The sequence below is a fragment of the Candidatus Nitronauta litoralis genome (genome assembly GCA_015698285.1).
GTDB classification, from domain to species: domain Bacteria; phylum Nitrospinota; class Nitrospinia; order Nitrospinales; family Nitrospinaceae; genus Nitronauta; species Nitronauta litoralis.
In genome coordinates this window covers 1,441,787-1,499,457 of record CP048685.1, presented here as the reverse complement: position 1 = coordinate 1,499,457, position 57,671 = coordinate 1,441,787, and the positions used below count along the sequence as shown (strand labels likewise).

Genomic DNA, 57,671 nt, shown 5'->3' with positions numbered 1-57,671 from the left:
TGTTTCGGACTACGCACGGAAGATTACGGAAGGTAAGCCTGAAACACTCATTCACCCTACCCCAACCGGAAAACGGGTTGCGATTGTCGGATCGGGCCCTGCGGGACTTACTGCTGCCGGGGATCTGGCGAAACTTGGCCATGAGGTTGTTATTTTCGAAGCCTTACACCAACCGGGAGGGGTGTTGTTTTATGGAATCCCCAATTTTCGATTACCCAAGGAAATTATTGAACATGAATTGAAATATCTTGAACAGCTGGGAATCAAAATTGAGGTTAATTATTTAATCGGAAACATTAAATCTCTGGATGAGTTGATGTCAGAGGATGGGTTCGATGCAGTCTTCGTTGGCACTGGTGCAGGTCTTCCCTACTTTTTGGGAATTCCGGGAGAGAACTTAAATGGGGTGTACTCCGCCAATGAGTTTCTTACCCGAATCAATTTAATGCACGCCTGGGAATTTCCAGAATTCGATACCCCGCTCCACCATCATGAAGTACTGGCTGTGATTGGTGGAGGCAATACGGCACTTGATGCAGCGCGAACGGCATTGCGATTACCGTCAACCAAACGTGTCATCGTGTTATACCGTCGCTCTGAAAACGAAATGCCTGCCCGAAGCGAAGAAATAAACCATGCACTGGCCGAAGGGGTTGAGTTTCAGTTTTTATCAAGTCCTCTTCAAATCCAGGGGGAGAATGGGTGGGTTGGACAACTGCTTTGCCAGAAGATGACGCTGGGTGAACCGGATGCTTCCGGTCGACGTTCCCCTGTACCGGTGCCAGGAAGTGAATTTAATCTTCCAGTTGATGCAGTCATTATCGCATTAGGCAACGGGGTGAATCCTCTGATAGCTAAAAGTACTTCCGACATGAAAACCGATTCCCAGGGACACATAGAACTGGCTGACGAAACTCTGAATGCCACTTCAAAACCGGGTGTGTTTGCTGGAGGAGACATCGTGACAGGAGCGGCCACCGTTATTTCTGCAATGGGAGCCGGTAAAAAAGCCGCTCAAGGGATTCATCAGTTTCTCATGTCATCTGAATAGCGAATTAAAAATTCAAGGCCACGGAAGAGCTTGTAACTGGAATGAAAATGACGTGTGCGACCCATTGCATGCAGTTAACTTGAACAGACAATAATGGCCTTTTAAAACTTTTAATGTTTTTCACATTAATTTCGAAGAATATTTTCAGCTTCCTTGCTGTAGCAGTATTTTGATCATATATTTAAGTATGGAGGTGAGCCATGATCCAGGTAAGATTCCATGGACGTGGAGGACAGGGAATAAAAACGGCGAGCCAGATTCTTGGTAGTGCCGCTTTTAATTCCGGATTCCAGGCACAAGACTTTCCCCTGTATGGCGCAGAACGGCGCGGCGCTCCCATCGTCGCTTTCACCCGGATATCTCCAACCCCAATTCTGGAACGCGGTCCCATTTCCAATCCCAATCTCCTGTTAATTGGAGATGAAACTCTTTTAAACGATTCCCAGGTGGCACCTCTATGCGGAGCTGATGAGTCAACGATCGTTTTCGTCAATTCCACAAAGAGTACCGAACAGATACAAAAGCAATTCCCATTTCCTGCGGCCCCTCTGATATTGGATCTAACGGACCGGTGCCAGAATTTTCTCGGCAAAGGTCATATTTTAAGTACCGCTCTGGCAACTGCCGGAGCCCGGATTCTTGGAAATATTGATTTAAAAGATTTATTAGAGGCTGTAAAAATGGAATTGGGCCAAAGCCTCAAACCTGAAACGCTTCAGAAAAACCTGGAATTGACTCAGGATATTTTTCACTCCCTTTCTCCTTGCACCATCCCAGAAAAACCTATAAAAGCCCTGGCCTCAAGTCCTCTGATTGAATTAAAACAAACCCCTGTTCATGAAGCGGCCCCCATAATTTTAGCACCGGGAAATATGGCCTTGAGGAAAACTGGAAACTGGAGAATGCAACGACCCAAAATCGATTACGATCATTGCAACAAGTGCCTTATTTGTTATGCACGTTGCCCCGAGGGAACTATAAAAATTGATGAGGACGGACGCCCGCAGATTGACTATGAACATTGCAAGGGATGTATGATTTGTGCCCAGGAATGCCCCGGTCATTTTATCCAGACGATCAGAGAATCGGAGGGGGCTCATGAATAAGCATTCAAAAATGATGTTGACCGGAAATAAAGCCGCCGCCTGGGGCGTACGCCTGGCCCAGGTAGACTACGTTCCTGCATTTCCCATTACACCTCAAACAGAAATTGTAGAAACTCTGGCCCAATGGTTTTCAGATGGAACCCTTACTGGAAAATATACCAATATGGATTCCGAACATTCCATGTTCATGGCAGCTGGAGCGGCAGCGGCAACAGGGGTTCGCGTATTTACTGCATCTTCCAGTCAGGGAATTCTTCATGGAATGGAAGCCTTGTATACCATCGCGGGCTGGCGGGTTCCGCTTGTAATGGTGAATGTTTCACGCGCACTGGCAACGCCGATAACGCTGGAGCCGGACCACAATGATGTCATGAGTACACGAGACTGTGGAATGGTTCAATTACATGCGGAAACCTGCCAGGAAGTACTCGATTTTATCCTGATAGGGCACCGTATTGCAGAACACCCTCAGGTTGCTTTACCGGTATTGGTCAATATGGATGGCTTTTATCTTTCCTTTACCCGGGAACCTGTCGTTTTACCCGAGCCATCGGAGGTCGCACGATTTCTCCCTCCTTATAAATCGGAACAACCCGTTTTCAAAGCCTCACAACCCATGGCACGAGCTTCTGCAGTGTTTGGTGGTGCAACTTACTCTTATTTTAAAATTCAACAGGACCTGGCGGTACGTCAGGCCGAAACCGTGTTTCACGAAGTTAGTGAAGAGTTTGCCCAATACTTCGGGCGCAACTATGGACCGGTGGAAAATTTCATGATGGATGACGCCGAGTTTGTTTTTGTTATGAGCAATTCGTTTGCCACCAAAGGTAAAGCTGCCGTGCTGGAACTTCGCAAACAGGGAATCAAGGCCGGCTTGTTGAAGTTACGCCTTATTCGCCCCTTTCCTACTCAAGCGATTGCCGATTCATTACTAGGCCATCACAAGGTTGCAGTGATTGACCAGAATCTTTCACCGGGTATGGGAGGCATACTTTTCCCGGAGATCGTAACTTCCTTGTATTCACGCATCAACCGTCCAGAAAAATTTCTTTCTGTTATCGGAGGGCTTGGCGGAAAAGATATCTTGAAAGAAGACTTTTTTTCCATTGTTGAACACTTGCGTTCCGATAAGTCCGAGGGACCCCTGTTTCTATATAACGATGATGATCTGAAGCAGTTTAAAAAAGTTTCTCATATTGCTCTGGCGGAGAAAGGTGGATCTGAATCATGAATGAAATGATTAAAACTCACAAGCGGGTTTCGGACCTTCATCCGGAAGAAATAATTACTCCAGGGACAGGCCTTTGCGCAGGATGTGGGGGATTGGAAGGGCTAAGGCTCGCGTTGAAGGAACTTGGCAAGGATGTGGTTATTTGTAATGCCGCAGGATGTTTTACTCTCCTCTCAGTGTATCCGTTCACTCCACTTCAAGGCTCCTGGTTGTACACCACGATGGGTGGCCCCGTTCCCGCGGCTCAAGGGATAAGAGACGCTTTGGATGTCCAGCTCAAAAAGGGGAAGCTGCCTTCTCAAGAAAACCTGCAGGTGCTGGTAGTAGCAGGTGATGGGTCTTCAAATGATATCGGGTTAGGGCCTACTTCTGCGGCTCTCCACCGTAAACTGGATTTTATTTACTTTTGCTATGACAACGAGGCCTATGGCAATACCGGATTTCAATTGTCCGCAGCATCTCCTTTTGGAAGCTCAACCCAAACATCCCCCAGTACGCATGAACATCCTGCAGGTGCAGAAAAAATGAAAAAGAACCTGTTCGATATCTGGAAGGCGCAGGATCCCACTTACATCGCAACCGTTTCCCCCAGGGAACCTATCGACTTGTCCAATAAGTTTGCCAAGGCCAAAACAATGTCCGGTCCCCGCATGTTTATATGTATGTCGCCTTGCCCCACAGGATGGGGGTTTGACCCCAAGGACGCTCATGTTATTGCCAAACTGGCGGTGGATACCGGAATCTTTCCAATAAAAGAATACTTTGAGGGGAAAGTGGTTCATACAAAGCGTCCTCGAAAACGATTGCCAGTTGAAAAGTTTCTTGAACGCCAGAAACGCTTTTCGCATTTATTTTATCCGGAGCGTTGTGAGGATGTAATTTCACAAATTCAGAAAAATGTAGACGACTACTGGAGCCATTTTGAATGATGCGATTGATATGCGAATCCAAACTCAGGCGAAACCTGACTTTTCTACTGTAGAAACTTTTTTTGCCCCCAGGGGAGTTGCCGTCATCGGTGCTTCTCCGAAAGAGGACAACCAGGGGCGACGCATTATTGAAAGTCTGCAAACTCACCAGTTCCCCGGGCCTGTAGTCGCAGTCCATCCAAAATCCCTCCCACTGCCCAATTGCCCTGTCGTGCAAAGGGTTGAAGATCTCCCCGACTTTATTGATCTGGCAATCCTGGCTGTTTCTTCTCAAAACGTTTTAAATTTGATTGAACCCCTATCCAGGAAAAAGATACAGCATATCGTTGTTGTTGGAGGTGGCTTTGCTGAAACAGGAAAAGATGGAAAAGTTATCCAGGAAAAGCTGAAAGAAAATGGAAAAAGGTTTGGTGTACGTATTTTAGGACCAAACTGTCTCGGCACGTTCAGCTCAAAAGATCATTTCAACAGTTTTTTCCTTTCCTCTGATCAACTGAAATTACCCGGCCAGGGTTCAATTGGAATTATCTCTCAAAGCGGCGCTTTCCTTTCCATGCTGCTCAACGGGTTAGCCGAGCGCGAGGTGGGAGTTCACCGCGCAATCAACTTTGGAAATCGAATTGATATTGGGGAGTGCGAGGCTCTTGAAGCCTTTGCAAACGATCCCGAGATTCAGGTTATTGGCATGTATCTGGAAAGTTTCCAGGATGGGGCCCGTTTTTTTCGTTTGGCTCAAGAGGTTTGTCAAACCAAACCGGTTCTAATTTATAAAGGAGGGAAAAGAGAAGCGGGGATCCGGGCGGCACAAGCACATTCAGCAGCACTTTCTGGTTCATACGACGTGTTCCAGGCTGTTTGCCAACAGGCAGGAATGCTGGAAGTTTTCGACCTGAATGGATTGATCAATGGATTGTACTTTTTTTCGCTGGCCCCAAAGCTTCAAGGCAATCGCCTTCTGATTGTTTCCAATGGCGGGGGAATGGGTGTGCTGCTAAGCGATTTGTGCGATTCTTTTTGGGACATAAAAGAACCATCTGTCGAAACGCAGACTTCCTTGTACCAGCAATTGCCCAGGTATTACTCATTTAAAAATCCGGTTGACCTCACAGGTTCAGGAAAAAACAGTGAGTGCGGGTTAGCGATAAAAACATTAATAGATTCGAAGACATTTGACGGACTCCTTCTGGTTCTCCTTCCCGGCACCAGCGGAATTAATGGTTCCGTGGCTTCTGAATTGAATAGTTTACTCCCCCGGAATTTTCCCGTTGCTATTGGGGCTTGCGGTTCTCTTTACAAAGAATTGAGCTCACGATTAAATTCTGAAATTTTTCCAATATTTTCAACTGGAGAGGATGCAGCCAGGACGATGAATCAATTGGCTCAAAGAAGAGCTTTGCTATTAGAAAGAAATATTTCCGATCAAGAAGATACCCTGGAGGAATACGACTCCTCTCCTATAACGGAATGGATAAACAATTTAAAAGAAGCTCCCGGCGAAATGGAAATAAAAAGCCAACTGGCCGAATGCGGGCTTGCGGTTCCGGAATCCTGTTCAATTAAAAAAGAACAGGATATTGACGACACCCTGATAAAAATCAACTTTCCTCTTGTCCTCAAAGTGAGTGACAAGGATGTATTGCACAAAGCGCAAATCCGGGGAGTAAAACTTAATCTGGGCAGTCGGGAGGAATTGGAAACGGAATGGAAGAAAATGAACCAGCTCTGGCCGGGAAAAATCTGGATTGAGCAACAAATGCCGCCAGGACTGGATCTCATGGTTGGATTCAAACGTGATTCCGATTTCGGACCGGTACTTCTCATTGGAACGGGTGGTTCTCATGTAGAAGTATACCGCGATATTGAAAGAGCCTGCCTTCCAGTCAATAATTCTGATCTGGCAAGAATAATTAACCAAACAAAGGCCGGGAAAATAATTGAGGGCACAAGCAACTCTCCCTCTTTAAATATTAATCAACTGATAAGAGTAGTCCAATTTTTCGCAAAGTGGTTTGAGAACGCTCCCAAACTTCAATTCCTGGAATTCAATCCCGTTCGTTTATACACAAATCGACTGGTTATTCTTGATGCAAAACTGAAAATGAACTCTTGCTAAAGGAGCACATAATGTCATTGCCGACCCATTACATAGACGAGTTTGCGGACGAATTTGGACCCGAAAAAATAATCCATATTTATGAACCCAAATCAAAACTAAAAGCCATCGTTGTTATCGACAATCTGTCTTTGGGACCTTCCCTTGGGGGATGTCGGATGGCCCCCGATGTCACTACGAAAGAAGTGTTTCGGTTGGCACGCGCAATGACTTTTAAAAATGCATTGAACGGGATCCCGCATGGAGGTGGGAAATCCGGCATAATCGCTGACTCAAAAACCGAAAACAAAGAAACCATTATCCGTGAATTTGCCCAGGCGATTAAAGACTTAAGGGATTACATTCCAGGGCCAGACATGGGCACCGATGAAACGTGCATGGCCTATATTCATGATGAAATAAGACGCGCTGTCGGTTTACCCAAAGTAATCGGAGGAATTCCATTGGATGAACTGGGAATGACAGGATATGGCTTAGCGGTAAGTGCGGATGTAGCGTGCGAAGAACTCAATCTTCCGCTTTCTGGGGCGAGAGTCGTAATTCAGGGATACGGCAACGTTGGCAGGGCGGCTGCAAAGTTTCTTGCTGAACGGGATGCAAAAGTGATCGCGACTTGTAATTCCAAAGGAGGTATTTTTAACCCCAATGGTCTGGACCTTACCAGATTGAACGAATACATCGAAAACAATCACTCCGTCCAGAACCCGGACCTTGGCAAACCAATTTCCAATGCCGAATTACTGGAAGTTGAATCCGACATTTTTATTCCAGCGGCAAGACCAGATGTGTTTAATGAATCCAATCAGGGTGTCTTGAAAACGCGTTTGGTGTTGGAAGGTGCCAACATTCCGATCACCGCAGACGCCGCAAAATCGATTCACGATCGGGGAATTGCAATAGTTCCGGACGTTATCGCCAACAGCGGTGGGGTGATTTGCGCAGCAACCGAGTATCAGCGAATGGCAGAGGCCCAGGCCTTTGAAAGGGTAAAGGCTTCGATTAGTCGTAATACTGCTGAAGTTTTAAAACGGATTCGAGAAAAAAAACAATACCCACATGACGCCGCAAAAGAAATGGCCCGGGAACGATTGGCTCAGGCAATGTCATACAGAGGGCATATGTAGGACCTTTTTTATTGCTTCAACTAAAAAGTCGATATCCGTTTTTTCATGCGCTGCGGAAATTTGAAAACGGATGCGTGCTTTGTCCTTGGGCACCACTGGAAAACTGAATCCAATTACGTATATTCCATTTTTCAGCAATTCCTCTGCCATGGTGTGCGCCAGTCTGGCATCCCCAAGCATGAGGGGAACGATCGGATGGGTCCCCGGCATCACGGTGAGGCCCTCTTGTTTGAGTTTATCTCTGAAATATAGCGTATTGCGTTGAATTTTTTCTATCAGTTCAGGCGATTCTTCAATCAAATCAATAGCACGATGCGTGACCGCCGCGACAATCGGCGATAACGAATTAGAGAATAAATAGGGGCGGGATCGCTGACGCAATAAATCAATCATTTCTTTTCGACCTGCTGTGAAACCTCCTGAAGAACCACCAAGCGCTTTTCCAAAAGTAGAGGTAACAATATCCACCCGCTCCATCACCTCCTGTTCATCAATGCTCCCCCTACCAGTCGGGCCGAAGAAACCGGTTGCATGCGAATCATCTACCATGACCATCGCACCATACTGGTCTGCCAGGTCACAAATTTCTTTCAGACGGGCAACATCACCATCCATGCTGAACACTCCATCGGTGGCAATGACGCGTAACCGGTATTTTGAGGCGCGTTTTAATTGGGTTTCGAGGTGGTTCAGATCGCTGTGTTGGTAACGAAACCGCATGGCTTTGCACAATCGGGTCCCGTCAATAATGCTCGCATGATTCAGGCGATCACTAAGGATGGCATCTTTTTCGTCGAATAAAGTTTCAAAAAGTCCCGTATTGGCATCGAAACAGGAAGAGTACAAGATGGCGTCTTCCATTTTAAGAAATTCCGATATGCGCCCTTCCAGTTTTTTGTGGATGTCATTTGTTCCGCAAATGAACCGCACCGAGGCCATGCCGAACCCATATTGATCCAGAGCTTCTTTTCCCGCCTGGATTAAAACCGGGTGATTAGCCAGTCCCAAATAGTTGTTGGCACAAAAATTGAGAACGGTGCCTTGCTGTGTTTGGATATGAGTTTGCTGGGGGGAGAGCAGAATACGCTCATCCTTATACAATCCTGCCGAGTGGATGGTTTCCAGCTCTTGTTTAAAAATATTAACGGGATCGGATTGCATGGGTTCCTCCAATCCAGGTTCGGGTTGAACTTGATTAATACTTAAATATTATTTTCGGATGCTTTTGGATCGCCTTTTCAAATGCGGTTCTTTCAAACGAATGAAAAGGAATTATGGTTTCTTTTCCCTTGTTTAAAATGATGTTGAAAATTTTCTCTTGAAGGTGATGTTCCCGTGACTTTAAAAGATTACTGAGTATGAACCATGTTTGAAACACTTTGCGACCAATCACACTGTGCAGGGATTTACCATACATGATGATTTCCTGAAAGTTGGATAGTGTATAATCTCCCTCAGACAAACCGAATAGAATAATATCTCCTCCCGCACGCACACTGGCAATCGCTGTATTGAGCGCCTGGTTACTCCCTGCCATTTCCATGGCAACATCGACTCCCTCACCAAAACAATGTTTCCTGATTGTCTCGGCTATTTCAGGGTCGGCAGCATAGGAAGTGTCTCCCTGCTTTGAACGGGAAACTTGAATAGGCAAATCGAGCCCAAGGGCTTCGGCCAGTTTCAAATTTTCGGGATTGGGATCAATGCCAATGATGACGGCCGCTCCCATAGCCCTCGCAATTAAAATGGAAAGAAGACCAATTGTTCCACAACCAAAAATGGCTAAAGTCTTTCCTCGTAAATCGACTCGACTACAGGCATGAACAGCATTGCCGAGTGGTTCTTGAATCGCCCCAACCTCAGGACGGATCAGGTCTGTATCAGTTTTCCAAAGTTCCCTTGCAGGAAGTTTGACCAAATCAGCGAAGCAACCGTCAGTTGAAATACCTATGATCTTGTGATCGGAACAGACATGCGCCTCACCAATTTTACATTGGTGACACTTGCCGCAAAAAATATGTGATTCGGTAGAAACAATGTCGCCGGGGTGATACCCGTAATATCGTTTGACATAAGACCCGGTCTCTACTATTTCTCCCAGCAGTTCGTGACCGCAGATTCGCCTGGATTGTCCTTCAGCTTCGAGAGAATTAAAAAGGGCTTCCTTAAACGACTTGCGAAACCAGAGCCCTTTATCGGATCCACAAAACCCTGTGTATATAGGCTTGATGAGCACTTTCCCGGAATCTTCCGGGTTTTCCGCTTCATTAAGAGTTGGAGGTTCAACATCTTCGAATGTCATTCCCGAGGAGGTTTCCCATTCACTTCGCGATATATTCAGGGTCAAGGCTTTCATGGCATTTCCCGGAATTTTCAAAAATAATCTTTAAGTCTAAATATAGTTTACCACTAAAGGAAATAAGGAAGAGGTAAATCTGGAATCGGATTGGTGACTTCCATTAGCAAATTCTCGGTAGTTGGTCACCACTTAACATATCCAGGACCCGCGTGGACCCAACGCTCGTTTTTAAAACCACATGTGGAGAAGTCGCCTTTTCAACCTTTCCAATAATATCGGGGACGCTGCTGTTTTGTTCCTTACGCAAAATTTCCACTGCACGTTTTGCATCATCCGGAGCAACAACCACCACAAAACACCCCTCATTGGCAATGTAGAGCGGGTCAAATCCCAACAGTTCACATGCGCCCTGGACTGGTTCATGCACTACAATTCTGTTTTCATCTATCGTAAATTTTAATTTTGAAGAACCGGCCATCTCAATCAATCCAGTAGCAAGTCCTCCCCGAGTTAAATCCCGAAGACAGCGGATTTGAATTTTAGCTTTAATTAGTTTTTGAACTAACGAAGATAACGATGCGCAGTCACTTTGAAGGGGTGGATCAAATTCCAGGTTTTCTCGTGCAGCCAGAACAGCAATTCCATGCCGGGCAATGTCTCCACTAATTAATATAGCATCGCCGGGTTGAATCTGATCTGGGTGCGAACGCAAAAATGGATGAGCCGCGCCCACTCCAGTTGTATTTAAAAAAATTCCGTCGCCGTTTCCCTTTGCCACCACCTTGGTGTCGCCGGTCACAATGTGAACACCAGACTCCTGCGCCGAAATTTTCATTGAATTTGCAATGGTTCGCAGGGTCGAGACGGGAAGTCCTTCTTCCAGGATAAACCCGACGGAAAGATAGAGCGGTCGTGCACCGCACATGGCAAGGTCGTTTACCGTCCCGTTCACCGCCAGAGAGCCGATGTCTCCACCCGGGAAAATCAACGGTTGCACCACATAGGAGTCAGTAGTCATCACAAGCTTGTCAGAGGGAAAGTCGAGTACTGCACCATCGTGGTGGGTTTCCAATTCGGGGTTTTGAAAAGCCGGTCGGAAAATTGATTCGATCAATTGATGCATTAACCGGCCTCCACCCCCATGCGCCAACAGAATTTTATCGTCGGAGGCCAAGGGTGCGGGACAACTTTCTCCCGGTGTAGAATCCGAATTTTGCGGAGGAGGTTTCATGCCTGAAAGTTTTGGTAGTGAAAATAAGCAGCACAAGCCCCTTCGGATGAAACCATAGTCGCTCCCAAAGGAGAGTCGGGAGTACATTCTTTACCAAAAGCTTCACATTCGTTTGGTTTTTTCAGACCTTGCAACACTTGCCCGCTGATGCAGTTTGTGCTCAAGGGTTCATAAATAATTTTTTGAGGAAATCGCAATGCAGCGTTTAGATGTCTATAGACACTTTTCAATCCCAGGCCGCTTGATGGAATTTCTCCAACGCCTCTCCATTGTTTTGGGATGACTTCAAACACTTCATTCAGGATTTTTTGAGCCGCGAGGTTTCCTTCTCTTTGTACCGATCGTGAGTACTGATTTTCGACTTCGTGACGACCCTCTTCCAATTGGCGGACAACCATGTCAATTCCCATCAGTATATCCAGAGGCTCAAACCCCGTCACCACAATCGGCACCTGGTATCGTTGTGCAATCGGTTCGTATTCTTCGAAACCCATGATGGTGCAGACATGACCCGCAGCAAGGAATCCCTGAACTTTGGAATGAGGCGAATTTAAAATGCTCTCCATCGCTGGCGGGACAAGAACCTGTGACACCAGAAAAGAAATATTTTTGATTCCCTGTTGTTTTGACTGATACAAAGCCATTGCATTGGCGGGCGCTGTGGTTTCAAAACCAATTGCCAGGAAGACCACTTCTTTATCCGCGTTCTCACGCGCCAGATTTAAGGCTTCCATAGGAGACTGGATGATGCGGACATCGCCCCCTTCCGCCTTAATATGAGCAAGGTCCGTATTTGTACCCGGCACGCGCATCATGTCCCCAAAGGTGCAAAAAACAACTTCCGGGTTTGATGCAATTTCCATGGCGTGATCCAGAATGGATTGCGGCGTTACACATACTGGACAACCAGGGCCATGTAATAAAGTAATTTCCGAGGGCAACAATGATTCCAGACCGTGTTTTGCAATAGAGCGGGTTTGCCCTCCGCAAATTTCCATGATCGTCCAGGGCCCCGTTACCGCTTCTGCAATACGTTGGGAACATTTTTCAATGGACCCCCGGTCTCGGTATTCGTCTATATATTTCATAATCGATAGTTATCTTGTTTCAGGGTCAATTTCGTCCAAAGTATTCAAAACCAACTGAGCTTCTTTTTCATTGAGGATGCTGATAGCGAAACCAACATGTACAATTACATAGTCCCCTTGCTTTGCCTCAGGCACATAAGCCAGGTTCACTTCCCGCACGACACCACCAAAGCTGACTTTTCCCATTGGCATGATGGAATTTTCTCCTGAGATGCCGAGAATTTTCCCAGGGATAGCCAGACACATCAGAGCATCCCCTTATCCGGCCGACTTGCCGCAACCAACTGCCCCAAGGATAATCCGCCATCATTGGGTGGAAAGCCCCTTTGCCAGTATGGATTAAATCCTGATTCACGCAGTTTTTCGACGGCAAGCTCAGTCAACACTCTGTTTTGAAAACACCCGCCCGTCAGCAGGACATTATCTTCTTCCGCCTGTTTCGCAACAAGTACCACGGCTTCAGCCAGGGTATTATGAAATTTTCCTGAGACAACTCCAGGGGGAACCCCACTCGTGCAATCCTCTAATAATTCTTCCATCATTCCGCTCCAGTCAATAACAACCCGGGGTGCAAACCGGTTCTTTGGAGTGTACTTTCCATCCAATATTTTTATTGGATACATCTTTTTAGAAGAGGGGGTTCCACTTGCAAATTCCAATAACATTGCCGATTGACCTTCATAGGAAACAACCTGTCGCAAATCGGAAAGGGATGCTACGGCATCGAACAAACGCCCGCAACTGGATGTGATGGGACAATTCAGGTTATTTTTAAGAAGTGAACTTAAATTTTTCAATTCCCGTGGTTCAAACGCACGTTGAATCAGGGGATGATGAATCGATTCCCCTCCCAAAATTTCATATAAAACACCAAGAGCACTCCTGCGGGGTTCTTTTACCGCCTGGCTACCTCCTGGGAGTTTGAATGTTTTAAAAGAACCAAAGCGTTTAATTTGTTTTTCTGTAACATGAAAAAACTCCCCACCCCAAATCGTATTGTCTAATCCAAAACCGGAACCATCCCAGCCAAGAGCCAGAAAAGGTGGTTGCAGTTGATTGTCTTCCATACAGGAAAATACGTGCGCGACATGATGCTGAATCGGAATTGTAGGTGCTTTTAGAGTACTCGCATGCAGGGTTGAAACATAATCGGGATGGGCATCATGGGCGATAAATTCCACAGGTGAAGAAATTGTTTTCAATGTGGAATTGACGGTCGCTGTAAACGCAGCTCGCGTAGAGGCGGCCTCCAGATCCCCAAAGTGGGGGCTGACAATAACTTTGTTCCCTTCCATCCAGGCGATGGTATTCTTATTGTGCCCTCCCAAAGCAAGACCCTTTTTGAGACCCCCATTACAGGCGATCGGAGTTGGCGAATACCCACGTGCTCGCCGAAGAACCTGGGTATGTCCCAGTAAAACCCTCGTGATGGAATCATCAGCATGTCGAAGGATAGGCCGATCGTGGGTCAGAAAAAAGTCTGCGATCCCCCCCAGGGTTTTTATTGCTTCCTGCTCATTGGTACAAATTTTTTCTTCGGAGAGGTTACCGCTGGTGCACACGATTGGGGTATCCATAAAATGAGACAAAACATGATGCAAGGGGTTTGAAGGAAGCATGACGCCTAAATAAGGATTTTCTGGGGCAACCTGTTTCGAAATAACCGGATCTCCTTTTCGCTTTAATAATACAATTGGCCCTTGAAATGATTTTAATAACTCCTCTTCATGGCTGGAAACTTCACAATCGTTTTGAATCGCGTCCATTGATGGATAAAGTACGGCAAAAGGCTTTTCATCTCTATGCTTTCTCTTTCTTAAAAGAAGAACAGCCGCGTCTGTTGTGGCCTGTGCCATGAGATGAAACCCGCCGATTCCCTTGACGGCAATCACTTTCCCCTGAATTAAAAATTCCACAGCCATTTGGAGCGCTTTATGTTTATCACCCAGCGACTCGCCTGCTGAATTTATAATTTTTAATTGCGGTCCGCATTCCGGACAACAGTTGGTTTGTGCATGGAAACGGCGATTTTCGGGATCGGTGTATTCCCACTCGCAAAGCGAACACATCGAAAACTGTTTCATGGAGGTGCACGCCCGATCAAAAGGGATTGATTCGGTCACCGTGTAACGAGGGCCACATTTTGTGCAGTTCGTGAAGGGATAAAGATAACGAGGGTCGCTGGAATCGAATATCTCACCAACACAATCAGGGCAAGTTGCAATATCGGGTATTAGTTGGGAGTTGCCTGTTCCAGAAGGGTCACTTTCCTTAATAATAAAAGTGGAATAATTGATAGAAGGCAGCAGACAGGTTTCGATTTCATCTATCTTTGAATGCGGAGGCGGATTTTCCTTTAGTGAGTTTAAAAAATCGCCAAGGCTTTTCTCACTTCCTTCAATTTCAATGGCAATGCCTTCCCGGGTATTTTGGACCCAACCTTTTAAAGAGTGGGCCTCGGCCAGTCCAAAGATAAAAGGACGAAAACCCACACCTTGCAAAAGGCCGCTTAGCTTCAGCCTCATTCTCCTGACTGGAACCAGCTTTGGTTTGGGTTGCGACCTATGGCTTTTAAGGGAAACTGGGGTCATGGTGTCGCTATTCAGCAATTTCGATACTTTCCAGTATGATTTCCTGCGCTAAAGGGTCATTGATGTCGTCTAAGACAATAATCTTTAAATTGGCATTTTCAGCTATGGTGCCACGGGATGCTTCAGCAAAATGTTCCCGGAAATGATCAGCTGAAATGTGAGACAAAGCTCCCAGGCGAACCGTCACCGCATCAACGGGCTTGTTCTGTTCATTTGCGGAAACAGATGTAATTTTCTCCATTAAATCTTTCATCAACGATTGCTCATGCATCTTTCGCTTTATTGCTCCCCATCGACAATAGATTGAATCTGTTCCACTACCCGGTTCACCGCCTGTTCCACTTCAGGAGTGAGGCCCTCACCGGGATCAAAACAATTACCTTCGATTCCAAAAATCTGAAGAGTAACCGGAAGTGTATCCATGACATTTGACATTTCCACCGCTTCGGCGACCCCGAAATTATGCGTGGAACAGGAGAACCAGTTTTTTGGAAGCGGTTCCTTGTTCGCATTAATACAATGCAATGTACCTGGAGCCTTTGAAGAAGATACCGCATCGATCAAAATTACATGGTTGCGTTCCTTCCATGTGTCCATCAACTGAACCCCTTCTCCCGACTGCTCGACGCACTCTATATCTTCTCTTAACTTTTTAATTCGACGAACCACTTCAAGCCCCGCACCATCGTCGTGCCTGTATTGATTGCCAACACCTACAATGAATATCCCTTGTGTCATGTGGTTGGTTAATTGATTCAAAGAGTCCTTTTTAGTTTTTTTTAAATTACGAACGAACAATATCCAGTTTTAAAAAATGGGTAGCGCAGGAAATGCAGGGATCGTAATTTCGAATGGCCTGCTCACATTGCCAGGTCAGTTTTTCCTGTGGCAGGTCAAGGTGCTTTGGAACAAACTGCCAGAGATCATTCTCAATGGTTTTTTGATTTTGCGATGTTGGCGGAATGATTCTGGCATCCAGGATTTGACCCTCTTCATCAATTTTATACCGATGATAAAGTAAGCCCCGGGGCGCTTCGGTACAAGCTGCGCCCACCCCTTCCTGAATTTCAAAATCTACGCTTGGTTGGTCAGGTTTTTCATACGATTCAATTATTCGCAAAGCTTCGTCGCAGGCGTAGAGCACTTCAATACTGCGCACAACGATACTTTGAAACGGATTGTGACAATGGTCTCCAATTCCGGACTCCTTCGCGCTTTCCTTCGCTAATGGAGATAACTGATCAAAATTAAGGTTGAAGCGGGCCATCGGTCCTACAAAATAGGACCCTCGGTCGATCAAAACCGAATGCAGAGCGTTGGTGTACTCGACATGGTCCTCCCTGAAATTATTTTCAAATTCTTGAGCTTCAATGTCCAAACCCTTATTGGAAATAATACGACCCTCATTAAACGGGTACTCATCCGGGTGGGAAAGTGAAACATATTCATAATCCTGGTCGAAAGCTGGGAAATCAAATCGGGATGACCATTTAACAGTTTCCAGCGCCGCATCCCGGGCCCACTTCAAACGTTCTTTCAAATGGTCAAACTCTGTTTTCGCAAGTACTTTGTAAAAGCCACCTACCTTGACATTGACCGGGTGAATTTCTCTTCCTCCCACCAGAGAAACAATTTCATTGCCCACTTTCTTCAATTGCAAACCACGCTCTACAACATCCTTATGATCCTTGGCCATCTGGACTGCATCCTCGTAACCTAAAAAATCGGGTGCATGCAACATGTAGATATGCAGTGTGTGACTTTCAATCCATTCCCCGCAATACAGAAGTCGGCGTAAATCACGCAGGGGTCCCTGGACCTGAATCCCTAGAGCTTTTTCCATCGCGTGGACCGCGCTCATCTGGTAGGCAACCGGGCAGATCCCGCAAATCCGTGCGGTAATATCCGGCGCTTCCTTAAAATCACGACCGCGAAGAAATGCTTCAAAAAAACGCGGAGGTTCAAATATTTTCAGCTTCACATCTGACACCTGATTCTCTTTGATCTCGATGTGCAAAGCCCCTTCCCCTTCAACCCGGGCAAGGTAATCTACTTTAATGGTCCGGTTTTTTTTCTTCATGCCGTTCGCTTTCTTTTCGAAAAGAAGGAGCGTACGCGTTGAATCCGCGGAAAACGCGTAATATTTCTGGATCGCCAGTACCCTGTTCTCCCAGCCAATCACCCAGGGAAGCGGTGTTCGGGGTTTCCTTAGGACCGAAACATCCGTAACAGCCGCGATTGTAGGAAGGGCAAATGGCATCGCAGCCTGCATGGGTGACGGGTCCCAGACACATCGTTCCCTGGGCCACCATGACACACACATTTCCCTTTAGCTTGCATTCAATGCAGGTACTATGCGGTGGGGTGACAGGTTTCCTGTCTTTCAGAAATGCGCTGATCACCTCCACTAATTGCATTTTATTGATGGGGCATCCGCGCAATTCAAAGTCAACTGGTACATGCGATGAAATTGGAGTTGATGTTTCCAGGGTATCGATATAGGTCGGGTTTGCATACACGATTGAAATAAACTCGTTAACATCTTTAAAGTTTCTTAACGCCTGTATACCTCCTGCCGTCGCACAAGCCCCGATCGTAATCAGGTATTTTGACGAACGCCTTACCTGGTGAATTCTCTCTTCATCATGGGGAGTGGTGATAGACCCTTCAACCAGAGAAAGATCGTATGGACCTTTAAGAACTCTTCTGGAAGCTTCAGGGAAATTGGCGATTTCAATCTCATCCGCAACTGTCAGCAGCTCATCTTCACAATCGAGCAGGCTCAATTGACATCCATCACAGGAGGCGAATTTCCAGACGGCAATTTTTGGTTTTTTCTTTTTCATCATCACTATAGTTCCCGTACTTCAAGAAAGGGCTGTATAGATGGATAATCAAAGACCGGTCCATCTTTGCAAATAAAAGAGGGACCAAACTGGCAGTGACCGCAAAACCCTACCGCACATTTCATATTGCGTTCCATCGAAATAAATATTTGATTTGTGGGCACACCAAACCGTTGAAGTTCGCGTACGGAATAACGCATCATGACTTCCGGCCCGCATACCATGGCAATCGTTTGCAGCGAATCAAACTTGACCCGGTCGATTAGATGCGTGACCACTCCAACATTGCCTCTCCAGTCCCGATCCCCTGTATCAACAGTCACCTTTACCTGGATCCCATTTCGTCCACGCCAGGTTTCGCGATCCTGGGAAAACAGAAGCCCATCGGGCATTCTTGCGCCATACAATAATGATACGTTTCCATAGTGATCGCGATGGGACTGGATTTGTTCAAGGACAGGACGAAGCGGCGCCAGCCCAATACCGCCCGCCAGAATAACCACATCTTTTCCTTTAGCCAGATCTACAGGCCAGCCTTTGCCAAAAGGCCCCCTCACCCCAATGGTTTGGCCTTTTTTCAAACGATGCAATGCACGGGTGACGGTTCCCACTTCACGTATGGTGTGCAACCAGCCACCGGATTGAGAAGAACGGCCGCTAATCGAAATCGGAACATCGCCAACGCCAAAAGCGTACAACATATTGAACTGCCCGGGAGAGTATTCCGATTGGGTCTTGTCCGGTGGCAATAGATCAAGGGTAAAAGTGTCCTCAGCTTCGCGGATTACCCGGTGGATCTTGAGAAGTTCGGGAACAACCGGGTCTGAGTTGATAGGGTTCATATCAGTTTTTCTGCTGGCTGCCGTAAATATCCAGTAACTGGATCTGGGTTGCCTCCATTCGTTGGCCCAATATAGGAAGAATACGGCTCAACAACTCAAAACCAAAATCATGATCCTCCTGGCATTTCTTTCGCAGACATTTTCCATCGAGCGCAATGGCCCGCGTCAACTCAACAGCTTGTGCATCACAATGCCAATGGTAGGGTGGGACCAGCCAGGCCCATCCCAGGATTTCCCCTTCATTGACTGTCTGCAACGTAATAGGGTTTCGACCGGGGGGACACAACTCCAGAGCCACTTTTCCCTGACGGATCACATAAAATCGATCAGCGTCCGCATGCTGGCGGTGAATGAATTCTCCTGCTTTAAAGCAAACGTTGGAAGCGCACCCGGTGATCAGTTCAAGAAATTCCTTTTTGAGGTCCTCAAAAAACGGATGATTCGCAAGTATGGATTCAAGAGATTTCATGAGTTACCGACTTTCTGATGAACTGCCTGAGGGCAGTGTTTCGGTCTCGCGAATGGCGCGGACTTCTTCAGTGAGATCGATGCCTACCGGACACCAGGTGATACAGCGTCCGCATCCAACACAACCGGATGAATCAAATTGATCAATCCAGCTTGCCAGTTTATGAGTCATCCACTGGCGATAACGTGATTTGGTTGAAGTGCGAACACTCCCTCCATGAAGATTCGAAAAGTCCATTGTGAAACAGGAGTCCCATCGTTGCCAACGTTCCGTGTGCTCTCCTGTGACATCGGTAATGTCTTCCACAGTGGAACAAAAACACGTGGGACACACCATCGTACAGTTTGCACAAGTGAGACATCGGTCCGCTACCTGATCCCAACGCGGGTGCTCAAGGTTTTCATACAACAGCTGTTTGATATCCCTGGTGTCGAGCGAACGTCCCATTTGTTCTTTTGCTCGTTCGGTTTGTTGCTCTGCTAATGAAACCTGGGACGGATCAGCCAGACGAGTGGGTATTTGCTCAAGGACTTTCTCTCCTTTTGAGCTTCCTGTTTCCAGTACAAAATAGTGCTGGTCGTTTTCAAGCACTTCCGTTAACGCCAGATCGAATCCTTTCTCCGCTCGCGGCCCTGAATTCATGGAATCACAAAAACAGGTTGCTGCAGCCTGTCCGCATTGAACGACAACAATAAAGGTATTGTCGCGCCGGAGTTCATAATCGGTGTTGACGAATTCATCCTGAATAAAAACCCGATCCTGTACCTGGATAGCCTGAAGCTCACAGGAACGGACTCCAAAGAAAGCATACGAGGGGGGTTCGACCTTTTCCTGATGGATCTGAAAGTCCGTACCGTTAGCGGTTCCAGTCCAAAGCCGGCGTCTGGGAGGAAACAGGTAATGCTTCCAGGATTGGGGACCCACTGTGTAGCCAAATAGTGCGTCGTCCTCTCGTTTTTTTAAACGGTAGGTTCCGCCCTCTTGTTCTTCTGTCCAGCCGACTGGAAAATCGTTGAGGGTTTTAATCGGGCCGTAAACTATCGCCCCTTCACCCAGGGTAGGCCCCACGACCTGATACCCTGCCTGAGCCAGCGCAGATAAAAGGGAGTTTAAACCTTCCCGTTCCAATATATGGGCTGTTTCCATGGATAACGCTCCAACCCGGTCAAGTGATTCATGCCGGAAAATAAAGCTGATCTCTCATCCTGATTTTACGCCCCCCGGGTATTCATCCGCAACTGACTAATCGATTCCAAATACAAGCGGATTCTCATCATATCCCAGGAGCGCAAATAACCTGCACTAACTGGACTGTTTGATTTTCTGGCGGTAGTTCCACCATTTTTTATGAGCTTCCATCAAAATCAGGATCGTTCCGGCCAATGCGACAACAGTCAACCACATCCCAGCGCTGACGGGCTCTGTTTTTAATACCCTTTGCGCCACCGGGAGGTGCATGGATACCAGATGGAGCAAAAATGCGCCTGCAACTCCAATCGCCAACACTGGGTTTTGCATCAAGGGAATCTTGAATGCCGATTTCGTTTCTGACCGACAGTTGGCCATATGAATATTTATGAACAGGACTATCAAAAGTAACAAGACGTTTCGGGCCGATTGCAATTCTATTCCCTGGGCTATCAGAGTGTTAAATAAAAGGAAACCTGTTATTCCCATCCATAAAGCAACGATCACGGACCGTTCAATCATCAGGGAATCGAAAATAGGTTCGTCCGGATTGCGCGGGCTTTTCTGGAGTTCATCCCCTTCTTTTGGTTCAAACCCCATACCCACATCCTGAATCCCCTGAGTTACCAGGTTCAGCCAAAGAAGCTGAACAGGCGTCAGGGGAAGTGGCAAACCCGATAGCAGAGCCAGACACACGAACACGACTTCGGCCGCACCGGTTGAGATCAACATGAAAATTATTTTTCGAATATTACTGTAAGCAACACGACCTTCCTCTATCCCGCCGACGATTGTCGCAAAGTTGTCGTCACTGATCACGAGTTCAGCCGCTTCCCTCGCCACATCGGTTCCTGATTTGCCCATGGCGGTTCCGATATTGGCTGTTCTCAGAGCCGGTGCATCGTTCACACCATCACCGGTGACGGCAACGAAGTGCCCGGCCTTTTGCATTGCCTGGACCAGTTCCAGTTTTTGATTGGGCGCAACCCGTGCAAACAACCGCACGGTTCTGGCAATTTCCTGCAACTCTTCAGTGGATTTTTTTTCCAGTTCGTCACCGGTAATTACCTGGTCCGGTGTCATATTCAAACCCAGATCGTTTGCTATAGCGAGAGCCGTAACAGGATGATCCCCGGTAATGATGGCGACCTCGATGCCTGCATTTCGGCAGTCATTAACAGCTTCACGAACCCCGCTCCTCAAGGGATCGATCATCCCAACGAAACCGAGAAAAGTAAGATCCGCAGGTTCCGAAGGAGCATGAGCTTCATCCGGGGGAGTTGCGGGATTCCCTTTCGCCAGTGCCAGAACACGGAAACCCTGTCCTGCCATTTCCTCTGCACTTTGAAAATGACGCTGGCGGGCATCTTCCGAAACTTCCCGGCACATGGAAAGGACTTTTTCAGGTGATCCCTTGACGAATACATGAACCTGGCCTTCTTTATCCCGATGAAATGTAGCCGAGTAGCGGTATTCGGGTTCAAAAGGAATCTGGTTGATCTGGGGAAATTCGTCCAACAAAAGGTCACGTTGCAGATTGAGCTTCATTCCCAGGGATAACAGGGCGATGTCTGTGGGATCGCCGCGATAAATCCAATCGTCATTGGAGTGACGCAAATCGCCTTCATTATTTAATACGGCGGCCTGCACCAGGGATTTCAGTTCCGGAGAGAGCTGATCCGGTTTAACGTGGTGCGTTCCCTCATGCAGAACGCCTTCCGGTGTAAACCCCTGACCGGAGACCCTGAGAGTTTTTGAGTCAGGAAGACGAATCTCGCGCACCGTCAATTCGTTGCAGGTCAACGTCCCCGTTTTGTCGCTGGCGATCAGGGTGCAACTTCCCAGCCCTTCAACAGCCGCCAGTCTTCTAATGATAACGCCCCGACGTGCCATGCGATTGGTACCAATCGCAAGCGCTACCGTCAAGGCAACCGGAAGTCCTTCCGGAATCACGGCAACAGCAAGCGCGACCGCGAACATGAGCATATCCATTACCGAATGCCCCTGGGTCATAACACCCAGGATGCCGACCAACAGGATGACTACCATGACCACCCAGGCCAGCTTCTTGCTGAACTTTTCCATGCGGACCATCAAGGGTGGTTTACCCTGACCCGTTCCAAGCATTGCTTTGGCAACGTGGCCGACTTCCGTCAACATCCCCGTCGCCACCACCAGACCCTTGGCGCGCCCGCGAACAATGATGGAGCCTGCATGCCCCATATTCAGCCGGTTGGCAACGGGCACCGGTTTATCCTCCAACCATTGGGCGTCTTTCTGGACTGCGAGTGATTCCCCGGTGAGTAGAGATTCGTCCGCCTCCAGACTATGCGTCATTAACAAACGAACATCTGCAGGAACACGATTACCGGATTCCAACCAGACCAGATCCCCTGGAACCACATCTTCCGCAGAAATTTCGAAAACGCGTCCCTCTCGCTCAACGGTTGCCCGGGTTTGCAAAAGTTTTTGCAACGCCTGTGCGCTTTTCTCTGCCTTCCATTCCTGAAAACCACCGATAACGGCATTCAGACAAAGGACTCCAAAAATAAAACCAGCGTCAACCCATTCTCCAATAGCAATCGATACCAATGCGGCGATTGCCAGAATATATACAAACGGACTTTGGAATTGACGGACAAGGATTTCAAATTTTGAAGGAGGATGCGACTGGGGCAGCCGGTTGGGACCCACAGATTTCAGGCGACGGGCCGCTTCTTCCCGGGTGATCCCCGTTGGAGAGGAATCGAGTTTTGAATAGCAAAGATCTTCGCTTAAGCCGTACCAGGAGACATCGGGAACAGGAACATCTTTATCGGTTTTTTTTCCGGCTCTATTGAGTTGGTCAGTAACCACAGGTGCCTCAAAAAACAGATAGAATTAAAATGCAAACAACCTTCACCCGAATCCAGGAGCAGAAGGGGTCAAAAAATCGAGTATCTTTTGATCCAGATCAGGGTATATTTCCAGCCGCAAAAATTTTCCAGCAGCACTGTCCAAAAAATTTTTAACCACTTATCCCATTATACTCCTTTCTTCAAAGGCGGGATTGGAACAAGGCCTGGATTGGTTTTCAGAATCAAAAGTTTGAGAGGGAGGCATTCCTGCTGAAAGGGAAGTTCATTACTATAAACAAAGTCCGTTGCCAATACTTCAATTGGCAACGGACATTGTTCCCAAAAGTTTCAGTTAATATTCAAGAAGGCTGTTGTTGAAAATGTTTCTCAATCTTTTCGATCCGGTAATTTAATACCATCTCGAGTCTCTTTCTAATCAAGGAACCTGCCACCATATCCCCCAAAGGCCCAAACGGTAACTGATATTGAATTCGGTCACGGATGAGTGTTCCTCCCTGCGTGCTTTCAAATTCATGGATGTGGTTCCAAAATGAAAACGGGCCTGTGACTTGTGTATCAGAAAACCCCCTGCCCGGATTCCATTCTTTCACTTTCGTCACCCATTTTATTGGCAAATTGAAAATTGAGAAGCTTAAAGGAATTCTGGTTCCCTCACGCAAACCCTTTTCGGAAATCTTTCCTACTTTCAAATTCATGGAAGGAGGAGTGACCTTTTCAACATTTTCAGGATGCTCAAAAAAGGACAAGGTTTTGGTATTTGAGGAAGGAACCCATTGCGCGAAACAGATTTCATGATTCGCGTGCCCACAAATTTCTCGTAACGCGTGGGTCAGGTTGGGAAACTCAAATTTGAAACCGGTATCGCACAACTTCTGTGAAGAAACACGCTGGCTATCCAACAGTATTTGCGACATCTCTCCTACCAGAACTTTTAAGGCAAATGCCGGGACAGGAAATGGCGCCTTCTGATCCATAGCTTTTTCAAGTTTCCTGGTGAACGTCATATTGGTCACCGGGTTGGGGCTGACTGCATTGTAAATTCCGGACAACTCAGGATGTTCAATCGCGTGCACCATTGCACGGGCCGCATCCTCAACGTGAATCCAACTCATCCACTGCTGACCGGAGCCGAGGCGTCCACCAAATCCCAGTTTAAAAGGAGCCCACATTTTTTCCATTGCTCCACCACCAAAGCCCAACACCACACCCAACCGGTAATTCACTGTGCGGATTCCTGCCAATTTAGCCTCTTGGGTTTGTTCCTCCCAGGACCTGCATACATTGGCCAGGAAGTCGAGTCCTCCAGGCGAATCCTCAGTGAGCCATTCATCTGAACAATTACCGTAGACCCCAACCGCCGAGGCCGAAACCAGAACTTCCGGTTTTTCTTTTAAATAACTGAGAGCCTGAACCAGATTGCCGGTCGCATTTTTTCGTGAATTTAAAATCTTTTCCTTACGGGATCTGGTCCAGCGTCCTCCCGCAATATTTTCCCCCGCCAGATGAATCACCGCCTGAACACCATCGAAGAAAGAAGAAGAAGGTATCTTGTTATTGAGGTCGCATTCATGGACCTCGGCAATGACAGGTAATTTAACCCGTGCAGCCTTTTGGTTCCGGGTTATGACCACCACTTCATGACCGTTTTTATCCAGTTCTTTGAGTAAAACGTTTCCTACGAATCCGGTAGCACCTGTCACTAAAACTTTCATGATGAGCCTCCAATATTTACATTTGCTGTTTATATTTTTCGTCTGTTTACTTTTTCAAATTTGTCCCTTGCAGGCTGTTTCCCGGCCAGTTTTTAACCGGACATGGTTTGGTCTTCTCCTCTTTTCTCTTTCTGTAGATACCTTAAGTATTTGACGATCTCCTTAACTTCACTTTTCTCGACACGGTTTTTCTGACTCGGCATTGCTCCAGATGGGCTTCCTTTCAAAATGGTCCGTCGTATTTTTCTATCATCGAAGTTACCTTTAAAATAAATGGACTGGGTCAACGCGGGGGCCCTCTTTATGCTTCCATCCGCATCGGGACCATGGCAGTTTGCGCAAATTTTATGAAAGACGGCCTGCCCGGATTTGTATTCCTGGGGTACCGTGCCGTTCGGTTGGATGCTTTCGCAACCGGTCAGGGCAAGGGAGACAATCATGGCTACTGCAACTGAATTGAATTTTGCTCCTGATTTCATTCTGGTTTCCCCTGTGTTTTAAAATTTAATTTGGATACAAAAATTTACGGGTTACGTTTATTTAATAAACAACGATCCGATTCCCCGGCATTCTTCTCAAGTGAGAAAGAGTTTGCCGGGAAACCGGTCCGCCCCTTAATACGCATCATTATTTGCTCCCTCGACGGAGGCAACGGTTCGACCTTCAACATATTTCAATAAGCTGAGACCCATAGAAGTCCGCTTAACGGTGTAAGTCATACCGTCTACATTTGCGTTGAAAGAGTTGCCAACCTTGATGCCATAACGATCCAGAGTTTTCTGTTCTTTGGTAGAGAGGCCAATAGCGCCGGATGAACCGTTCAATACCCGGTTGTCATGGATCTTGCCTTCGATAGCAGGATTGAAGACCCAGGACAATGCGAGGTGCTGATGGTCGTGACCGGGATGGTTCTCTGTGAAAGAAGAACGGACCATTTGTGCATTCCGATGCAGCGGAAGATTTTCCTGCGTACCGTCTGCATATTGCTTAACGGGATTGCCTAATCGGATTCCAGAGTTCGTGCGCGTCACTTTTATTGTTTGATTTCCAATGCGTGTATTGAAGGAATTGCCAACGCCGATTCCATAACCGGCGAGCATTTTTTGTTCCAGGGAATTCATGCCAATTTTGGTTTGTCCCATATTCATATTCTTTTCGATCTTGCTCATCACTTTGGAATCGAAAGTCCAACCGATGGGCAACGAGCTGTGATCGTGCTGCGAGTGAGCCAAAGCCGTGCCGGTGCTGAAAAGGGTTGCCAGTGCGAGAGCTGAAAGGGCGGATGTGATTGTTTGGTTTTTCATTTTGGGTGCCTCCTTGTCGAGTTTTTGTTTTGGGTGTTTCATGTCAAAGCTCATTGATGTTTCATTACTGTCTATATTCAATATTAGACAATATTATAAATATGTCAAGGTTATTTCTTAGACATTTTTTAGAAAATATTTAAGTTATTGTTTTTAAGGGGGTTAAAATCTGAATTTTTTTGGCCTGCAGGGCTTTTACAGGGGTTTCCAGACAAAAACAGCCAACCAAATCCCGTTTTTGGGCAGGATTGAATACTGAAATTGGAAAATAGAGGGACACGGGAGGCTTGTCCCGCTTACCGGAGATCACGTTTGCCACCCTGAGCTTTAGAATTTTGGTCTTTACGTTGGCGGTACGGCAGGCACTTCCCTACTGAAGGGAGGAATACAGAGAAGGCTTGAAGGCTGGTTTTTGAGTCAGCGGAAAGGAAGGAAGAGCGTCTTAATTAGGAGGGTAAATCGACTTTTGCCAGGGAACGGGCTTCCATCCATTGCCAGACAACCAGCGCCGGAACACCCACCATGAGCTCCCGCAGCCTTTTAATCAGGGACAAAGAAAGAGAAACCTCCAGGGGGAGACCGATGGCCAGGCCCAGGGTCATGTACCCTCCCTCCTGAACCCCATAGGCACCGGGAATCATAAAAGCCGCCGCGCGTACTGTCTGCCCCAGGCATTCCAGAAGAAGCGCTTCCACCGCACCCACCGATATGCCGAGCATCCCTAACGCCAGCCAGATTTCCGTAGCGAGAATCAAACGCGAAACCAGTCGCCAGAGGTAAGAGGACAGGATCGCCTTTCGATTCTGATAAATGGTTTCTATCGTTACATCCAGATGTTCCGCACCACCCGAGAGATGTGCTGCTTTTTTCTTCCAGCTTCCTGCCAGGCGGGATGTTTTGGAAAAAAGACTGGACCGTTGAAGCCGGTAAAAAATATAGATCCCACCCGACAACAAAATAGCGAAAGCCAAGCCTGCAAATACAATTTCATTATTACCTGAATGGCTTGCAAGCAGCGCAACACCGATCAGCGCGACCGTAGCCTGAACCAGAGCCTGAATGGTTTTATCAACGATCACCGATGCAGCAGACCAGCTACCTGAAGCAACCTGGGTCCGCGCCAGCCACCAGGCCTTGACGAAATCGCCACCCAGCTGGGCAACCGGCAATAGCCAATTGATCGAGTTTCCAATCCAGTTGAAGAACAATAATTTTGAAAAAGGGGGGGAATTGGCATCGACAAACAATTCCTGCCAGGCCCGTGTCATCAATAGCAGCACACATAAAAACAGGGGAAGCAACCATAGTAGTCCCCAACCAACCTGACTAATAATATCTACTACAGAGCCCACGCCCTGCCAGACAATAAGAAGGATTACCGAGACGAGTCCAACAAAAAGAATTCCTGCCCCCTGTTTACTTATTGTAAAATCCGGCATACTGTATAGAAATCAAATAAAAATGAATAATCCCGAGACTGATTCGATTCGGAGTTCGTTTGCCAATATAACCCTATAATGGGCAAATGTTATTCAAAATGTTGGGCAACCATATCCAGGGCGAAAATATATGAATGTCAGGAAACCCGCTTCATCCCTTAAGGTAAAATTTACCAGGAACAACAACCGGAATGTCTGGGAAAAAATCAGGGACGGGATTCGCGCAATCATTAGCACCGCGAAAACGGAAAAAAGTATTCAGAACCAGCTATGGGGCGCGCTGGCCATGCTGGCAACACTGGCCCTGCTGCAACCTGCAATATTCTGGTGGGGACTGTGCCTCTTTGGTTCCACCCTTTGCCTGACCATGGAATTTTTCAACACCTCGATCGAACAATTAGCAGACTACCTCAACCCTGAATACGATCCCCGAATAGGAAAAATAAAAGACCTCGCCGCAGGCGGCACCGTCATGGCCGGCATCGGGACCTTTGTAGTTGGAGTCCTGATGATCCTGGATACCTTCGCTTTATTAGGGTGAAACCATGAGGCCGGTAGCCTTCCTCCGACGTCATTGCGAGAAGCGACCGCGACGTAGCAATCCATCCAGGAAACGCACGGAATAAATAACCTGTCGCTGCAGCGTACAGGAGTCCGCCCTATCCCCCCCTTCTGAGCCTGTCCTGAGCTTAGAGTTTATCCTGAGCCTGTCGAAGGGAAGCGAAGTTGGCGATAAATATTCCCCCTTCTCCGAAGGGGGAAGCGAAGCAGGGGGCTTTTTGCCTTTTTCCCTTTAGCCGACCGCAAGGTCCGAAGCCACGGTGATTTTTGTTTTCAGCGTGCGCCAGCACCCCCGCCACAGAAAAAGAATTGGGAAAAGGTCAATCAAGATTGTAGTCAATTAAAGACTTGACCCCTTTACAGGAAGACCGGCAGGCGGCAATTGAGAAGATCGAATCGGTGGCGGGCAAACTTCTCAGCATGAAGTTGTCGAAGGCATCGGAGAAAGTGAGAGACGGAGCGCATGAGACGTTGTCTTACTACGCGTTTCCGAGAGAGCACTGGCGGAACATTCGGACGAATAATCCACTGGAACGTATCCTGCGTGAGATACGGCGACGGACGCGAGTGGTCGGTTGTTTCCCAGATGGGCAATCGGCCTTGATGCTGGCGGCGGCCAGACTCAGGCACGTTGCCGGAACCAGGTGGGGTATCAGAAGATATATCAGCATGGACCCACTTAAGGAGATGGAGCAGAACCAGGCGGCATGAACAATGACCTGTGGAGTTGTGGAAAACGCTTCGCGTTTCCCGACAGCCCCCACAGGTCCAACAAATGCAGACCTGATCGAGGACTTTCCTAAAACCAATGTGCGAAACTTTCTTGACACTACCATGAAAATTGCACTTATGAGTTGAATTCGCGTTTAAATAAATAGCCGCTTAAAACCCCTACCCAACAAGGGCCTCTGTTCGGCAAATACTAGCTTTGTACACCTTTTAGGCGATTGAGCTCATTTCCCTTTTCCCTCAATCTTCAATATAATATCAGCAATTTTTCTTTCAACTATTCTCCCAACATTTTTAGCCGGTTTATACCCGGGTATCCAAGTTTTTCCTTGGTTATTTAAAACGGCTGAAATATTCTGCATTCGAAATTCTATTGATCCTTTTGAACGGTTTTGCAAAGGGCCACTTAGAAGATCTCTTCTTATATTTGCCTTACTGTATGGAATATTTTCTTTCTCAAAATGTAACATTCTTAAATATGCTTCAATAGCTGCTGAATGCTCTTCATCAGTCCATAGTTTTTCTTTTTTCATTTTTCAATATACCAGAAGGGCGTTTACTAAACCGAAAATACTTCAAGGCATACAAGGCCTACAAGAAGCATTGGAAAAAGACCAACTCAATCTTCAGCCAAGTAAAGACTTGGCCTCTCTATGCTTACACTTCATTTTCCCGAAATAGTATTTAAAGAGTTCCTATCTCTTCCTTAATTTCTTTTAGCCAAAGAGACGGGCGATCATTACCAATTTTTATGTACTCGCTTACAGCTTCTCGTGCTTTTCGAAAACCTTCATTTCCTTCTTTAATTAAGTTTTTCAGTATCTGACGGATGGCCCTCTCCGGGTAATCAGGTGTTGAGGTTTTTAACATTGCCATCCAGATCAAATGAGCATCAAATGGCTGTACCTGGCTTATTTCCGCAATACTTTCTAAAAACTGATAAGAGTTGTATTCTTCATCAGAATAAGGAGCAACCGCAAGAAGCAAATTGAGTTTAATTTTATCTACCTTGACAACAAAACCTGCCCACTGAGATAGGTATGAGGCTAATCTTTTGCCTTCTTTGGTAGAAAAATCTATGTTCTGTAAAATCATTGGCCAAATTTCATAGACTTTATTTGTTAAATTTTCATCATCCTTTTTTCGTAATGTCCAAATAAACCAGATTAAACACTTTATTTCATCAATTTTATTCCTTGAAATAAGAGTTTTTATTAGACTGTTATCGTCCTCAATACCCTCATAACCTTTAATATAAGAAATTACAATATTCTGAACTGCTTTCTCTTTTAATTGGTCTTCGATATTTTCGTCGTCTAAAACTTTCAAGAGATGGTCATTTTCTTTTAAATATTGGAAAATCTCTGGAAAAATGGTACCCACATATGCATACCCTTGCATTGCACATAACCACTTCAAATATTTACTTGAATCAAATATTCTTGATAGGTTAACTAACACCCAATCTTTTGACATATAAAGAAAATTTGGGAGGTAATTGGTCACTAGAGTTGTGAATTCGTACTCATGCAATCCTGAGTCAGAGCGGTCTAGCTCCTGATCATAGTACTTTTGAAATTGTTTCCATATTTCAGAATGGTCCTTGTTATTTTTCTGGTCAGAAAGACGACAAGCATAAAGAGTTAAGTTAATTAGTGCTTGAAGGCAGTGACCACGAGGACTATTTATAGATATAGAAACTGCATCGCTATTTTGGTCAAATTGGCTACCTCCTTCTTTTTCTAAAAGGCATACAAGTATCTCTTCTGCTTTACTTAAATATTTCTGGTTGAAAGCGTGCTCATTTAATTGAGTGCCGGATTCTAAAAGCCTTCCAATGCTGCTTACAACCCAATGCCTATTTGCTTTTTGAGGGCTATCACTTTTGTCATTTTCAGTGCTCCAAAAATCATCTTGAGAAATAATAAAAGAACAAAACTCTAACAATTCATTCCATATGCCATCCCAAGGCAAATTAGTTTTTTCTACCCATAATTCCCCATATGCTTCAATAATTTCACGTTTATATGCAAGGCCAATGTTTTTAAATTTATTTAATTGCAGATAAAATTTTAGTGGCTCTGTTTTAATCAGCTCCTTAAAAGTTTTTACTAAACCCTCTAGACTTGGTCCGCCAAACTGGTCAGTTTCTTTGAAATTTTCTAATTCCTTTATAAGGTTCTCAATAGTTAAGACCTGCAAATCCTCAATAGAAAACGGTGATTCCCATTCACGGCTACCAGAGGACATATAACTAGAAAAACTTGGGTGCTCCGGTTCTGACTTTGCAATTTTTACATTTTCTCCATATAGGCGAGCTTCTGTCTTCCCATGCCCTCTAATTGCGGCCAACCAAATAGCTTTACTGTAAGCTGTTGCACCTTCATGATATTTCCCATCATCCTCTTCTCTTGAAATACCTAAAATAATTTCACGGGTTTTTTCTTTTTGTGATTGAGTGAAGTGTTGATAATTATGATTTAATAAGTTCCACATTTCATGGCGATAATTACTATTAAAATATTTTTCATCTAATATTCCATCAATCGCATTTCTAAAATTGTTGAAGTTTTCGCAAATTGCAAATAGCGCTATTCTATGAATTGTCTGAAATTCCGATCGGAGCATCTCATTCACAAAACTATGTGCTTCGGCAGGGTCGTTTTTTATGTAGCCTATTAGTGAATCACGATAAGCTTGAATTAAAATATTTTTAGCATCTTCTCTGTATTTATTTTGCTCATGAGTTTCAATGGCTGGCTGCCAAATTGATGACCACAAATCATTGTTCATTGCACGAAATATATTTTTCAATTGGTCTTGAAATATCTTGATAGCAATTCTACCCAATTTGATTCCTGATATAGTTGCCACATTTTTCGTAATTTTTTGGGCATAGTAGTATCCAAATCTCAAGCGTGACTCACGTTTGTTTACCCCAAAGTCATCACGGTCAAAAAATTTTACTTTATAAATAACCTCGAGAACTTTTTCTGATAACCACAATGAATGGTTATCATTTGATTCTAATAAATTGGGAAGCCATTCCTCACCTAATTCTTTGGCGACTAAATCATTCTCAAACTCATCCTCCATCCAATAGTCAATAGAGTTTATTAATTCAATGTCAATTATCTCGAGAGGCAAATAGCTGACTATTTCTGCAAATCTCCACCATGTATTGTAGTTACTATATTTTTTCTCTTTGGCAAAATTGGAAACATCTATAATTAGTCTGAGATATTTTTTTGCATATTCTTGGTTTTCCTCTATGGACAATTCTGGAGCAGTTTTTACTAAATAATCACTGACCGGCCAATGTGGAATATTAATATACCCCTCTCTCTTACTAGGCACAGGCTTTGGGTTTTTTTCGGGAGTGAAATAGCCTCTTGCGGCAAGAGCATCAAACCATTTCAAACCTTTAACTTTTTTAAAGAAAATTGGGCGAAGCTCTTCTTTTTCATCAACTCTTTGTAGAAGTTCTTTTTCTCTCACTGATAAATCAGTTGCCATCTAGAACCTCATGCAAAAAGTCGCCGTCACTTACTAGAGGTGGTTTTTTTATTTCAATCTGATTCGCCCAGAGTTTTATAATACCTTCTAGCTGCTTATAGTTTTCATGATCTCGAATAAACCCCAATAAATGTACTCCAAATGACTGCTCATAATAATTATGAAGGTTTTCAAAAAGTGGTTTTTGGCCATTGAAAAACCCTTGCAAAGCAAATCGTCTTCTTTCGCTGGTTTGTTTAACTGAACCTCTTCTTAAGATGTGCTCAAGAATCTCTGCTTCCTCTAAACCATAACCAAGAAACAATACAGTTTTTTTTTCAAACAGCTCGCCAAGAAACTCCTTAACCTGTGCGTTGTCATAATGTTCCAGATAATCTTTTGTCGAAACTATCATAGTTTCTGGCTTACTGACTACTCCATGTAAATGAACCACGGTTCCAGGTTCATTTAGTAACTTGGTAAAAAACTTATCCCTTTCAGCGACTCTATTCGGTATCTTCGCTGTAGTCGAACCATCCTTAATTTCTTTAAAGCGCGGTGATAATAGTTCGTCATAATTGGTTGTTACACAGGAACATCCAACGTTATTTATGGCCTTATAAATACTATCCCCTTCATTTTTACCAGTGAGATGCTTTGCTAGGTCTAAATTAGTTTTGTTATCTTTAGCAATCAAATTTGCGATGGAGAGTTGTTGCTTGGGGTCTAGGGATTTTAATTGCTCTAACTCTGAATAATTCAACAATCCATTTTTTCTTAGGTCATCTAGCGCCTGATTTGCTAACCCTTTCCAAGATGGAAATCCAAGCAGCATTGAAGCCCCGGCTCCCACAAAAAATACAAGATTACCATCTAGACCCGCTTGAATTATTTCATCTGGCGGATCGAAAATTTGACGTAAATCAGGTGGTTTGCTCATTAAAATCTCTCTAACCTCTTCTACTGCGTAATTTTTTCCTAATTATTTTTAATTTTTAAAGCTCTCTCAATATCTAAACCAAATTCTTTATCAAATATTCCCTATTTCCTAAGCAAATTATAAAGTTTGAAAAGCACGTTTAGATTTTTTGTCCAACGCGCCAAAATCTTAATTTCAAATACAAATTTAATCCTAACCTGACTTAGTTCATTAATTCCGAATTTGAATTATATCTTTATCGGTAATTAGAACTAAAGGGAATTTCAATTAAATATTTTTCTTAATCCAGGCCGCGTTAATAAAAATAGCCTAGGAGGCTTCCCCTAGGCCTTGAAATTAAAGAGCCGATGAGCGGAATTGAACCGCTGACCTACTGATTACGAATCAGTTGCTCTACCATCTGAGCTACATCGGCATTTGTGTCTATTTGTCCAGATTTAACCAGTTTCCCGCCTTAAAATCAATTCCTTATTCACCAGTTCCCAAACCTCAAGGCGGTGATGCCTATAGGATGCCCCCCCTCCGGGGCACTAGAGCTTTGGAAAAATACCGTGGCCGCGCTCCCCCTGGTCGCTCGCGATGACGGGTTTTTGACCATTTATACCAGCAGAGCCAGGAAAATCTATTTTCCGGGTTATGCAAAGCTCTCCTTTTAAAGGAGATCTTTGCAAAACTCCTGTTTTTTTAAAACAGGAATTCATTTGAGTTGTCTTTTTCCCTCCCCTTGCAAGGGGAGGGTGGTGAGGGAGGGGTTTTAAATACAACCTCCCCCGCACCCCCTCCTTTGTTAAGGAGGGGGGAGAATTTATTGGCTAAAGACTTAGAAACCAACTGAACTTCCCCTGAAAAAGTGGACACATCGAGTAATATGTATAAAGCATATTGGAGGTGTGTCAATGGTGAGGAAGCGTCGTAGTTTCAGTAAGGAATTCAAGTTGGAAGCGGTTGGTTTGGTTCTTGAGGGGAATAGTAGCATAGCGCAGGTATCTCGCGATCTTGGTATTCGTGCTTCCCTTCTTGGTCGTTGGAAGCAGGAATATGAGCAGGAGCAAGCCATTACCGTTCAGGAGAAGCTGACTCCTGAAGAGGAATTGAAGCAGTTGAGAAAAGAGAACGCGCAGCTTCGAATGGAGCGAGACATATTAAAAAAAGCGGCAGTCATCTTTTCGAAGGATTCCCAATGAGGTACGGGTTTATACGGGACCATCGAGAAGCATTTCCAGTGAACCAGATGTGCCGGGTGCTGGGAGTGGGCAGAAGTGGGTTCTATGCCTGGCTGAATCGCCCCGAGAGCCTGAGGAGCCGTGAGAATCGCCGGTGGGTAGATGAGATCAAGAAGGTTTATAAAAAGAGCCGCCAGACTTATGGAAGTCCCCGTGTTCATGCGGATTTAAAAGACAAGGGACACGTCATAGGCAAACACCGTGTGGCTCGTCTGATGCGTCTGAATCAGATGGTTTCTAAACACAAAAGAAAGTACAGGGTGACGACGGACTCCAGACATAATCACCCGGTAGCTCAGAACAAACTCAAGCGGAAGTTTAATGTTTCCGGCCCCGGTCAATGCTGGGTATCTGATATCACATATATCCCGACTCGGGAAGGCTGGTTGTATCTGGCGGTGACGTTGGATTTATTCCACCGCAAAGTGATCGGCTGGGCTATGGATCGTTCGATAACCCGTTGGTTGGTAATGAGGGCTTTGAATATGGCGATCAACAACGGCACCTTGAAACCCGGGTTGGTTCATCATTCTGATCGAGGAGTCCAGTACGCCTGCAACGACTTTCAAAGTCTGCTGAAGGCTCATGGAATCGAGTGCAGTATGAGCCGTAAAGGAGACTGCTGGGATAATGCCGTAGCTGAGAGCTTTTTCCGTACTCTCAAAGTGGAACTCACTCATAACCGGAGATACAAAACCCGTCAGGAAGCCCAGGCGGATATTTTTGAATACATCGAAGTGTTTTATAATCGGCAACGCCGTCACTCATACCTCGGTTACCAAAGCCCGGTCGAGTTTGAGAATAGGGCCTTCGCCTCTTAATTAACTGTCCACTAATTCAGGGGAAGTTCAGGTAATCCATAACAACCTTCCAATTTCCTCTTTATCCCCACTGGAGGAAGAAGCCCCCTGGCCCCCTTTGCGAAGGGGGAAGTGCTGGCGCACGGCTGAAAAAAGGCTAACCCGCAAAACCAAAAGCAAAGGCGAGATTCTTCACTTCGTTCAGAATGACAGTTTAAACAAGGTTCTCTGCCATCCCACGATGCGATGCGCTCATGAAATGGTCCGGCCCAACTTAAAGCTACAAGACCTCGCGGTCGGCTAACGGGAAAAAGCCCCCTGCTTCGCGTCCCCCTTCCCTTTCCTTCGGCAAGCTCAGGATAAACTCTAAGCTCAGGATAAACTCTAAGCCCAGGACAGGCTTTAAGCTCAGGACAGACTAAAGGCTTAAGATCCAGAAATCACCCTGGCTTCGCCTTCCCTCTTTAAAAAGAGGGAATATTTATCGCCCCTCCGGGGAGGTGCTGGCCCCAAGCCTGATGGTTATTCCGGCTCACCTATTGTGAATTCGGCCCAGGCCATGCTGCGGTTGCTACCCCCGGCGCTGCTTTTCCGATTGATCAGCAGCAGGCCGATGTCTTCGTCTTCTTCGAACCAGTCGAGCACTTCTTCCAGCACAAACTGCGGTCCCATCCCTTCTTCCATCATCTGGTACGCGCGGAAGGCGGTCATGTTGCGCGCAATCGCTTCGCCTTTACCGGTGGCGGCGACGGCTCCGTAGGGCCCTGCATACAGACCGCACCCGATCAGCGGAACATCTCCCACGCGCCCGGCGGACGACCCGCCGGTTCCCCCGGTGCTGAGTGCGGCGGCGTATTGTTTGCCGTCGAACGCGACGCACCCGACGGTGTCGGTTCCTTTATAGTCGGACGCTTCCACCTCTGCGCTGCCGGGGAAGGGTTCGAGTTCTTTTTCTTTGGCGAAGGCTGCCGCCCCGGTCCCTGCCAATAAGGTTTCGGGTGCGCCGGCCAGCAACCGCGCGGCCAGCACGGGATTCTTGAATCCTTCCATCGCGGCGACGGCACCGAATGCGCCGGAGCCGTCCATGCACGAGGCGTCCATCTGCACAGCCCCGTTGGCGCGTTTGTGGGATCCCACTCCGGCGTTAAAGCGTCCGTCATCTTCCAGACAGACCACGCCCTGGCAGGCGGCATCCAGCACGGCCGTTCCCTGCTGCAGGTGTTCCAGCACTTTCTGGCAGGCGGTTTCCGCGCCGTCCTTATGGGCCTCGTCGGAGCCCGCCCCGCCGTGCGTCAGTATCTTGTAATAGGGTTCTGCCATTGGTTTCCTTTCCCCTTTGTCCCGAGAGCATTGCATATACCTAAATAAATTCCATACAGGAAATCATCGTTGGTTGCCTTATTCCCTCACCTTGAAAGGGGAGGGTTAGGGAGGGGTCATGAATACAACCTCCCCTGTATCCCCTCCTTTTTTATGGAGGGGAAGAACAATGAGAGCAAATTTGGAGTTTTTCTGGAGTTATGCAAAGCTCCCCTTTGTCCCTTGCGGGAGATAGGGTAATATACTGGAAATCCGTTCAATATTGAATACAAGGTTAAACCGCCATGGTCAAATTCTGTCTGCAATGTAAAAACGCCTTCTGGGGAGGGAAATTCTGTCCCAAATGCGATGGTCAGATTGAGCTGCTGGACATGGCGAATGAGGAAAACAAAAAATACCTGCCGGAACTCAACGTCGATGTACGCCCCAAATATTACGCGCGCAGTTCGATGCTGCTCACCTGTTTCGGATTCATCATGGCCCTGCCGCTGGGCATGTTCCTGTTCATCCGCGGCCTCGAAAAAACGCAGAACTTCCCGCTCTCGGTCGGATTCGGCCTGGGCACGATTGTCCTGCTGTCCTGGGGATCGTGGTTCCTGTCGCAAAAACTGTTCGACAAGCAGATGGAAGATGTCGAAGAAGACGAAAGCAAAGAACCCCAACTCGACTAGTGCTCGCCGCACGGGCAACAAAAAACCTTCCGGTTGGCGACACGTAAACCTTCCTTCGTAGATGGCGGATTACTGAAGTATTGGGTTGAGCAAGCCAATTTCCCGAGCACATTGCAATAGGCTTGCTGTTTTCTTCCCGTCCTGTATACCTTACAAGTTTTCGCTACGCAGATACCAAATACGTTTAGGGTGTATATAATATTCCCTCTTGTAAAGAGGGACGCGAAGCAGGGAGATTGTAACGCTCCGTTTGCGCAAGGTGGTTATTTTAACCAAATCTCCCCAGCCGCCTTCTATGAAGCGGGAATAACACCAGACCTGAAATCAAAAACAAAGGCGAGATTCTTCGTCGCCTGGTGGCTCCTCAGAATGACAAACGAAGGTGCTGCGTGTTTTGGGAAGGCTACTTCAGTGAACAACGTTGATTTAAACTAAACTAATGCCAGCCTGTCATTCTGAACGAAGCGTAGCGAAGTGAAGAATCTCGCATTGGAATTTCAGGATAGTTTTTCTTTTCCCTCCCCTTGCAAGGGGAGGGTATGGGAGAGGTGAATCATGACAACCTTCCAACTTTCCCCTTACCCCCACTGGAGGAAGAAGCCCCCAGGCCCCCTTTGCGAAGTGAGAGTGTTTGCTGACCCACTTTGACCTGGCTTAGGGCAGGCTCAGCGCCGACCAATATCTTTCCTGTAGTGCACTTCCGGCCATTTGATTTTGTCGACTGCAGAGTAAGCATTGGCAATGGCAGTCGATACATCTGTACCCAGCGACGTTACGCCCAGTACACGCCCGCCGTTCGTCACCACCTGGTCGCCATCCCTCCTGGTTCCTGCGTGGAACACCGTGACCCCCTCGAGCGAATCTGCTTCCGCTAATCCTTCAATAGGAATTCCTTTTTTATAAGAACCGGGGTAACCACCGGATGCCATCACCACACACACCGAGGCCTGCGTTGACCATTCGATCTTCTGCTGATCGAGCGTGCCGTCGATACACGCTTCCAGTAGCGGAACCAGGTCGCTTTCCATCCGCGCCATCAGCGGTTGGGTTTCCGGATCGCCCATTCGGGCGTTGAATTCCAGAGTCTTCGGTCCATCGTCGGTGATCATCAGTCCGGCGTACAGCACACCTTTATAAGGCGCACCTTCATTTTCCATCGCCTGAACCGTTGGATTCATGATGTCATTCAATACCTGCTGTTTTAATTCTTCGGTAAAAATGGGAGACGGTGAATAAGCGCCCATGCCGCCGGTGTTGGGCCCCACGTCCCCATCGAACACCGCTTTATGGTCCTCCGCACCTTCAAGTGGCAAAACCGTTTTGCCATCAGTGAGTGCCAGCAGTGAAACTTCTTTGCCGCGCAACCATTCTTCGATGACAATCTTTCCACCGGCATCACCGAAAGCACGGTCTTTCATGATCTGTTGAATGGCGGTGCGCGCTTCCTTTGCGTTTTCGCACAGGATGACCCCTTTGCCCGCCGCAAGTCCGTCGGCTTTCACCACCACCGGTCCGCGATCTTCCACATAACGGATCGCGTGGTCGGCATCCGAGAACGAACGAAACTCGGCTGTCGGGATATTGTATTTCTGCATCAGGTTCTTGCTGAAGATTTTACTGCCTTCCAGTTTGGCAGCAAGCGCCGACGGACCGAATATACGCAGGTCGTGCTGTTCAAACTTGTCTACAATGCCCTCGACCAGCGGGACTTCGGGTCCGACCACGGTGAGGTCGATACTTTCCACCTGGGCGAAGTCAAGCAGACTGTTGAGGTCTTCGGCACCGATGTCGACGTTTTCTGCAATTGACGCTGTGCCGGCGTTGCCCGGAGCACAATAGATCTTCGTAACCCGTGGGCTTTGTGCGATTTTCCAGGCAAGGGCATGCTCCCGGCCGCCACCGCCGACAATCAATATTTTCATATTCGATCCAAAAGATGAGGGGTTGTTTGAGGCTATCCCATTATTCGATGTAGTCTGACCCGAAATTTATATAAAATGCTCTCAACATGCAAGGTGTTTACTGAGGAGAGGCATGCTACAGCTCAAAGACATCAAAAAATCATTTCAGAGCCAGACCGTTCTGGACGGACTTTCCCTCGATATTCAAGAGGGAGAACGGTTTGTCCTGCTCGGGCCAAGTGGTTGTGGAAAAACCACCCTCCTCCGGTTGATCGCGGGATTTGAAACGGCAGATCAGGGTTCGGTGAGCCTGGGCGGCGAAATTCTGGATAGCCGACCGGTAGAGAAACGTCCGGTAGGCTTCATTTTCCAACGGCATGCCCTGTTCCCCCATATGAATGTTTACGACAACATCGCGGTCGGTCCCCGGATTGCGCAACTTAAAGAATCTGAAACCAGAAAGCGCATCGGAGAACTTCTGGAAATCCTGCGCCTGACGGCAAAACGCAGTGCCTGGCCCAACCAACTGAGCGGTGGGGAGTCGCAACGTGTGGCGCTTGCGCGGGCACTCATCAACAGACCAAAAGTTTTGTTGCTGGATGAACCGTTGTCAGCTATCGACGAAAACCTGCGGCAGGATCTCGGCGACGAACTGGTCGATATTCAAAAAACCTTCGGCACCACCTTTGTGTTTGTCACGCATGATCGGCAGGAAGCGTTCCGGCTGGCACACCGCGTCGGTGTTTTAAACGGGGGACGGCTGGAACAGGTCGGCACACCCGATACTCTGTGCGAATCCCCCGCCACCCCGTTTGTCGTGCGTTTCCTGGGCGACACCAACGCCTTCGAAGCTGTGGTTCAAGATATTAAAAGTAATCGTGTGCGGGTACGCACTAAAGAAGGTGACACCTTATATGGTGAATCCGCAATGCCATTGTCGAAAGGCAAACCCTGCATCGGTTATATCCGCCCGGAGCGCATCCGCTTTGTGAACAAGAATGATTCCGTAGCCGAAACCACGAACCTTGTCGATTGCGACCTGCTGGAACGAACCGTACTCGGTTCCCGCCTGATGTTCCGCGTCAAAATGCAATCTGGAAATTTTCTGAAAGTCGAAACAGGGTATCAGTCGCCATCCTCCTTTGATAAAGAGCAGGAAAATATTAAAGTTTACCTTGAACCGTCTTCCCTTCATCTGTTTCCCCCGGAGCCTGAATGAAATTTTTTTGCAGAGGTCTCAGTATTATTTTTGTCATGTTCATGCTGTCAGCCTGCGCCGATACCAACCAGACACCAAAATATAAGGTAGGGATTGATGCCACATTGATTCCCATGGCCTACGTGAACGATCAGAACAAGTTGGAGGGATTTGAAATCGAACTGTTGGATGCGATCGCCAAAACTGCCGGGTTTGAATATGAAACCATCAACGTTGCCTGGGCGGGCATCATCAGCGGAGTCGTTACACACAAATTCGACATGTCCATCAGCTCCATCACCATCCTGGAAGAACGAAAAAAGAACATGGCCTTTTCCACTCCCTATCTCAGGAGCGGCCTGGCGATTGTGGTTCGTCGGGACGACGAGCGAATTAAAAGCCTGCAGGATCTAAAAGAAGGAAAAATGAAAGTCGGTGCACAACGTGGCACCACTTCTTATTTCTTTTTAGAGAAGCACCCGGAGATAGAAAAGATCGCGTATGAAAAATACAACCATGCAGTAGCGGATATGATTAAAGGAGAGATCGATGCTGTACTGGGCGAAAGCACCGGGACTTTGTATTACAAAAACCACGACAACGAAATTTTTCAGAAGATAAAAATGGTTGAGGAAGTGCTGACCGAAGAATATTACGGAATCATCATGGCGCCGGATAATAAAGAGCTAAAGACAACGTTGGACAAAGCTATCAAGACTCTCATAAAGAATGGAACCATTGAGCGGCTGCACGAAAAGTGGGAACTGGGGCTTGCGGCTTCGGTACCGGAGCTTAAATGAACAACGGTACTCCACAAGCTTCCAAATGGGCCTGGAATATTCTGGTTGGGATCAGTTTAATTTTTCTGGTCATTTTACCGGCGCAGGAATCGTTCACACCCAGTGAAGGCGGAGGCTATCTCGCGCTGGCCTCATTACTCCCAAAAGGAATTGTTTATACACTGCTCATCACCCTGATGAGCAGTGCCGCCGCCATACTGGTCGGCTTTATCGCGGGGGTCGGCATGCTGTCGTCCCGTCCTGATGTTCGTTTGATCGTTTCCTTATACACGGAAACCTTGCGCGGCATCCCGCTGCTGGTATTGCTGTTCTATATCTATTATGCGCTGGGCGAGTTTGTCCGCGTGCCCGCGCTGGTGGCGGCGGTATTGGGATTTGGTTTTTGTTACGGGGCGTATATGGCGGACGTGTTTCGCGCCGGAGTTCAGGCCATTCCAAAAGAACAGGCCGAAGCCGCGCGCAGTCTGGGGATGACCGAGAAACAGGCCCTGATGCAGATCGTCATGCCGCAGGCGTTACGAACGATTGTACCCGCTGTCGGTAATCAGACACTGGGGATGTTGAAAGACACCAGCCTGGTTTCGGTGCTGGCGATAACAGATATCCTGCGGGTCGGCAATGAATACGCCATCCGCCACTTCAATTATTTTGAAACGTATACCTATATAGCACTGCTTTATCTGTTCCTCACCCTCATCATGTCGCGCCTCCTAAGCAAGATTGAGAAACGGTACAATCGTTATTAATTTAATATCAAGGCATCCAAAAATTTCACAGGTTCCTTGAGGCTTAGCAACAGAATGTAATCCTGTGTTGGAAGATAGAGCACATTGTTTTTTCGGGTTACCAGCAGAAACGCCTTGTCGCCATTCCTCAACCTGAACCAACCTGCGCTCAGACCCGGTGCCCCGGTTCCATTGGTCCTTATCACGGGTTGAAGCTGATGTTCTTCTTTCAAATTTATGAATCGTGCTTCATCCAGCCTTAGTCGGGATTTGGGAATCTCCTGGCTATACCACCCTGCATGAATCAACAAAGAATCTTTCCTGATTTCCAGAGTCGCCGTTTCCTGTTTGTAGACCAACCAGGTCGCCAGCAGCATCCCTATGGTGCATAGTGGCAGAATAAATCTAATTTTTAACAACCACTTTTTGGATGCTGATGGATCTTTGGCCTGCCGTGCCATGGAGACATATCCCAGGGCCATCGCGAGGGCACCCGCAACAAAAACAAGATACAACCACCACAAATTTTCTGCTGAAACAATTTTAAACAGCACGGCCGGGACTCGATACTAATTTAGTAAATTTTATCCAGGGAGTCGCTTCAAAGTTATTGCGATAAAAAATCAAAAAAACCCAGAGCCTGTCATTCAGGCAAAAGCTGATATTAATGTTTGTGATCTAATTACTGTGCAGGAACTGAAGTTGAATAACGAAATGAGGTTGATAGTTAGTTCTTGTGGATCGGGCTGGCTATCGCCTTTTCATATACCTCAACCAATTGGGAAAACTGGAGAGAAGGATCGAAACGTTCTTTCACTTCCCGCCTTCCGCCCTCTCCCAGTTTTTTAGCGAGGTCAGGATCGTTCCATATTGTAGTGATTTTTTCTGCAAGATCATCTGCATTGTTCATTTCAAAAAGAAGTCCGGACACACCATCCTTCACGGTACTCATTAAAGCCCCAAAACGGGAAGCCACCACCGGTATGCCATAGCTCATTGCCTCGGCAGCAACCAATCCAAACGTTTCATACCAGATACTGGGAACCACCACCATTCTGGCATTCCGGTAAAACTTCGATAACTCCTCCTTACCTCGGATCATTAAGCATTCGACCGAATCACCTTCTTTGATTGCCGGGTGAGTGTCAGCATCTCCCGCAAGTTTTACCGGGACCTTTGCTTTTCGTGCAGCCTCAACAAGCAAGTCAACTCCTTTCTCTGATGCAAATCTTCCCGCAAACGCCACATAATCCCCTTTGGCGGGATCTCCAGTTTCTTCCGGAAGCTTTAAGGAACAGGGGTTAACACTGACCCGCTCTGGAGCTATCCCCACTTCATTGATTAACCACTGTTTCGGAAAGTCAGACAAAACGATGAACTGTGAAACATTATCAATGAATAAACGGTTTGTCCTCGCAACGCGATTTCGAAGTGCATAGGCCAGGCTTTCGAAAACGTTACTCCGGCAGTTTTTTAAAACAGCCCACCACTCTTTTCCATTTTTACAGCGGAGGCACAGCTTTCCTTTATGAAAATGAGTGACAACGGCACAGGTCATTCGATAGTCGTAACAGGTAAAAACAGCCGGGATTTTTCTTTCAGCGCATCGTTTTAAAATCCACGGAGAAATAAGGGGATAAAGCTCGTGAGCGTGAACCACGTCAGGTTTGAAAGAATCCAGGTGCCGATCAAAATCCTCAACCGCACTTTTTGAATAAAGTCCCGAGAAAAAGGCCTGGGCTTTACCAAGTATATTGGGGACAATATCGCGACTGTTTCGGGAAAACTCCCCTATCTCCAATCCGCCTTCACGCGAAATTCGGATGGTTTCATCCCAGGCATTGTCAGAACCACCGATACCTCTGTGCCTGTTGTAAGCATGCAAAACCTTCATAATGAAACTATCCCTTACAGATATCCCTCTACAAAGTCATTTGATATTTTATTAATTCATTTATCCGGATCAAAAGTTAGAAAAAAAAGAACGATAATCAAAGCAAAAGGCGTTTGTTTTACCCTTCCTTAGTCTCTATTACTTTTTTAAAAAACCCGGTAAATCAGTTATGCGTTCTCTCGATACCAATCAAATGTTTCCTGGAGACGGTCGGAAAGTGAAGCGGCAGGTTCCCATCCTAAAACCTCACGGGCTTTGGTGGAGGAAAGATATTGATGCAGGATTTCCCCATGCGCACTATTCTGCACATCAGGTTTGAGGTCTTCACGCCCTGCAACCTTGAGGATCTTTTCAGTGAGTTCCAAAACAGAAACCGGTTCTCCAGTTCCAAAATTGAACGCTGTCCCGTGGATTGATTTATCGTCCATGTGCTCAGCCAGCATCATATAGGCACGCGCAATATCAAGAACGAACACATAATCACGCATGGGGGAACCGTCGCTTCGAATAACCGGGTTCTGGTTTTTCATGATGGACTGCATGGTGCCCGGAATAATGCGATTAAAGTTCATATCTCCCGGACCGAACAGGTTTCCGCAGCGGGTGACACACACCGGTGTTCCGTAGGTGTTGTGGTAAGTCAACGCAATGAGGTCGGCACAGCTTTTTGAAACGTCATAAGGATGGCTACCCTGCAAGGCAAAGTCTTCATTGTAAGGAAGCACTTCATGGTTTCCATACGCCTTGTCACTGGAGGCAACCACAACACGCGACACCAGTTTATTCTGTCGACAGGCTTCCATCACAATCCAGGTTCCCTTGATGTTGGCCTCAAAAGTGGACATCGGGTTGCGATTGGCAACACCCACTATCGCTTGCGCCGCCAGGTGGAACACGGTATCGATTTCATATTCGTTAATCGCCCGTTCAACGGTGTCGTAATCTTCGATCGTCCCACGGACCATGTTAATTTTTTTGTCCATGCCCTTGGCAAAAAATGGAGCCTGCGGTGTCAGGTCGCGTACCAACCCGGTCACTTCCGCTTTATGGCGAACCAGTTCAGAGGTCAACCACCAACCAAGAAAACCCGTACATCCGGTAACCAGGACTTTGCGCCCTTCCCAGAAAGACATCAGCATTTCTCCTTTACAAGCCAGGGCAGCGCACCATCCTGCATCAATTCTTCAAATTCCAGGATGTCTTTATAATTGTCCGCCGATTTAAAAAATCCATCGTGGCGATAGGTATAAGCGAGACCTTTTTCAAGAAGATTAGGAAACACTTCCTTCTCCAGGTTCTCTCCCTGCCAGTGATCGAAAACAGTTTTGTCAAAAACGATAAACCCGGCGTTGATCCAGGTTCCCTTGATACGAGGTTTCTCGCGGAATTTGAGTACACGTCCATCCTCAGCAACATCCAGAACACCATAAGGGCTGTACATGGGCACCGAGGTAATGGTGCCTACCCCCTTATTCCCTTTGTGGAACTCCACCAGTTTATCCAACGGAACATCACACAATCCATCTGCATAGGTCACCATGAAAGAGTCGCCTACCAGATCCTTGCAGGCCAGAACCCTTCCGCCGGTATCCGTTTCTTCGCCCGTATTGACGATATCGATTTTTGCCCCGAGGTCTTTTTTATAAAAATAATCCTCTAGCTCCGCCTTACGATACCCTGCAGCCAGAATAAATTCGTTGAAGCCCTGTCTGATAAAGCTGTTGATGACATGAGCCACTATAGGTGAACCCCCGAGCGGGAGCATTGGCTTTGGAAGATATTCCGTAAAAGGGAAAGCCCGGATCCCTTTCCCTCCGCTCAAAATAATAACTTTCATTCTAACCTCATCATTTCGTCTTATGTTAAGAAGCGTTTAGTTTCAGGTATTTGCCAGCAGTTTGTCAACCGTCATCATTTCCAGTCCAGCCGTTAATTCCCAGTCCTTAAGCTCTCTGTTAAAAAAACAAGGCCAGTTAAATAATTCGAAACATTTTCTTTAAATTCAGAGAAAAAGAAAGGGATCAAAATTTTTTTTTAACAACAACCAAAAATGCATTTCTGCCAGAGCTCCCAGACCATCTCCAGTTTTTATTTTTGATTGTTTCCCGGGAATCATACATGAAATCATCCGCAAAAAAAAACAGGAAAAGGTTTGAAATGAATGAAACAAGGTGGAAAAAACGGGGTTGGGATTTTAAACAGTATTCAGTTTATAACCAGTGAATTTCTTAATTTTTATAAATGGTTTTGAAAATACTCTAAAGGACGAATTCTTTTTCTTTCCCCGCCCCCTCCCGGAAAAAAAACCTCGCCGACAAAACAGCCTTTTTCAAACCTTTTCTTATTTTAATAGAGAGGAACGACAGTGGCTTTTACCAGGCTGTAAAAAAAGTCCTACCCGTAACCTGATAGGATTTAAACTTGGCGCTTGTTAACTATTACCTGAAATACGAAATATTAGCTTCGGAACCCAGAATAGCTTCAACAGCAATTTTTGAAGACCGGCAAACTGTTGTGCGCGGAAAAATCACCAATCACTCTTGTTTCTCGCCTGCGCTCAAGGACTTTCCTAAACCAGAGACAAGTTTTTGGACCTGAAAAAGACTAAATAGAATTCGAGGCCAAAAAGGAACCGCGCAAATTCTTATCATGAATTATTTTATCATCCAGTTTAAACTTCAATCTTTCGGATCCCTCCAAAAGCATTCCATCTACCAGGGAGGTGAGAAACGGACGACTATCGTGTTTACTCACATAATGGCCAATCCTTCTTTTTATTTAGAGCCGCCTGGTCCAGTATCCATTTGAAGAAAGCCTGCACTGCAATTGATGAACCTGTTTAGTTATCCAACTCATCTCCAGCTTTCTCGAGAGAATTTTCCAGAGATTGGACGGCCTTGTTCACGGTTTCCTCAGCCTTCTTAATTGTTTTTTTCGGGATTTTTCCCCGTTCCTCGGCTTCTTTTTCCTGTTTTTCACACCCCGTGGCAACCATTGAAAATGCCAGAAGTCCCGCAGCCAGCCATATCGATGATTTCATATTGATCTCCTTAATTACAGTGGGTTGGTAAATAAGAATAACGGAACAGGGCAGCTTCTCAAAACTGTTGCCAGATTGGTGCAGGAACCCAATGCTTTGCATGGATTCCCCAACTTGCCAATAAACCTTCCGCCAAAGCTGAGTTATTCCTTCAGATAATGGAAAATCAAGCTATTCCAAGGTGAAATTTCCCGGTCCCCAAGGGTCCAAATTCGGTATTTCCCCTTAAAAAAGAATGTGTTATATTATTAAGATCAATTACAGGTGGAAGGGGGAGCACAGGACCGCCTGACTTAGATTCCCTTTAATAATTAAAATTCCAATTAGTTAGCCTATGGACTCCAAACCCGTAAAACTAATCATCCCCAGTGATGCCAAGTATTTGAGTCTCACTCGCAAAGTCATCGAGCATTTCCTCAGTTATAAGGAAGTCCCCCCGGACCTGATCTACAAAGTGGTCCTGTGTGTGGACGAAGCCTGCTCTAACATCATTAAATACAGTTACGATGGCAAACAGGATTGCCCCATTGAAATCACGTTTCGTCTTGAAAATGATGAGTTTTCTGTCGAAGTGCAGGATTTTGGTAAACAATGTGATACTAAATCGTTCCAACCGCGGGATCTTGATAAAATCCGACCGGGCGGCCTGGGGACCCTGTTTATTAATTCCATTATGGACAACGTCCACTACTGCACCGACCGCGATTGTGGCACCCTGCTAACCATGACGAAGAAACTGAGCTTTTCAACGTCGAAAGCCACCTCTCAGGAGAATTGACGTGGCAAGTCAGGGAATTGAAATTGCAAAAGCAAATAACAATGGTATTGTCAGCCTTTCATTAAAAGGCTACATGGACATGAATTCTTCGCCTGATGTTCGCGAAGTGTTAACCCAACATTTTGGTGGAGGTACCAAGGCAATTATTGTCGACCTTTCAGAAGTGCCTTATATCGACAGTTCCGGTATTGCGACTTTGGTGGAAGGATTGCAGTGGAGTCACTCAAGTGAAAAAAAGTTTCGTCTGGTTGGACTCACACCGACAGTGAAAGATATATTCGAAATCGCCCGGCTTCTGCAGGTGTTCGAAGTGTTTGGCACTCTCGAAGAAGCAACTCAGGGAGTTTAGAGAAAAAGGCAGAACCAACGGCTGAACGTATCCAGAAGTGTTCAACCGTTCGTCCTTCTTTTTTCCATTACATATAAGCGGGGGTTACCCTTGGTCCGCAATTTTTTCGGCTTTATTGGGCGGAAAAGTTTCCAGCTCAATGATTTTTTTCTCGATTTTTTTCGCGAGGTCAGCGGACTCTATTACCTCACGCGCGAATCCCTGTACGTCACTTTCATTGAACCACTGAGAGGCAAATCCAACAAGTGGGGACCGATCTGGATCCAGATGGAAGAGGTCGGTATCAAGTCAACGACCATTGTGTTTCTGGTCGCTTTTTTAATTGGTGTTATTCTCGCCTTCCAGACCGCCTACCAATTAGCTCGTTTTGGTGCATTGAACTTTACGGGGGCTCTCGTCGGAGTCGCGATGACCCGCGAACTCGGGCCCCTGATGACTGCGATTGTTATGGCAGGAAGGGTGGGTGCCTCTTTCACAGCAGAAATGGGCACCATGAAAGTGGCCGATGAAATCCTGGCTCTTGAGACCATGGCACTCAATCCGATCAAGTTTCTCATTGCCCCAAGGTTGATCGCCATTCTCATCATGCTACCGGTGTTGACTGTGATGGCCGATTTCATGGGCATGCTCGGCGGCTTTTTAATCGGTGTCACAACACTTGGCATCGACCCGGTGCCCTACATCGACAACTCTATCGAATCGATGAAGCTGAAAGATGTTGTTACGGGACTCATCAAGAGTGGCGTGTTTGCTATCATCATTGTGATGGTTGGCAGCTACATGGCGTTTATTATTGAAGGCGGTGCGGAAAAAGTCGGTCAAAATACGCGGTCCGCTGTAGTTGTCTCCATGGTCCTCATCATTATTGCAGACCTATTATTCACCACACTGTTTTTCTTCATCACGTAGGGATATGACAGAAGGCGATAAAAATTTAATGTATTTCAATCCGGATGAAGTAGAACCGCCGGACAGGAAACCTGAGGAAAAACCGGCAAGGAAACCGGAAATCATGATGGAACTGCGCGATGTTTCCAAGTCTTTCGGGGAAGGCGACCAGCGCATGGTGGTACTGGAAGGGTTTAATGCCACTTTTGAAAAAGGACAGGTAACATCCATCATGGGAGGCTCCGGCAGCGGCAAAAGTACGGTTCTCAAGCACATGATCGGGGCGTACAAACCTGATACTGGAAAAATTTTCGTCGACGGGGAAGACATCACGGGGTACAACCAGAAACAGATGGACTCAGTACGAAAGAAATTTGGGTTTATGTTTCAGAGCGGGGCGCTGTTCCAATCGATGTCGGTTGAAGACAATGTCGCTCTTCCATTAAGGGAACACACCGACCTGAATGAAACTACCATCAAGATCATGGTGAAGTTGAAACTTGAAATGGTAGGGCTGCGCGGTTGTGAACATCTTAAACCTGCGCAACTTTCAGGAGGCATGATCAAACGTATCGCACTGGCTCGTGCCATAGCGCTTGATCCGAAAATCGTATTTTATGATGAACCTTCTGCAGGGCTTGACCCCATTTCCATTGGGGTGATAGACAAACTTATTGTCGACCTGACCAAGAAAATGGGGATTACAGCAGTAGTGGTCACACATGAGCTTCCTTCAGCCATGAGGATTTCTGACAAAATCATCATGTTGTTTAAAGGAAAAATAATTTTTGAAGGGTCTCCCGAGGAAATAAGAAACAGTGAAGACCCCAGAGTACAACAATTTATTAACGGCAGCCCCGACGGGCCGATTCCTTTCAGCAAATCCCAGGTGGATTTGGGTGAAGAACTCAAACAAATGAACTTCCTATAACCTTATGGAATATAAATCAAAAGAAGTCAAAGCCGGTTTTTTCATCGTTCTCGGAATAATCACGCTGGGTGGTTTCATCTTTATGCTGGGAGACGTTAAACATCTGCTGGATGAAAGAAAAAATCTCACGATTATTTTTGACTACACAAGCGGACTCCAGGTGGGTGCCACCGTGCGATATGCCGGACTTGACGTCGGAAGGGTTCAATCCATCGGCCTGTCAAAACTGTCTGCGGATGAAGGCAAAGATAATATTGCCGTTGTTACCGAAATCGATCCGAAGATTCGGATCAAAAAGGATTCCCGCGCCAGTATCAAAACAGAAGGACTCATGGGAGCTTTTTATGTAGATATCCGGCCTGGAACCCGGTCCGGTAAACCCCTCGGGCCCCAGGAACCTCTGGTTGGCCTGGCTTCTTTTGAGTTCGACGAAGTAGGGGACATGGTCACGGAAGTCGTTGCACAGGTAGTACGATTCACTGATCTTACCGAGGGACTCATCGACGATTCACGGCAAACTCTCGAAGAGTTGCGCAACACCATTCGTCATGCGGACATGGTGATCATGGATAACCGCATATCTACGAAAAAAGCGTTTAAAAATGTCGAACGTATCACAGGGGAACTTGCTGAAACGCTGGAACAGACTGGCGGAGATTTCAGGGAGACTCTTAAAAACACAAAAGAGATCACGGCCAAGACCAACCGGATTCTCGACAAAAAACAGACCAATGTCGAAAGCATCATCGACCAGACTGACAACCTCACGCGTGACCTTGAACTGTTCATGGCAGACAGCCGCCCGGCACTGACTAATCTCATCAAAACATTGGAATCAGATTCACCTGAACTGTCTTCCAACATCCGGTCCGCAGCAGTCAATTTTGACCAGACCATGCAACAGAGCAACGCCATTCTTGTCGAAAACCGGCGCAACCTGTTACTGATGCTGAAGAATCTCAAGACCACTACCGAAAATTTGAAAGGTTTTACAGAAGACTTAAAACGCAATCCATGGAAACTGGTGAGAAAATCAGACGAGTTGCCCCCCATCGCGCCTGAAAAGGCAAAAGCTGACCGCAAAGACCATCTGCGGATGAAACGACTCGACAAGGTAGAGGATTAAATGAAACGGGGATTACATTTAAAACGGGTTTTGAGCCGGGCTCTTGCTATCAGCCTGCTGGCCTTAAACACCACCGCCTGCATCGTCATTCCGCCACCGATTGAGAGCAACTTCAATCGCGGTGTTGAAGCTTATGACGAAGGAAAAATTGCCGACGCGATTCGTTTCTACAAACTCGCCTTGTCGGAAGACCCTTCAAACCACTTCGCGCGTTATAACCTTGCTGTCGCTTATCAGGACCAGGAGAAATACGACCAGGCGGCTGAGCAATACCAGCTCGTCTTGAAAGACCATGAAGACACAAACAGCCGCATCAACCTCGCCACCATTTTGTATGCCAAAGGAAAAACGGAAGAGGCTATCAACCAATTGCGTCAGGCTGCGGAAAAAAACCCGGATGACCCCAATCCCTTAAGTGTACTCGGCCATTACCTTGAAGAGTCCGGGAAACATGCAAAAGCCATGCAGGCCTACCGCGATGCTCTCGCTATTGATGAGAAGCATGCGGCAACCCATTTTCGTAAAGGCCGCCTTGAAATCACAATGGGACGACACAATGCCGCCCAGGACTCTCTTATTAAAGCCGTGGAACTGGACGACGAAAAACCTCCTTACCTCGAACTACTGGCAGATCATTATTTAAAACATGATGATCATCTGGCAGCCATCGATATGCTGGAGCGGGTTGCTGTGCTGGAATCTGACCGGATTGAAGTGTTTATCCGGCTGGGCGACCTCTATAAAGGCCTTGGGTACCACCGTCAGGCGGCTGATCGTTACTGGCAGGCACTGGGCATTGAACCGGACAACGCCTACGTTCATCGCATGCTGAAGGATATGTTCGAACACCTCGCCGAGGAAGAACGCAAGAAACTGGACGAGCTCGACAAAACCCGCGCGGTTGCCCAGACGCCCTCCTCCTGATTTCCATTACAACAAGCTTCTCAAAACCTGCCGACATTTTCAGCTAATCCCTTAAATCTTATAAGCTGCCATTGGTCTGGACAACAGTCACGATTCTCGCAACGGGATGCTTTTAGAGGGTTCTTCCAGAATTGTTTGGATGGTAGTACTTCGGTAAACATCTTCCATCAGTTTAATTGAATAGTTGATTTTTTTGTGAAGGGCGCATAAGTTTTTGGAATGAGCCCCTAGTTTCAAAGGACACTTTTGAATTTGCTTTATCGGGTCCACAGCATTGATGACGGTCAATAGCTGAGTCTGTTCTGCTGGAGAGCTTAAATGATAGCCTCCGTTGACTCCTCGTTTGGAATAAACCACTTCTTTTTTCGCCAAAGCATGTAACACCTTGGAAAGATAAAATTCCGGGACCTTGGTCGCTACTGCAATCTCGGCAGTTGTCATGGGTTTATCAGAGTTTTGTGCCAGTGAGACTACGGCTCTCAGGGCATATTCTGCAGTCTGGGAAATCATGGATCATTCTCCGGATAAAAAGCTATGGATATCTATAATACCAAAACCCGATATATAGTCAATTAAGGATAAAAAGATATTGACATCTTTAATAGAGGGACGTATATTAGAATTAATTAAGGATAAAAACCTCTTTTTATCCTCATTAAGGAAAATATTATGGAATCTAGAATTTCAATCAGTAACAGCAAACGGGAAGATCTCGACTCTCCAGAAAACATCAAGGTTCTGGTCGACGCCTTTTACACGCGGGTTCAACAAAATGAAATCCTCGCTCCGGTATTTGATCAAACCATAAACGATTGGTCGGAACACCTGCCAAAAATGTATCTGTTCTGGGAAAGTCTGCTTTTCGGAACTGGGGAGTACTCAGGAAATCCTTTTCAAAAACATGTGGTGTTGCCTATTGAAGCCCAGCATTTCCAAACCTGGTTGCAGCTATTTTTAAAAACCGTAGACCAGTATTTCGAAGGGGAAAAAGCAAACCAGGCAAAAGAATCGGCAAAAACTATTGCAAAAATTTTTCAACGAAAAATGGGAATAGCGTCTTGAAGCTTTCATTATTGCCATTAAGCTGATTATTAATAAAGGAGAAAAAACAAACCAAATTTTTTCAGGAAAAAAGCAGATTGACTGTCATTAAATCGATTTCAAAAGGAATGAAACCATGAACACAAAAATAAACCAAAAGATCTTGTTCTTGTTATTTTCTCTGATTCTTTTAAATCCCGTTTCAAATGTATGGGCTGGAATTGCGGCTAGCCTGAGTACTGCGCCAGAAGTTCCCGCTCCCGTGGGAAATCGCTCACCTCAAACCGTGACGGTAAAGTTTGAAGCCAAGGAATTTAAGGGCCCCCTTGCTGAGGACGTTCAGTATGAATTCTGGAGTTTCAATGGAACGGTTCCAGGGCCAATGGCGAGAGTCAGGGTGGGGGATGTTGTGGAATTTAATTTGTCTAATGCCAATGAAAACACCCAGCCACATAATATTGATATTCACGCAGTCAATGGGCCAGGTGGTGGAGCCGCTGTCAATACGGTAAACCCGGGCGAAACCAAAACCTTCACTTGGAAAGCTCTTAACGCCGGACTCTATATTTATCATTGTGCAGCAGGTTCAATCGTAGACCACATTGCCAATGGAATGTATGGATTGATTCTGGTTGAGCCGGCAGGTGGGTTGCCCAAAGTCGACCGGGAATATTATGTTTTCGAAAGTGAATTTTTTGCATCGGATCCTGAAAATGGTGTGGCTGCCTTTGATCTGATGAAGGGGCTTGAGGAACATCCAACCTATGTACTTTTTAATGGTCGGGAAGGAGCTTTGTTGGAACAAAATGCGCTGAAAGCCAGGGCGGGTGAAACTGTCCGTATTTTCTTCGGAAACATCGGACCCAATGGCATCTCTTCTTTTCATATAATCGGTGAAATTTTCGATAAAGTCTATCACGAAGGAAGCATTGGAGGATTGGTTAACAAAAACATCCAGACCACTCTGGTCCCTTCCGCTGGTGCAACGATAGTTGAATTCAAGGTGGACAATCCCGGAACCTATGTTCTGGTAGATCACAGTATTTTCCGTGTGGCTAAAGGCTCAATAGGCCACCTGGTAGTCGAAGGGAAAAAGGATAGTTCAATATTCAAGGAAGGAAAAAGCACTAAATAGGGAGCTATCAATTTTGAAATGCCTGGCGGGGATTTGATTTCCCGCCGGGCACTTAAAAAAACGACTCAGATATTTCAGAAAAACGGGGAAGATTAAATGGAACATTCCATAGAAACAAGCTATTTCGCTTTGAAAGCGCACTATCGTTTTACAGAAGAAGACGAAAATCGGCTGTTCCAGTTGAAACCCACCATGGAATCTCATGTAGATGAATTTATTGAAGGATTTTACGAATTCATTTGGGGCTTTGGGAAGACTTCAGAATTTTTGAAGAATAAAGAGGTTATAAAACGTCACCGCGGAAAAATTTCTGAATGGTATCTGGATCTTTTTATAGGTGAATACGATATTCGGTATTTCTCCAAGCTCTATAAGATAGGGGAAATTCACGTCAAGCTGGGACTTCCAACTCATTATGTGAATGCAGCATTTAATTTTGTCCGGGTTTTTACCTTGGAGAAAATTCAAAAAACATTTGGAAACGAACCCGGTTTAATAGAAAAACAAAAAGCCGTTGAAAAAATACTCGATATCAATCTGGATGTCCTGACCAGCTCATACAGGGAAGAAGAAATAGGAAGATTTTTATCTCTATCCAATATTGAAAAAACCTTGCTCAGGTCTCTAAAAAAAATCAGTGAGTATTTTAATTTTATTCTTGCAGGAGCTTTGGTCCTGGTAGCACTATTTTCAATTGGGCTGTTTGTTTACGATGTGTACCTTTTATTTGCAACCAATATTCCCATCGAACAGGGAATCCTAACCGTTTTAGGGAGTCTGTTGATATTGTGGGCCGCCATCGAATTAATTCAGGAAGAAATGAAACATCTTCGAGGGGGAAGCTTTGCCCTGGAGGCTTTTATCGCACTCGCCATTGCCGCTTTGATCCGAAAGGTGTTGATATTTTCCCTTTCTCCAGAAAAGACGTTCGACGTTCTTATGTATGGCGCGCTGGTTCTTTGTCTCGGAGTTTCTTATAGACTGATTATTCAAAAACAAGACCTGAAAGGAAATTGATTCCCGATTCAAACCGGTTTCAATATTTATTCGGGAGGCTTTATGTTCATGACAGGCTATACCAAGTTCAAAATTATATACCCCGTAGTCATTCTGGTTTTGCTGTTGTCCATCACCATGCCCCCTCCTCTTTTTACACAGGCAAGGGAAGAAAGCTTTTTACACCAACCATGGGGATATGAAGGGGGAACAGGACCCGAGCATTGGGGAGAAATGGAGCAGGATCATGAAAAACATCTGATGTGCCGGGAAGGCGTTCATCAGTCACCAGTCGATTTGCGCAATGTTCAGGGATTGCACCTTTCCAGATTAAATATCGATTACTCAGTGTCCCCAATACAAATCACAAATAACACACACACCATCCAGGTAAAATATCAACCCGGAAGCTTTATCGTATTGGGTGATGAAATTTTCGAATTGATTCAGTTTCATTTTCATCATCCCAGTGAACATCTGGTCAATGGCAAGAAATTTCCCATGGAAATTCATCTTGTCCATAAAACACAGGACAATGAATACGTCATTATTGCGGTCCTGGTAGAGGCTGGAAAATTTAATCCATGGGTACAAACAATTTGGGACCGGATTCCAACCAAAATTGACAAGGAAATAGTTTATGAACATCAAATGATTTCGGCAAACAACCTTCTTCCTCAATCCAGGGAATACTCCCATTATATTGGATCCTTGACCACTCCCCCCTGCACTGAAAATGTAACCTGGTTGGTCCTTGAAGAGCCTGTTGAGTTTTCAGAATCTCAGCTAAAATATTTCAAAAAATTTATTGACCACAATGCACGCCCGGTTCAGAAACTACACCATAGAATCATTGTAAAACTGAGATAATAAGACAACCAATAGCAGAAGGAGGCGTTCTAACAGTTCCACCAGAAAGGGACAACCTGCCAGCGCTCTGCTTACACTTTCCCGGCTTTAATATTTTAGTTGTTTAAATGGACGGAGACGACTTTCGAAACGCCGTGTTCTTCCATCGTCACTCCGTACAACGTATCAGCAAAACCCATGGTCTTCTGGTTGTGAGTGATGATAATAAACTGCGTATCGCCTGAAAATTCCTGCAACATTTCCTGGAAACGCACCACGTTGGCTTCGTCCAGCGGAGCGTCGATCTCGTCAAGCAGGCAGAAGGGGCTGGGCCTTACTTTGAGCAAGGCAAAGATGAGGGCAATGGCGGTCATGGTTTTTTCGCCGCCGGAGAGGAGGGTGATGTTGTGCATGGACTTGCCGGCAGGGCTCGCCGTGATGTCCACACCGGATTCCAATGGATTATCCGGGTTATCGAGAGACAACTCAGCTTTACCGCCCTGGAACAGGCGCGAGAACAGATGCTTGAAATGTTCGTTCACTTTATTGAATGTATCCAGAAACAATTGCCGCGTGGTCTCGTCAATTTTTTCGATTGTCTCATGCAGGGTCTGGATCGATCTTGTCAGATCCTGTTCCTGCTCGTGCAAAAACAGATAGCGCTCGTTAGCCACCTGAAAATCTGACAAAGCCGCCAGGTTCACATCTCCCAGCTTCCTGATTTTTTCCTTCAGCTCTGCGATGCGCTTTGAGGCCGGGTTTTCATCGACCTCTTCAAACGTGCCGTGCATCAATTCTTCGCGGTTGACGGAAAAATCCTCAAATGCTTTTTCTTCCAGGTGGGTCGTCTGCAACTGGATCTCAGAGCGTTTGGATTCAATTTTAAAAATTGATTCGCTGAGTTCCTGAACTTCCTGGTGCAACGTGCGGGTTTCTTTTTCCTGCGCGGCAAGTGACTCTTCCTGCCCATGCAGCTCGTCTTCTCCCTGCACAATATCTTCTGACAACGTGTCTTTATCACGGGCCTGGGTCAGAATGGTCTCTTCCGCTTCGGCGATGATTTTTTCGCAGTCTTCTATCTTGTCGCGATTGAGCCCCTGTTCACCTTCGCGTTGTCGTATCCGGTGTTTCAGATTTTCCTGTTGCTGTTGCAGGCGTTTGATCTCGTTCAGAACCGTTTCACGCTTTCCTGTGAGTGAGGTCACCCACACCTGCACCTCATGAATACTGGAGTTTATTTCTTCCAGCTTCTGGCGATGCTGTTCTGATTCCGTTTTGAGTTCTGCCACGCGGGTTTCATACTGCTGCTTGTCGGATTCCTCCTGCTCCAGTTCGCGAAGTAATTCCGTATGTCGCGCTGTCAACTCCTCCCGCTCCTGCGCTGCAGACTTCCGCTCAAACGCGAGTGTCTCGAGCTTCTTTTGGAGACGCACATTTTCCTGCTGAAAACTTTCCAGGTCTTTCTGGCTGTGCGCGAGTTCAATTCGAGCCTGCTGGGTTTCTATCGTCAGAGATTCCACCGCCGATTCCGCCTGCGCCATCCGCTCATCCTGCCCAACAACCTCTTCCTCGGCCTGCAACATTTCGGCCTGCAGCACCTCGACCTCTTTGGACAGCAACTCCATTTCACGGTTTCGTGCCAGCGGCCCTTCGCCAGTTTCCTCAGTCACCCCCCCACTGACGATGCCAAGGGAATCGATCACTTCACCTTCAAGCGTGACCACCGTTCCCTGAAACTGTTCCTGCCCGTACAAATGCAATGCCGTATCAAAATCACGTACGATCACCACATCGCCCAGCAGATGATCAATGACCCCACTATAATCGTCAGTGGTCTGGACAAAATCCCGTGCCTTGCCGATCACGCCCGAATGCCCGTTGAGATACACCGGTGGTTTCGGTGCGGATTTTGGATTCATCGGAATGAACGTGCCAC

General features: G+C 46.4%; 54 protein-coding genes and 1 tRNA gene (2 of these 55 running past the window's edge). 24 read left to right on the top strand and 31 right to left on the bottom strand.

Features of this window, described 5'->3' with window-relative positions:
* The 6 genes from gltA to G3M70_06740 form a co-directional block, all read left to right on the top strand.
* Window positions 1-1,051: the 3' portion of an NADPH-dependent glutamate synthase gene (gltA, locus tag G3M70_06765; protein QPJ61601.1), read on the top strand. The gene continues 359 nt to the left of window position 1, outside the view; only the last 1,051 of its 1,410 coding nucleotides appear in the window; its start codon lies beyond the left edge, outside the window; it ends in the stop codon at window positions 1,049-1,051.
* Window positions 1,052-1,251: 200 nt separating this feature from the next.
* The gene (locus tag G3M70_06760; GenBank protein QPJ61600.1) at window positions 1,252-2,157 is read left to right on the top strand and encodes a 4Fe-4S dicluster domain-containing protein; all 906 of its coding nucleotides are present in this window, start codon (window positions 1,252-1,254) and stop codon (window positions 2,155-2,157) included.
* Window positions 2,150-3,388, top strand: a complete 1,239-nt coding sequence (locus G3M70_06755) for a pyruvate synthase (protein ID QPJ61599.1) — start codon at window positions 2,150-2,152, stop codon at window positions 3,386-3,388. The genes G3M70_06760 and G3M70_06755 overlap by 8 nt, the downstream gene beginning before the upstream one ends.
* A 5-nt stretch (window positions 3,389-3,393) precedes the next feature.
* Window positions 3,394-4,317 carry a pyruvate synthase gene (locus tag G3M70_06750; protein ID QPJ63736.1) on the top strand — a complete coding sequence of 308 codons (924 nt, stop codon included), beginning with the start codon at window positions 3,394-3,396 and terminating at the stop codon, window positions 4,315-4,317.
* A 10-nt stretch (window positions 4,318-4,327) separates the two neighbouring features.
* Entirely contained in the window at window positions 4,328-6,430 is a 2,103-nt protein-coding gene (locus G3M70_06745; protein QPJ61598.1) for a hypothetical protein, read from the top strand.
* Between the two features lie 17 nt (window positions 6,431-6,447).
* Window positions 6,448-7,554, top strand: coding sequence for a Glu/Leu/Phe/Val dehydrogenase (locus tag G3M70_06740; protein QPJ63735.1), 1,107 nt, complete (start codon window positions 6,448-6,450; stop codon window positions 7,552-7,554).
* Here the strand turns inward: G3M70_06740 and kbl are convergent.
* From kbl to G3M70_06650, 18 genes are all read right to left on the bottom strand, one after another.
* Entirely contained in the window at window positions 7,534-8,715 is a 1,182-nt protein-coding gene (kbl, locus tag G3M70_06735; protein ID QPJ61597.1) for a glycine C-acetyltransferase, read from the bottom strand. The two genes, G3M70_06740 and kbl, sit on opposite strands and share 21 nt — an antisense overlap.
* 34 nt (window positions 8,716-8,749) lie before the next feature.
* Window positions 8,750-9,910 (bottom strand): alcohol dehydrogenase catalytic domain-containing protein, encoded by a 1,161-nt coding sequence (locus G3M70_06730; protein ID QPJ61596.1) that lies wholly within the window; start codon window positions 9,908-9,910, stop codon window positions 8,750-8,752.
* 103 nt (window positions 9,911-10,013) lie between these two features.
* On the bottom strand, window positions 10,014-11,084 hold the full coding sequence (hypE, locus tag G3M70_06725; GenBank protein QPJ61595.1) for a hydrogenase expression/formation protein HypE: 1,071 nt from the start codon (window positions 11,082-11,084) through the stop codon (window positions 10,014-10,016).
* Complete coding sequence (hypD, locus tag G3M70_06720) at window positions 11,081-12,172, bottom strand: hydrogenase formation protein HypD (protein QPJ61594.1); 1,092 nt, start codon at window positions 12,170-12,172, stop codon at window positions 11,081-11,083. The genes hypE and hypD overlap by 4 nt, the downstream gene beginning before the upstream one ends.
* A gap of 9 nt (window positions 12,173-12,181) precedes the next feature.
* Window positions 12,182-12,418 carry a HypC/HybG/HupF family hydrogenase formation chaperone gene (locus G3M70_06715; GenBank protein ID QPJ61593.1) on the bottom strand — a complete coding sequence of 79 codons (237 nt, stop codon included), beginning with the start codon at window positions 12,416-12,418 and terminating at the stop codon, window positions 12,182-12,184.
* Window positions 12,418-14,763 carry a carbamoyltransferase HypF gene (gene hypF, locus G3M70_06710; protein ID QPJ61592.1) on the bottom strand — a complete coding sequence of 782 codons (2,346 nt, stop codon included), beginning with the start codon at window positions 14,761-14,763 and terminating at the stop codon, window positions 12,418-12,420. The genes G3M70_06715 and hypF overlap by 1 nt, the downstream gene beginning before the upstream one ends.
* A 7-nt stretch (window positions 14,764-14,770) precedes the next feature.
* A complete protein-coding gene (locus G3M70_06705) occupies window positions 14,771-15,034 on the bottom strand; it encodes a hydrogenase maturation nickel metallochaperone HypA (protein ID QPJ61591.1) in 264 nt (87 codons plus the stop codon).
* 8 nt (window positions 15,035-15,042) lie between these two features.
* Window positions 15,043-15,522 (bottom strand): hydrogenase maturation protease, encoded by a 480-nt coding sequence (locus G3M70_06700; protein ID QPJ61590.1) that lies wholly within the window; start codon window positions 15,520-15,522, stop codon window positions 15,043-15,045.
* Window positions 15,523-15,547: 25 nt separating this feature from the next.
* The gene (locus G3M70_06695) at window positions 15,548-16,843 is read right to left on the bottom strand and encodes a Ni/Fe hydrogenase subunit alpha (protein ID QPJ61589.1); all 1,296 of its coding nucleotides are present in this window, start codon (window positions 16,841-16,843) and stop codon (window positions 15,548-15,550) included.
* Entirely contained in the window at window positions 16,818-17,609 is a 792-nt protein-coding gene (locus G3M70_06690) for an oxidoreductase (protein QPJ63734.1), read from the bottom strand. Before G3M70_06690 ends, G3M70_06695 begins: the two co-directional genes overlap by 26 nt.
* A gap of 5 nt (window positions 17,610-17,614) precedes the next feature.
* Window positions 17,615-18,451, bottom strand: coding sequence for a Ni/Fe hydrogenase subunit gamma (locus G3M70_06685; GenBank protein QPJ61588.1), 837 nt, complete (start codon window positions 18,449-18,451; stop codon window positions 17,615-17,617).
* 1 nt (window position 18,452) lies between these two features.
* Window positions 18,453-18,920 carry a cyclic nucleotide-binding domain-containing protein gene (locus G3M70_06680; GenBank protein ID QPJ61587.1) on the bottom strand — a complete coding sequence of 156 codons (468 nt, stop codon included), beginning with the start codon at window positions 18,918-18,920 and terminating at the stop codon, window positions 18,453-18,455.
* Between the two features lie 3 nt (window positions 18,921-18,923).
* Window positions 18,924-20,066 (bottom strand): sulfite reductase subunit A, encoded by a 1,143-nt coding sequence (locus G3M70_06675; GenBank protein ID QPJ61586.1) that lies wholly within the window; start codon window positions 20,064-20,066, stop codon window positions 18,924-18,926.
* Window positions 20,067-20,222: 156 nt separating this feature from the next.
* Window positions 20,223-22,964, bottom strand: a complete 2,742-nt coding sequence (locus G3M70_06670) for an HAD-IC family P-type ATPase (GenBank protein QPJ61585.1) — start codon at window positions 22,962-22,964, stop codon at window positions 20,223-20,225.
* 340 nt (window positions 22,965-23,304) lie between these two features.
* Window positions 23,305-24,678, bottom strand: coding sequence for a TIGR01777 family protein (locus G3M70_06665; GenBank protein ID QPJ61584.1), 1,374 nt, complete (start codon window positions 24,676-24,678; stop codon window positions 23,305-23,307).
* 92 nt (window positions 24,679-24,770) lie between these two features.
* Window positions 24,771-25,157 (bottom strand): c-type cytochrome, encoded by a 387-nt coding sequence (locus G3M70_06660; GenBank protein ID QPJ61583.1) that lies wholly within the window; start codon window positions 25,155-25,157, stop codon window positions 24,771-24,773.
* A 135-nt stretch (window positions 25,158-25,292) separates the two neighbouring features.
* The gene (locus tag G3M70_06655) at window positions 25,293-25,982 is read right to left on the bottom strand and encodes a hypothetical protein (GenBank protein ID QPJ61582.1); all 690 of its coding nucleotides are present in this window, start codon (window positions 25,980-25,982) and stop codon (window positions 25,293-25,295) included.
* A gap of 446 nt (window positions 25,983-26,428) precedes the next feature.
* Entirely contained in the window at window positions 26,429-27,421 is a 993-nt protein-coding gene (locus tag G3M70_06650; protein QPJ61581.1) for a TIGR00374 family protein, read from the bottom strand.
* A 130-nt stretch (window positions 27,422-27,551) separates the two neighbouring features.
* Between G3M70_06650 and G3M70_06645 the strand changes: the two genes are divergently transcribed.
* The 3 genes from G3M70_06645 to G3M70_06635 all read left to right on the top strand — a co-directional run bounded on the left by G3M70_06645 (window position 27,552) and on the right by G3M70_06635 (window position 28,840).
* Complete coding sequence (locus tag G3M70_06645) at window positions 27,552-27,962, top strand: hypothetical protein (protein QPJ61580.1); 411 nt, start codon at window positions 27,552-27,554, stop codon at window positions 27,960-27,962.
* Between the two features lie 368 nt (window positions 27,963-28,330).
* A complete protein-coding gene (locus tag G3M70_06640) occupies window positions 28,331-28,693 on the top strand; it encodes a hypothetical protein (GenBank protein QPJ61579.1) in 363 nt (120 codons plus the stop codon).
* Between the two features lie 3 nt (window positions 28,694-28,696).
* On the top strand, window positions 28,697-28,840 hold the full coding sequence (locus tag G3M70_06635) for a hypothetical protein (protein ID QPJ61578.1): 144 nt from the start codon (window positions 28,697-28,699) through the stop codon (window positions 28,838-28,840).
* Between the two features lie 95 nt (window positions 28,841-28,935).
* Here G3M70_06635 and G3M70_06630 read toward each other — a convergent pair whose 3' ends face one another.
* The 4 genes from G3M70_06630 to G3M70_06615 form a co-directional block, all read right to left on the bottom strand.
* The gene (locus tag G3M70_06630; protein ID QPJ61577.1) at window positions 28,936-29,244 is read right to left on the bottom strand and encodes a hypothetical protein; all 309 of its coding nucleotides are present in this window, start codon (window positions 29,242-29,244) and stop codon (window positions 28,936-28,938) included.
* Window positions 29,245-29,395: 151 nt separating this feature from the next.
* Window positions 29,396-32,227, bottom strand: a complete 2,832-nt coding sequence (locus tag G3M70_06625) for a hypothetical protein (protein ID QPJ61576.1) — start codon at window positions 32,225-32,227, stop codon at window positions 29,396-29,398.
* On the bottom strand, window positions 32,217-33,146 hold the full coding sequence (locus G3M70_06620; GenBank protein QPJ61575.1) for a hypothetical protein: 930 nt from the start codon (window positions 33,144-33,146) through the stop codon (window positions 32,217-32,219). The genes G3M70_06625 and G3M70_06620 overlap by 11 nt, the downstream gene beginning before the upstream one ends.
* Before the next feature lie 342 nt (window positions 33,147-33,488).
* Window positions 33,489-33,561: transfer RNA gene (locus G3M70_06615), tRNA-Thr, on the bottom strand.
* 481 nt (window positions 33,562-34,042) lie between these two features.
* On the opposite strand from G3M70_06615, the gene G3M70_06610 reads away from it, so the two are divergent.
* Window positions 34,043-35,190, top strand: a protein-coding gene (locus G3M70_06610; GenBank protein QPJ61574.1) for an IS3 family transposase whose coding sequence is annotated in 2 segments (ribosomal slippage) — window positions 34,043-34,301 and window positions 34,301-35,190 — 1,149 coding nt in all. Because the reading frame shifts where the segments join, the coding sequence is not laid out codon by codon here.
* Between the two features lie 501 nt (window positions 35,191-35,691).
* Here G3M70_06610 and G3M70_06605 read toward each other — a convergent pair.
* Entirely contained in the window at window positions 35,692-36,489 is a 798-nt protein-coding gene (locus tag G3M70_06605) for a hypothetical protein (GenBank protein QPJ61573.1), read from the bottom strand.
* Between the two features lie 284 nt (window positions 36,490-36,773).
* On the opposite strand from G3M70_06605, the gene G3M70_06600 reads away from it, so the two are divergent.
* Window positions 36,774-37,160: a hypothetical protein gene (locus G3M70_06600; GenBank protein ID QPJ61572.1), complete on the top strand. Its 387-nt coding sequence runs from the start codon at window positions 36,774-36,776 to the stop codon at window positions 37,158-37,160.
* A 665-nt stretch (window positions 37,161-37,825) separates the two neighbouring features.
* Here G3M70_06600 and purD read toward each other — a convergent pair.
* Window positions 37,826-39,082 carry a phosphoribosylamine--glycine ligase gene (purD, locus tag G3M70_06595; protein ID QPJ61571.1) on the bottom strand — a complete coding sequence of 419 codons (1,257 nt, stop codon included), beginning with the start codon at window positions 39,080-39,082 and terminating at the stop codon, window positions 37,826-37,828.
* A gap of 112 nt (window positions 39,083-39,194) precedes the next feature.
* Between purD and G3M70_06590 the strand changes: the two genes are divergently transcribed.
* Genes G3M70_06590 through G3M70_06580 form a run of 3 tightly spaced genes read left to right on the top strand, consistent with a single transcriptional unit; the run spans window position 39,195 to window position 41,805 of the window.
* Complete coding sequence (locus tag G3M70_06590) at window positions 39,195-40,280, top strand: ABC transporter ATP-binding protein (GenBank protein QPJ61570.1); 1,086 nt, start codon at window positions 39,195-39,197, stop codon at window positions 40,278-40,280.
* A complete protein-coding gene (locus G3M70_06585) occupies window positions 40,277-41,059 on the top strand; it encodes a transporter substrate-binding domain-containing protein (GenBank protein ID QPJ61569.1) in 783 nt (260 codons plus the stop codon). The genes G3M70_06590 and G3M70_06585 overlap by 4 nt, the downstream gene beginning before the upstream one ends.
* Complete coding sequence (locus G3M70_06580; protein QPJ61568.1) at window positions 41,056-41,805, top strand: amino acid ABC transporter permease; 750 nt, start codon at window positions 41,056-41,058, stop codon at window positions 41,803-41,805. The genes G3M70_06585 and G3M70_06580 overlap by 4 nt, the downstream gene beginning before the upstream one ends.
* Here the strand turns inward: G3M70_06580 and G3M70_06575 are convergent.
* From G3M70_06575 to G3M70_06555, 5 genes are all read right to left on the bottom strand, one after another.
* Window positions 41,802-42,338: a hypothetical protein gene (locus tag G3M70_06575; protein QPJ61567.1), complete on the bottom strand. Its 537-nt coding sequence runs from the start codon at window positions 42,336-42,338 to the stop codon at window positions 41,802-41,804. The genes G3M70_06580 and G3M70_06575 overlap by 4 nt on opposite strands.
* A 173-nt stretch (window positions 42,339-42,511) precedes the next feature.
* Window positions 42,512-43,678, bottom strand: a complete 1,167-nt coding sequence (locus G3M70_06570; GenBank protein ID QPJ61566.1) for a glycosyltransferase family 4 protein — start codon at window positions 43,676-43,678, stop codon at window positions 42,512-42,514.
* A 167-nt stretch (window positions 43,679-43,845) separates the two neighbouring features.
* Window positions 43,846-44,811 carry an NAD-dependent epimerase/dehydratase family protein gene (locus G3M70_06565; protein ID QPJ61565.1) on the bottom strand — a complete coding sequence of 322 codons (966 nt, stop codon included), beginning with the start codon at window positions 44,809-44,811 and terminating at the stop codon, window positions 43,846-43,848.
* Entirely contained in the window at window positions 44,811-45,515 is a 705-nt protein-coding gene (locus tag G3M70_06560; protein QPJ61564.1) for an NTP transferase domain-containing protein, read from the bottom strand. The genes G3M70_06565 and G3M70_06560 overlap by 1 nt, the downstream gene beginning before the upstream one ends.
* A gap of 1,002 nt (window positions 45,516-46,517) precedes the next feature.
* Window positions 46,518-46,718, bottom strand: a complete 201-nt coding sequence (locus G3M70_06555) for a hypothetical protein (GenBank protein QPJ61563.1) — start codon at window positions 46,716-46,718, stop codon at window positions 46,518-46,520.
* A 334-nt stretch (window positions 46,719-47,052) separates the two neighbouring features.
* Here G3M70_06555 and G3M70_06550 point away from each other — a divergent pair, with 334 nt between their 5' ends.
* From G3M70_06550 to G3M70_06525, 6 genes are all read left to right on the top strand, one after another.
* The gene (locus tag G3M70_06550; protein QPJ61562.1) at window positions 47,053-47,496 is read left to right on the top strand and encodes an ATP-binding protein; all 444 of its coding nucleotides are present in this window, start codon (window positions 47,053-47,055) and stop codon (window positions 47,494-47,496) included.
* 1 nt (window position 47,497) lies between these two features.
* Window positions 47,498-47,845 carry an STAS domain-containing protein gene (locus G3M70_06545; protein QPJ61561.1) on the top strand — a complete coding sequence of 116 codons (348 nt, stop codon included), beginning with the start codon at window positions 47,498-47,500 and terminating at the stop codon, window positions 47,843-47,845.
* 114 nt (window positions 47,846-47,959) lie between these two features.
* Window positions 47,960-48,754, top strand: a complete 795-nt coding sequence (locus G3M70_06540; GenBank protein QPJ63733.1) for an ABC transporter permease — start codon at window positions 47,960-47,962, stop codon at window positions 48,752-48,754.
* A 103-nt stretch (window positions 48,755-48,857) separates the two neighbouring features.
* Complete coding sequence (locus tag G3M70_06535) at window positions 48,858-49,664, top strand: ABC transporter ATP-binding protein (GenBank protein QPJ63732.1); 807 nt, start codon at window positions 48,858-48,860, stop codon at window positions 49,662-49,664.
* A 4-nt stretch (window positions 49,665-49,668) separates the two neighbouring features.
* Entirely contained in the window at window positions 49,669-50,790 is a 1,122-nt protein-coding gene (locus G3M70_06530) for an MCE family protein (GenBank protein QPJ61560.1), read from the top strand.
* Window positions 50,791-51,714 (top strand): tetratricopeptide repeat protein, encoded by a 924-nt coding sequence (locus G3M70_06525; protein ID QPJ61559.1) that lies wholly within the window; start codon window positions 50,791-50,793, stop codon window positions 51,712-51,714.
* A gap of 87 nt (window positions 51,715-51,801) precedes the next feature.
* On the opposite strand, the gene G3M70_06520 is transcribed toward G3M70_06525, so the two are convergent.
* Entirely contained in the window at window positions 51,802-52,224 is a 423-nt protein-coding gene (locus tag G3M70_06520) for an Rrf2 family transcriptional regulator (GenBank protein ID QPJ61558.1), read from the bottom strand.
* A gap of 159 nt (window positions 52,225-52,383) precedes the next feature.
* On the opposite strand from G3M70_06520, the gene G3M70_06515 reads away from it, so the two are divergent.
* The 4 genes from G3M70_06515 to G3M70_06500 all read left to right on the top strand — a co-directional run bounded on the left by G3M70_06515 (window position 52,384) and on the right by G3M70_06500 (window position 55,756).
* Complete coding sequence (locus G3M70_06515) at window positions 52,384-52,776, top strand: group III truncated hemoglobin (protein QPJ61557.1); 393 nt, start codon at window positions 52,384-52,386, stop codon at window positions 52,774-52,776.
* Between the two features lie 115 nt (window positions 52,777-52,891).
* Complete coding sequence (gene nirK, locus G3M70_06510) at window positions 52,892-53,890, top strand: nitrite reductase, copper-containing (GenBank protein QPJ61556.1); 999 nt, start codon at window positions 52,892-52,894, stop codon at window positions 53,888-53,890.
* Window positions 53,891-53,986: 96 nt separating this feature from the next.
* On the top strand, window positions 53,987-54,907 hold the full coding sequence (locus G3M70_06505; protein ID QPJ61555.1) for a hypothetical protein: 921 nt from the start codon (window positions 53,987-53,989) through the stop codon (window positions 54,905-54,907).
* Window positions 54,908-54,955: 48 nt separating this feature from the next.
* On the top strand, window positions 54,956-55,756 hold the full coding sequence (locus tag G3M70_06500) for a carbonic anhydrase family protein (GenBank protein ID QPJ61554.1): 801 nt from the start codon (window positions 54,956-54,958) through the stop codon (window positions 55,754-55,756).
* 95 nt (window positions 55,757-55,851) lie between these two features.
* On the opposite strand, the gene smc is transcribed toward G3M70_06500, so the two are convergent.
* Window positions 55,852-57,671: the 3' portion of a chromosome segregation protein SMC gene (smc, locus tag G3M70_06495; protein QPJ61553.1), read on the bottom strand. It continues 1,741 nt past the right edge of the window; 1,820 of the gene's 3,561 nt are visible here — the last part of the coding sequence; its start codon lies off the right edge, out of view; it ends in the stop codon at window positions 55,852-55,854.

What these genes read in the sequence shown, in the direction of transcription:
- G3M70_06715 (QPJ61593.1), bottom strand. Translation starts at nt 12,418, where the DNA reads ATGTGTCTGGCTATCCCTGGGAAAATTCTCGGCATCTCAGGAGAAAAT.
- hypD (QPJ61594.1), bottom strand. Translation starts at nt 12,172, where the DNA reads ATGAAATATATAGACGAATACCGAGACCGGGGGTCCATTGAAAAATGT.
- G3M70_06685 (QPJ61588.1), bottom strand. Translation starts at nt 18,451, where the DNA reads ATGAACCCTATCAACTCAGACCCGGTTGTTCCCGAACTTCTCAAGATC.
- G3M70_06500 (QPJ61554.1), top strand. Translation starts at nt 54,956, where the DNA reads ATGACAGGCTATACCAAGTTCAAAATTATATACCCCGTAGTCATTCTG.
- G3M70_06680 (QPJ61587.1), bottom strand. Translation starts at nt 18,920, where the DNA reads ATGAAATCTCTTGAATCCATACTTGCGAATCATCCGTTTTTTGAGGAC.
- G3M70_06695 (QPJ61589.1), bottom strand. Translation starts at nt 16,843, where the DNA reads ATGAAGAAAAAAAACCGGACCATTAAAGTAGATTACCTTGCCCGGGTT.
- G3M70_06530 (QPJ61560.1), top strand. Translation starts at nt 49,669, where the DNA reads ATGGAATATAAATCAAAAGAAGTCAAAGCCGGTTTTTTCATCGTTCTC.
- hypF (QPJ61592.1), bottom strand. Translation starts at nt 14,763, where the DNA reads ATGACCCCAGTTTCCCTTAAAAGCCATAGGTCGCAACCCAAACCAAAG.
- G3M70_06565 (QPJ61565.1), bottom strand. Translation starts at nt 44,811, where the DNA reads ATGTCTTTCTGGGAAGGGCGCAAAGTCCTGGTTACCGGATGTACGGGT.
- nirK (QPJ61556.1), top strand. Translation starts at nt 52,892, where the DNA reads ATGAACACAAAAATAAACCAAAAGATCTTGTTCTTGTTATTTTCTCTG.
- G3M70_06560 (QPJ61564.1), bottom strand. Translation starts at nt 45,515, where the DNA reads ATGAAAGTTATTATTTTGAGCGGAGGGAAAGGGATCCGGGCTTTCCCT.
- G3M70_06705 (QPJ61591.1), bottom strand. Translation starts at nt 15,034, where the DNA reads ATGCATGAGCAATCGTTGATGAAAGATTTAATGGAGAAAATTACATCT.
- G3M70_06745 (QPJ61598.1), top strand. Translation starts at nt 4,328, where the DNA reads ATGCGAATCCAAACTCAGGCGAAACCTGACTTTTCTACTGTAGAAACT.
- G3M70_06690 (QPJ63734.1), bottom strand. Translation starts at nt 17,609, where the DNA reads ATGAAAAAGAAAAAACCAAAAATTGCCGTCTGGAAATTCGCCTCCTGT.
- G3M70_06755 (QPJ61599.1), top strand. Translation starts at nt 2,150, where the DNA reads ATGAATAAGCATTCAAAAATGATGTTGACCGGAAATAAAGCCGCCGCC.
- G3M70_06585 (QPJ61569.1), top strand. Translation starts at nt 40,277, where the DNA reads ATGAAATTTTTTTGCAGAGGTCTCAGTATTATTTTTGTCATGTTCATG.
- G3M70_06665 (QPJ61584.1), bottom strand. Translation starts at nt 24,678, where the DNA reads ATGAAAGTTTTAGTGACAGGTGCTACCGGATTCGTAGGAAACGTTTTA.
- G3M70_06580 (QPJ61568.1), top strand. Translation starts at nt 41,056, where the DNA reads ATGAACAACGGTACTCCACAAGCTTCCAAATGGGCCTGGAATATTCTG.
- kbl (QPJ61597.1), bottom strand. Translation starts at nt 8,715, where the DNA reads ATGCAATCCGATCCCGTTAATATTTTTAAACAAGAGCTGGAAACCATC.
- G3M70_06605 (QPJ61573.1), bottom strand. Translation starts at nt 36,489, where the DNA reads ATGGCAGAACCCTATTACAAGATACTGACGCACGGCGGGGCGGGCTCC.
- purD (QPJ61571.1), bottom strand. Translation starts at nt 39,082, where the DNA reads ATGAAAATATTGATTGTCGGCGGTGGCGGCCGGGAGCATGCCCTTGCC.
- G3M70_06635 (QPJ61578.1), top strand. Translation starts at nt 28,697, where the DNA reads ATGACCTGTGGAGTTGTGGAAAACGCTTCGCGTTTCCCGACAGCCCCC.
- G3M70_06625 (QPJ61576.1), bottom strand. Translation starts at nt 32,227, where the DNA reads ATGGCAACTGATTTATCAGTGAGAGAAAAAGAACTTCTACAAAGAGTT.
- G3M70_06655 (QPJ61582.1), bottom strand. Translation starts at nt 25,982, where the DNA reads ATGAAAAACCAAACAATCACATCCGCCCTTTCAGCTCTCGCACTGGCA.
- G3M70_06630 (QPJ61577.1), bottom strand. Translation starts at nt 29,244, where the DNA reads ATGAAAAAAGAAAAACTATGGACTGATGAAGAGCATTCAGCAGCTATT.
- G3M70_06505 (QPJ61555.1), top strand. Translation starts at nt 53,987, where the DNA reads ATGGAACATTCCATAGAAACAAGCTATTTCGCTTTGAAAGCGCACTAT.
- G3M70_06520 (QPJ61558.1), bottom strand. Translation starts at nt 52,224, where the DNA reads ATGATTTCCCAGACTGCAGAATATGCCCTGAGAGCCGTAGTCTCACTG.
- G3M70_06600 (QPJ61572.1), top strand. Translation starts at nt 36,774, where the DNA reads ATGGTCAAATTCTGTCTGCAATGTAAAAACGCCTTCTGGGGAGGGAAA.
- G3M70_06675 (QPJ61586.1), bottom strand. Translation starts at nt 20,066, where the DNA reads ATGGAAACAGCCCATATATTGGAACGGGAAGGTTTAAACTCCCTTTTA.
- G3M70_06650 (QPJ61581.1), bottom strand. Translation starts at nt 27,421, where the DNA reads ATGCCGGATTTTACAATAAGTAAACAGGGGGCAGGAATTCTTTTTGTT.
- G3M70_06645 (QPJ61580.1), top strand. Translation starts at nt 27,552, where the DNA reads ATGAATGTCAGGAAACCCGCTTCATCCCTTAAGGTAAAATTTACCAGG.
- G3M70_06760 (QPJ61600.1), top strand. Translation starts at nt 1,252, where the DNA reads ATGATCCAGGTAAGATTCCATGGACGTGGAGGACAGGGAATAAAAACG.
- G3M70_06550 (QPJ61562.1), top strand. Translation starts at nt 47,053, where the DNA reads ATGGACTCCAAACCCGTAAAACTAATCATCCCCAGTGATGCCAAGTAT.
- G3M70_06515 (QPJ61557.1), top strand. Translation starts at nt 52,384, where the DNA reads ATGGAATCTAGAATTTCAATCAGTAACAGCAAACGGGAAGATCTCGAC.
- hypE (QPJ61595.1), bottom strand. Translation starts at nt 11,084, where the DNA reads ATGAAACCTCCTCCGCAAAATTCGGATTCTACACCGGGAGAAAGTTGT.
- G3M70_06750 (QPJ63736.1), top strand. Translation starts at nt 3,394, where the DNA reads ATGATTAAAACTCACAAGCGGGTTTCGGACCTTCATCCGGAAGAAATA.
- G3M70_06620 (QPJ61575.1), bottom strand. Translation starts at nt 33,146, where the DNA reads ATGAGCAAACCACCTGATTTACGTCAAATTTTCGATCCGCCAGATGAA.
- G3M70_06730 (QPJ61596.1), bottom strand. Translation starts at nt 9,910, where the DNA reads ATGAAAGCCTTGACCCTGAATATATCGCGAAGTGAATGGGAAACCTCC.
- G3M70_06590 (QPJ61570.1), top strand. Translation starts at nt 39,195, where the DNA reads ATGCTACAGCTCAAAGACATCAAAAAATCATTTCAGAGCCAGACCGTT.
- G3M70_06525 (QPJ61559.1), top strand. Translation starts at nt 50,791, where the DNA reads ATGAAACGGGGATTACATTTAAAACGGGTTTTGAGCCGGGCTCTTGCT.
- G3M70_06660 (QPJ61583.1), bottom strand. Translation starts at nt 25,157, where the DNA reads ATGAAATCAGGAGCAAAATTCAATTCAGTTGCAGTAGCCATGATTGTC.
- G3M70_06555 (QPJ61563.1), bottom strand. Translation starts at nt 46,718, where the DNA reads ATGAAATCATCGATATGGCTGGCTGCGGGACTTCTGGCATTTTCAATG.
- G3M70_06570 (QPJ61566.1), bottom strand. Translation starts at nt 43,678, where the DNA reads ATGAAGGTTTTGCATGCTTACAACAGGCACAGAGGTATCGGTGGTTCT.
- G3M70_06535 (QPJ63732.1), top strand. Translation starts at nt 48,858, where the DNA reads ATGATGGAACTGCGCGATGTTTCCAAGTCTTTCGGGGAAGGCGACCAG.